Source organism: Acinetobacter sp. Lyrl_1, from assembly GCF_051948795.1.
GTDB classification, from domain to species: Bacteria; Pseudomonadota; Gammaproteobacteria; order Pseudomonadales; family Moraxellaceae; genus Acinetobacter; species Acinetobacter towneri.
In genome coordinates this window covers 1-40,485 of record NZ_JAYJLK010000024.1, presented here as the reverse complement: position 1 = coordinate 40,485, position 40,485 = coordinate 1, and the positions used below count along the sequence as shown (strand labels likewise).

The following is a 40,485-nucleotide window of genomic DNA, read 5'->3' as shown; positions in this document are numbered from 1 at the left end:
TAGAAAGTCAACATGCAATGTTGATTTTATTTTCAAACCCATCTACTCAAAACAAACTCAATTAATCTTAAATCAATCAACCAAGCTATTGTTTTTCAACAAGTTTTTATCAACATCACCGCCGATGGATGTGCATTATAGGTGAAATATTTTGCCTTGCAAGACTTTTTGCAAAAGAAATATATCAGGTGTTTATTTTTTGTTCATTTTTGCTTTTTCTACACACATTTTGAGCAAATTTGCTTTAATACATCGTTTCAATTAACTGTTACTATATACCCATCGGCGATATAACAGCTTTTGCTTACTCAGATTTAAGCGCTAGGATTCTTTATGTATCAACAAAAATATCTTTGGGTGTGCCTTGTTTCTTTAGGATTCATCACCTCAACACATGCGACAACGCCTTCTACTGAAGCAGCTGCTCAAGAAGAAACTGCTGAAGTTATTGCAGCAAATTCATCTTCTGAAACTAAAAGTAGTCGTTTGGATGCGCTTAAAGAATTAAAAAATGTAAAAGCCAAAGATTTAAAAGTGAATGCAAATGCTGCACAACCCGATGAAGTCAAAGACCCACTGCAACCTTTGAACCGTCAGATTTATGCATTCAACGATATGTTAGATCGTAATATCGCGCGTCCACTTGCGGTTCAATATACAAAGAAAGTCCCTGGTGAAGTGCGCGGGTCATATCGTCAATTCCGAAAAAACTTGGGCGAACCTTGGAATGCGGTTAACCAATTGATTCAAGGCCGCCCTTTACGTGCCGCAAAAACTTTAGGTCGTTTTAGTTTAAATACGATTACTACTTTAGGCATGGCTGACCCTGCACGTCGTTTAGGTTTAGACACGGAAGAAGAAAATTTTGGTACAACCTTGGGCTACTACGGTGTCCCTTCAGGGCCTTATGTCATGCTACCAATTTACGGCCCAAGTACTTTCCGTGATGGTTTCGGCACACTTGTAGATGGTCAGGCACGTCCACAAAAATACATTTTAGATGGCAATGACCGTTTATATTGGTCGGAGCAAGTTATGCGCGGCCTAGATACGCGCTCGCAACTCCTAGATGTAGAACAAGTATTACAGGGCGATAAATATGCCGCGATTCGGGATATTTACTTGCAACGTAAAAACTTTGAAATTGCGGAAAAGAAAGGACTCGATGCAGATAGTATTTCTTTTGTAGATGATGAAAGCGAAGAACTTTTTGATGATCAAGAAGAAATAAACCCGCCTGAAGAAAGCAAAGAATAATTTGTAAAACATTTTACTCAAGGTGAGTTTTTACTTTCCTTGAGTATTCAGGCATTGTTATAGTAACGCTTTGTTTAGGTTCAGGGTCAACACAAAACTCTATGTATTTCATTCAACCCACACGTGATATTCCATATCTAGAACAGGTGCTCGACACACTTCCTAGTGTGCAAATGATTCACATAGATGACATCAGCTTGTATGACCCAACCATTATTGCAATTGCCGATGTGCAAGATTATTTAACCCATCAATGGAATTTACCCACGATTGTATTGGCCTTTGAAGATGAAGGCACAGCATTGGTGCAAGCATGGGAACAAGGCGCTTTAGCAGGTTGGTTGTGGAGTCGTTTACCAGAAAATCCACCACAAGCCTTACGCAAAATAGACGCACAATATAAACGCAATCAAGACAGCCGCGACTTACCTTCAGCTGCTGAACTACAAAAAAAATTACTGCCCAATCCTATCGAACTGTGCAACTACCGTGTAGATACGTTATTTAAGCCTTCGGCTTATTTGTCGGGCGATTGGTTTGATTACTGGAAAATCAGTGATAAAGAAATCATGTTCTATTTAGCCGATGTCTCTGGGCATGGTGTAACTAGTAGTTTACTAACGTCTTGGATGGCTGCATTTCATGGTCGCTCCAAAACACCACGCGAACTGATTAAGAAGCTGAATGGCATGTTGGTTCAAGAAAATATTGAAAAGCATATCACCATGATTAGTGGGATTTTAAATATTGAAACCCACGAACTGCGTTGGTCGAGTGCGGGGCATTATCCACCTGCCATTATTATCGAACCCAATCAAGCACCTAAAATTTTAAATACCAGTAGTTTTCCTTTGGGACTGACTGAAGATTTAGAAGTTGAGGAATTTGAGTGCGTATTAAATAAACAGGCGCGGTTTATTATCTGCTCCGATGGTGCGTTAGAACCTTATAGTGGTGGTTTGAATGAACAGTTTGAACAATTGGTCTTTCACTTGCAAAATCAATCATTCCAAGCCCCCGATCATGTAGCAGATGATATTGCGATCTTGAGTTTGTGTCGAACAAAATAACCAATAAATCAGCCAGTTAACTTCTCAACCCAAGATATACGACTGTAAGCCACTTGAGTCTATATAGTCGCTATGGGATAATTATCTAATCCTTCTCTGCAAATGGCATTTATATGTCAACAGGTCATGTTGAATATGCAAGTTTGAATGGAACGCATATCTTTAAGCTTTTTGGCGAAGTGCGTGCCCAATCTTGTATTAGTCTAGACAAACTACTCAGTAAAATTGAACAGCAATCTAATGTGGTGGGTGCAATTGTAGATTTAACCCAAACTACATTTATTGACAGTACAGTTTTAGGTGTATTGGCTAAGCTAGGCTTAAAACTGAAACAAATCCATAACATTCAAGCAGTTATGCTATCTACTAATCCAGACATTACTACGCTCGCCAATAGCATGGGCTTAGGACAGGTGTTTGTGATTTTAAATTACTGTGGTGACCCAACTGTCTGCACGCGTGAGCTGGTAGAAGAACACGTCACGCATAGCAATATGCTCACTACGGTATTAGATGCCCATAAAACCCTCATGAAGCTGAATGAAAACAACCAAAATATGTTCGAACCTTTGGTGAAACAGCTACAAAAAGAACAAGATAATCTCGATCAATGTGCTGAGCAAAATCAGCAGAACGCTTGATCTTCACTCAGGAATGCTTTGATGACTTTACTTTCTGTTGCTCAAATGAACTCACAAAATGATATTGAGGAAAACTTCAAAATCATTGAAACATTGATTCAACAAAGTAAAGCCGATGGTGCAGAACTGATCGTTTTTCCAGAAAACTTTGTTTGCTTTGCAGCAGGCAAACAATGCGAAACCGCGGCACAGTTTGAAAGTATTCAACAGCGTTTGGAACAGCTTGCACATCAATATCAAATCTGGATTGTGGCGGGTACATTGCCCTGCCCATATCGCCCTGATGGTTCAACAATTGCAGATGGTCGTGTGCGTACGGTCAGTTTATGTATTAGCCCAGAAAAAACTGAAGCACGTTATGACAAAATTCATTTGTTTGATGTGCAAGTTGGTGACTCTGTTGGTGGTTATCAGGAATCTAAGTTTTTTGAACCCGGCTCTGAAGTCGTTGTGGCGAAAACACCGTTTGGCAACATTGGCTTAATGGTGTGTTATGACTTGCGCTTTCCTGAATTGGCCTTAACTTTACGTGCGCAAGGCGCCAATATTTTAACTGCGCCATCGGCTTTTACTTACACCACAGGTCAAATGCATTGGCAATTGCTCTTGCAGGCGCGTGGCATGGACAGTCAATGTCAGGTTTTAGGTGCAGCCCAACAAGGTTGGCATGGTGAAAAACGTCAGACTTGGGGACATTCAGGCGCTGCCAATTCACGCGGACAGTTATTGTCAATGGTGCAAGACGAAGGTACGCAACTGATTACAGTGCCCTTTGATTTAGATGAACAAAGCAAAATTCGAGAGTCGATGCCGTTAATGCAGCATCGTCGTTTATTGCAATTTTAAAATTGAATTTCAATAAAAAGGGTTGATCAACAATATAGTGATCAACTCTTTGTATTTCTTATCTTAACCTTACTTTTTAGCTATTCAGCCGCTTCATTGGTCACGCGCAGCACTTCTTCCAAAGTGGTTTTACCTGCCAATACCTTACGCAATCCATCTTCACGAATCGAACCTGATTGCTGTCGTGCATAATCTTCCAGTTCATATTCCGCGGCATTGCCATGAATCAAACGGCGCATTGCTTCATCCACAGGGACAATTTCATAAATTGCAGTCCGCCCAGTAAAACCTGTATGTGAGCAATGTTCACAGCCTTTCGGTTGCGGAAGTTTTAAATCGCTTGCATCGGTCACACTTTTAAAGAGTTCTTGTTCAAAGTCATCTGCAGCATGCCATGTGGCGCAGTGCGAACATAAGGTGCGCACTAAACGCTGCGCGATCACCCCAATTAATGAACTTGACAGCAAGAACGGCTCGATGCCCATATCTTTTAAACGGGTGACTGCACCAATGGCCGTATTGGTATGTAGGGTAGACAGTACCAAGTGACCAGTTAAGGAAGCCTGCACTGCAATTTCGGCGGTTTCTAAGTCACGAATCTCCCCCACCATCACCACATCTGGGTCTTGGCGCAGCATGGCTTTTAAAGCACGAGCGAAGGTCATATCCACTTTGGTATTGACCTGTGTTTGCCCAATCCCTTCAAGTTGATATTCAATCGGGTCTTCTGCAGTCAAAATATTTTTAGAACCGTCATTCAGGTCTGACAAAGCTGCATATAAGGTCGTAGTTTTACCCGAACCTGTCGGCCCTGTAACCAAAATAATCCCGTGTGGTCGATGTACCAGTTGCTTTAAGCGCTCATAATCATTTTGCATCAGCCCCAAGTGCGTCATGTTTAAACGACCTGCTTGCTTATCCAGCAAACGCATTACCACCCGCTCACCATGCGAAGATGGCAGCGTTGACACACGTACATCGACCTCACGACCTGCTAGTCTGAGCGAAATACGACCATCTTGAGGGATACGTTTTTCGGCAATATCCAGTTTTGCCATGACTTTAATACGTGACACCAATAAAGGCGCAAGTTCACGGCGCGGTTGCACGATTTCACGCAACTGACCATCGACCCGCAAACGGACTGACAGTTTTTTCTCAAAAGATTCGATATGAATATCCGATGCGCCAACCCGAATCGCTTCAGACAGTAAAGCATTGATTAAACGTACAATCGGTGCATCATCTTCCTGATCCATCAGGTCTTCTGCTTCAGGAACTGAATCTGCCAAACTAAGCAAGTCAGGGTGATCTTCCAATCCCGCAGCGACTTGCTGCGACTCGCCTGTATCACCTGCAAAACTGCTGCTTAATAATTGGTGAAATTCCTGATCGCTACAAAGTTGATGCTGTGCAGGATGCCCCAAAAAACGACGCGCCTCCTGAATGGCAAGCATCGGCGTATTTTCACGACGTACAATAAAGGCATGATCGCCCTCATAACGAATTAACACCCCATGGCGTTTGGCAAAGCTATACGGTATTTGTAATTGTTTCAGTACTTGCATCAGCGATTATAATAATGATGAAAAAATTTAATTTGAGTGTACTCTAAGCGTATGACAGCGTGAAGTCTGTTTTCGCTGATTTATCAAGAAAGGGATAGGCCATTGTCACAAAATCATGAGATTTCAGAAACTGATTCGGCTAAATTAAAATGGTGGGGTGACTATGAGTTTGAGCTCAATCGTCCTAAAACGTGGCAATTTGGCTCACTCTTAGTACGTTTGACCCGTGGTATGCAAGAATGGCGTTTGGAATATTATCGCCCGCAGGTTCAATACGATTATGAACAGCAATGGCATAACATTGATGATCCTGAATTTGCCTTTCCACAACCTGTGAAAATTGAACGCTATATGTTCAAATCTACACAAAGTAAATTACAGCTCATGCCTCGTTTGGCAGACCGTTCAGTGGTGATTAAACCTGTCGATCCAATTTATATTCCTGCGGGGCAACGCGGCACCTTGTATATCAGCACACCGTTGTGGATGTCTGCCTTTGTCGATGGTCAACGTGAACCCATTTTTGATTTGCCGATTATTCGCCCGAAAGATACTTGGTTTGGCCCCAATCATCGTACAGGTGAAATTTGCTATGCCACAGCAGTCGATGGCCGTACCGAATTACATCAATTAAAACCACGTGCATTTCGTGCCGTCACGCCGATTGAATTTCACAACACCAGCAATCAACAATTGCGTTTTGACCGAATGAATGTGCCTGTGCCTGCGCTGCCTTTATTTTTCAGCGAAAGTACAGGTCGTTTATGGACTTCACAAATTAAAGTGATGCATGAAGGTTTAGACCGCCCGCCACGAATTCGGATTGAAAATCGCACCCCGCCACATGCAGGTGAAGTGACCTATTTGCAACCACCGCGTGAAACTGCAGGTGCTTTATTTAATATGTTTGATTCATTTTTCTAAGAGGATGTTATGGCAGATTCCAATATTTCCAAAGAAATCACCAACAGCCTCAAAGGAATTTTTACCAGTATCAATACAGATCGTCTGACCGAAATTTTGGTCGCAATTGTATTGTCTTTGATTGGTTTCTTAATTGCACGTTTTGTTTCCAATACTTTTGTACGCACTATTGGCGCACGTTTTAATGCGCATCAACGCTTAGTTTGGCGACGCGGGATTTTTTACTTTATTTTCCTGCTGTTTGTGATGGCGAGCCTGAAAGAAGCAGGCTTTAAACTCAGCGTGTTTTTAGGTGCAGCGGGTATTTTAACCGTGGCTTTGGGTTTTGCCTCACAAACCTCGGCATCCAATTTAATTAGTGGTATGTTCCTGATTGGCGAAGGTTCTTTTGAAGTGGGCGATACCATTCAAATCACCCTGATTCGCGGACACACCATTGAAGGTGAAGTGATCTCAATTGACTTACTTTCAGTTAAATTGCTGACCCAAGACAATATTTATGTGCGTTTACCCAATGAACAATTGATTCGTGCACCCGTGCATAACTTGTCCAAGTTTCCAATCCGACGTGTGCCCATTACCCTCGCGATTAATTTTCACGAAGATATTATTAAAGTGCGTGAAGTGTTGCTCAGTGTCGCCAATCAATATCCGCTCGTGCTGTCTGACCCTAAACCCGCGGTGACAGTTACAGCTTTCCGTGAATCTTCAATTGAATTGTTGTTTGCGGTGTGGTGTCAGCAAGAAAACTTTTTAAAGGTACGTGATGAAATGCAGGAACGTATCCGTAATGGTTTCCTAGACAACCAAATCGAAATTCCTGTACCCAAAATGGGTTTTGTTGATCATCCTTTATCGCGCCCTTTAAATAATGAAGAACTTGATCAATATGCCAATGCCCAAGCACTGAAACGAGAACCTGACTTAAAGTAATCGTTTCAGTCTTCGACACTTTGCCTCTAACTAAACTTGAGGATCTGCTCAAGCTTTGGAAGACGGCGAAGTGTTGTTTTTTGCGAGATCTGGCTCAGGAATTGGGGCGATATATGCAATCAGTAGCATACCTAAACCTGCAGCAAAGAATGACAGCACGCGCATTAAAGTCCCAATATTAGATAAATCTAAAAGCACCAATTTTAAGGTCACAATCACCAAAATACTGCTGCCTAAAATCCACAAGGCACGTAATTGTTTCAGACTGGCAATCCACATGGCGATACAAGCCAAACTCACCCAAAGCAAGGTCAAACTGAGCTGCACAGTGGCATCTTGCCAAACAGCAATTTGGTTGATTGGCGTTCCCAAATACAGATGTAAGGCACGTAATAGCACATAACTACTTAGCCACAGTAAACTCAAGACCATAATTACCGCTGCCAGGCCTTGGTCTAAATGGGTTTTGCGTTGCAGATTCAACATCCACAAAATAGCCACCAACATGGCTATACTGACCAAATCAAATGGATTCAAAATAGGCAGTACATAGCCGTAAAATGCGTGTTCAGTCAACAGTTGTGAACATAGCATCCACATCAACATGAAGATTAAATTGCTACGCGCATACCAAAATTTGCGCCAATCTGAATCCGGTTGTTGCCACCAACACCACGCCGCAAAGAGCAATGGTAAAATCACCACGCTGCTATACGGATGCTGTGGTAACAGCGTTAAACTCGCCATCGCCAAAATGGGTAACAGTCCTAAACTCAGCCATTCTTTGTCGCTGCGGACAGTCCATAAAGGACACAACCACAACACACTGAGCACGCCTGCAAACAAGGCAAATAGCAGACGTTCAGTACCCGAAACCCAATGCACCGCTCCATCATAGCTACGGCTGAATAATAAACCTGCTGCAGTGAGCGAAACTGGCGTTAGACCTAACCATTTGGGCAATAGCCATGACCATGTCGCTTGACGAGAAAGTAGTACTTCGTTGATAAGTAAATAAATGACCACCACCGCCAAAAGCGTCTGTACGGTTGCAAGTTCTCCATCAAAGTAATCTAAACCTAACCATAGCCATAAACTGGTTGCAGACAACATCATTAAACACAGTACGCTCGTGGTTGCTGTGCTCAGTTGTTGTCTGAAAGCTGCACGGCTGTTGGAAAACACCACAACCGTGGCATAACTTAGGCTCAGTACCCAATAAATACTGCGCTCGAAATAAGGCAACTCTACTAAATAATACAGCCCAGATAAGCCCGCTACGGCAAACAAACCTAGTGCCAAATAACGGCTAATTTTAGAATATTGAATAAAGGCAAAAATAAACACAGCCACGCCTTGTAATGCCCAACCAATGACACTCCATTGTTCAGGCAGTAAAATAGGTGGAATCAACACACTAAAAATCAGCATCAAACTGAAATAACTTTGTGCAATAAATTGTGTCTGCCGATGCTGTTTGGTCAGCCAATACAAACCTGCAAAAACCACCGCAAATAACAAACTAAAGGCTGCCTGCTCTGCTGTTTCTTCAAAATACATCAGATATAAACAGGCATAACCGACAATGGGTGCGCCAAAAATCAAGGCAAGGTCTAAAATAGGTTTCAGCTGAAACGTGGCGACATCTTCCTGTGCCAAAAGCTGACTAAAGCGAAAACCCAACCAAATAAAAATAGCCGCATGCGCCAAAACTAAAAGCGTTAGCACCTGCCGTTCAAAGATATAACCATGATAAAAGGCATAGCTGCCACCCACCACAACCGTCATTAAAAACGCAATTTGATTTAAATATTTCCACGGACGTAAACTACTTAAAATGGCAACCGAAATATTAATCAGCAAATAATAGGCAATAAATTCAATGGCTGTTGCATTACGAACAGGTAAAGTAAACGGTGCGAAATACGCAATCAGCATTGCCATGAGGGCAAGTTCGACTGATTGTTGTTTTAAACTCAGCCAGAGCGTGAGCAACATCACCACAATAAAACACAGACTGGCGATAGCTAAATTTGGAATGACCAAATTGTAATAGGCAAAAAATAAGGTCAGACACAGCCCAGCCAACCCCAAACCTTGCACACCCAAAGCAAAGCTGCGATTTTTGTTGCGTAACAGATAACCGAATACTGTCACTGCTGCACTCACGCCAGCAACGAACAAAAGTTTCACTGCCAAACTAAATTGCCAATGTTCAGTAGCAAAACGTAGCAGTAACACCACGCCTATGAGTAACACTACAATTGCTGCTTTTAATACAGGATTACCATGTATCAGCCATGATTGAGCTTGTTGCAATAAACTGTTACTTGATGAGCGCGACTGAGTTGCAAAAGGTGCAACAGACCTTGAGGATTTGGCTAAATCTGGAGCTGAATATTCTTGATGTAGATACTCTTGGTCTTGATATGGATAAGAAACTTGAGCTGCTTGTTCCCGAACAGAATTCGGCTCGCTCGATAATGTGGAATCAGATTGAATAGCGATGGTTTCAGGTTGAGAAGCGGTTGATATAACACCATCATCCACATTTGCCTTAACTGATGAAAGACTTGCATCAACTTCAGATGTATTGGCTAAAATATGCTCTGCGAATTGCGTTTGAACCTTTTTCTCTTGTGCATTGGTCTTTTGAGGATAGCTCTTTTGAGCATGCGCCTGAAGCTTAGCGGCACTTTGTAATTGCTGTAATTGATACAGTCCTTGCTCCAAACGCTGCAACCATCGCAACAACATAAAAATCCATGCACTTAAAGCAATAGATGTCAGTAAATACCAATCCAGCAATATTCCTAAAAAAGCAATAAAAGCGGCGATATATAAAGGAGTTTTAGAGCTTTGGCGTTGTACTTGTGACTGTGCATCCACAACCTGTTCCAGTGAGTTCTGCACTCGTCCCACAAAAAACATCACGCTGACCACCGCAGCAACTGCACAGATATAACTCAGCATCGGCACACCGAGCCACCATGCGCCAATTGAAATTATGATTAATAGCATGAACCAAATGATTCGAATTTCATTCTGCCCTGTCTGCATTGCTCTTCATTTTATTGATATTGTCATGGCTCCGATCATACAACAGACAGCACGATTCTGAATCAGGATTCATCAGCAATTCGGTAACTGTGCGTCTGCAACACTTGCCTTAAAAATCAGTTTCTGCGACAACTGCAAAAATCACGTACAATAAACTGCTTATTTGCAGAAGGAATCAATCCATGCCACCATTTGTCTTGGTCGATGGCTCATATTTTCTATTTCGTGCCTTTCACGCACTACCACCATTAACCACGTCAACTGGTTTACATACCAATGCTATTCGTGGCGCGATCTCTGCGATTCAAAAGTTGATGCGTCGTACTCAGCCTACTCACATGGCGGTAATTTTTGATACGCCTGAGCCGACTTTCCGTCACGAACTATCGCCAATTTATAAAGGTGACCGCCCAAGTATGCCTGAGGAACTTTCTCAGCAAATTCCATACTTACATGCTTTAATTCGTGCTTTGGGTATTCCACTTTACATGCTACCAGGCGCAGAAGCCGATGATATTATTGGAACTTTAGCCAAACGTGCCGAAGCCGAAGGACAGCAAGTACTGATTTCTACGGGCGATAAAGACATGGCGCAGTTGGTGACTGAAAAAGTTACCCTTGAAGACAGCTTCAAAGAAAAGCCAATGGATATTCAGGCTGTATTTGACAAGTTTGGCGTATGGCCGCATCAAATTATTGATTATCTGACCCTCATGGGTGATGCTTCCGATGGTATTATGGGCGTGCCCGGCATTGGCGCCAAAACTGCTGCAAAACTACTGACCGAATATGGCTCGATTGGTGCGATTTTAGAAAATGTCGATCATATTAAAGGCAAAGTCGGACAAAATATTAAAGACAATGCCGATGGCATCGCGCTAGATCATCAACTCGCCAGCATTGTTTGTGACCTTGATCTGAACTTTGGTTATGCCGATCTAAAACTACAAGACCCTAATGTTGAAGCCTTACGCAATTTATATACCGAGCTAGAATTCCGTAATCAATTACAATCGCTCGATCATCCAAATAATCCAAATAACAGCAATTATAAACAAGCTGCAAAAACAGTCGCCGCACCGACAGCCAATGAAATTGAAACTGAAGATCAAGCCACGCAAAGCAGTGTTGATGATCAACTCGGTGCAGCAACATACCACACCATTTTAGATCAGGCGCATTGGGATGCTTTGCTGCAACGCTTGCAAACTGCACAGCGTTTTGCCTTTGATACAGAAACCACCAGTCTGGATTATCGCGTTGCAGAAATTGTTGGTTTTTCTATCGCGTTCGATGCCAAAGATGCCTATTACGTACCTTTGGCGCATGATTATGAGGGCGCACCACAGCAGCTCAACCGTGATCAGGTTTTGGCACAAATCAAACCTATTTTAGAAAATAATGCGGTGGATAAAATTGGGCATCATTTAAAATATGATGCGCATGTGCTTGAAAATCACGGTATTCATTTACAAGGTTGGTATTTCGATACCATGTTGGCATCTTATGTGCTTAACTCTGTCGCAACCCGTCACGGCATGGATGATGTGGCACGCTTATATTTAAGCCACCTGACCACATCTTATGAGCAAATTGCAGGCAAAGGCGTCAAGCAAAAAACTTTCAATCAAATTGAAATTGAAACGGCTGCGCACTACGCTGCAGAAGATGCGCATGTTACGTATCGTTTATATGAAGTGCTGTCTGCGAAGCTACAAAAGCATCCTGAATTGGTCAATATTTTGCACAACATCGAAATGCCTGTGGCGCGTGTGCTGACCAGTATGGAAGAAAATGGCATTCAGCTTGATCTGAAATTTTTAGATCAATTGGGTGTCGATTTTTCCCAAACCATGCAAGATTTGGAAAACCAAATTGTAGAATTGGCAGGTGAAAACTTTAATGTCAGCTCACCGAAACAAGTGGGCGAAATCCTGTTTGATAAACTCGGACTCAAAGGCGGCAAGAAAACCGCAACAGGTCAATACAGTACCAGTGAAAGTGTTTTGGAAAAAATTGAGCATCCGATCAGTAGTTTAATTTTAGACTACCGTGGTTTATCTAAACTCAAAAGCACCTATACCGATGGCTTACTGAAGCAAGCCAACAACGATACGCATCGAGTGCATACCAGTTATCACCAAGCTTTGACTGCAACAGGGCGTTTATCTTCTACTGATCCAAACTTACAAAACATTCCAATTCGTACTGAAATTGGTCGTCAAATTCGTAAAGCCTTTGTCGCACCTGAAGGTCGCGTGTTGTTGGCAGCCGACTACTCGCAAATCGAATTGCGTTTAATGGCACATTTTTCACAAGATGATGCCCTACTCGATGCCTTTAACCATGGACAAGACGTGCACCGCCGTACTGCGGCAGAAGTCTTGGGTATTGCCTTAGAAGACGTAACCTCAGATCAGCGTCGTCAGGCCAAAGCTGTAAACTTCGGTCTGCTCTACGGCATGTCGGAATTTGGCTTAATTCGTCAGCTTGGGTTTACCCGTGAAGAATCACAAAACTACATCAAGCAATACTTCCAGCGTTATCCGGGCATTTATGAATATATGCAACGTACCCGCCAAGTCGCGCTAGAACAAGGTTTTGTAGAAACTATTTTAGGTCGTCGCCTCTATACGCCAGATATTGCTGCACGTAATATGATGGTACGTAAAGCGGCAGAACGTGCGGCAATTAACGCGCCATTACAAGGCTCTGCAGCTGATATTATTAAAATGGCGATGATTGAAGTCGACAAAATGTTACCGCAAGCGCAAGCCAAAATGTTGCTGCAAGTACACGATGAATTGGTATTTGAAGTCGATGCAGATGCGGCAGATGAACTCGCGCCGAAGTTGGCAGAAGTCATGCAATCTGTGGTGGAAATTTCTGTACCATTGGTGGTGGAAGTCGGAAAAGGCAATAACTGGGATGAAGCGCACTAAAGTCGTTGCGCTCTCTTTTTTCAGCACCTTCCTTCGCCTAGAAGGAGGTCAGGATGCAGGTTATTTGTATTTCTGAAGACTCATTAAGGTCGTCAGCCCAAACTTAAACTACAAAAAAAGGACTCGATTTGAGTCCTTTTTAATGTTTTAGGATAATGCGACTTATAAGCCAGTCAGCAATACAATCGCTACCTGATTCATAATAATTTCAGCGATATATAAAGCCAAAAATGCAATAATTGGCGACAAATCAATCATGCCCATGTTCGGCAATAAACGACGAAATGGTGCTAATAACGGCTCTGCCAACTCTTGAATCACCTCAATATACGGGCCACGAGATTGAGTAAACATCACCACCCAACTCAAAATAATGGTGGCAAAAATCAAATAACGACAGAAACGGATTAAATCCTGAATCATGGTCACAAAAGTCAGAATCAGTAAGTGAATTGGACTATTCGGCATCGCACCATTGAGATACATAACACCAAAAATTTTGAGTAGATACAACACCACCAACAAAGCCAAGGCTGCAGAGTTAACTCGACCTTTGCCAACCGTTGGAAAAATACGTCCAAATACATCTACAATTTTGGTGGCTTTAATGGTTGAAAGCACCACAGGGTTATAAGGACTCACCGCTGCCAATTGCATTAAGAAACGGAAGAATACGAGCAAAATCGCTACGTTAATGATAATGCCAAAAATTAGCGCAGAATTTGCACCCATACTTAAACTTTCCTAAAATTTAAATTCATTGTTTTTCAATAATTAAATACTATCACTCAACTCTTGCGCTAATTCTTGACTACGCGTTTTAGCAGCAGCCAATGCCGCCTGAATATTTTGTGAAATTTGCGCATGATCAAACACTTCAATTGCCGCTTGGGTCGTGCCATTTGGTGAAGTTACATTTTTGCGTAATTCTGCAGGTGTATTCGAGCTGGTAATTGCCATTTGTGCTGCACCCAAAGCAGTTTGTAACGTCAGTGCTGTCGCCACTTTTTCATCTAAACCTAAGTTCTTGCCTGCACGAATCATACTTTCCATCAAATAGAAGAAATATGCTGGCCCTGAACCAGATACTGCAGTCACAGCATCAATTTGCGCCTCAGAGTTTACCCAAATAGTTAAACCTGTCGCTGCCAAAACCTGACTTGCCAATTCACGGTCAGTGCTATTGACCTGTTCGGTTGCATACAAACCATGTGCACCTGTTTGCACCAAAGCAGGCGTATTTGGCATTACCCGCACTACACGTTCTGTACGTAATAACTCAGAAATCGTGGCAATTTCTGCGCCCGCAACAATCGAAATCACCAGCTTATCTTCAAACTGACCGTGCAATGGACGCAATACTTGTGCCAAAACCTGTGGTTTGACTGCAAATACCACAATATCTGCATCTGCAATCGCGGCCAAATTATCCTCAGTGACATGCACATCTTTTTCTTTTAATAATTCACGCACTTGTTCTACAGGGTCTGAAACTGTAATACGGGTTGGCGGCAAACCTCTGGCAATCAAACCACCAATCAAGGCTTGCGCCATGTTGCCACCGCCAATGAAACTAATATTACAATTCAATACTGCACTCATGATTCACGCTCTTCGTTGAGTTCTTTGTCGTTAAGAGACTAAATTCGGTTGCCATCCATCTGCGACACAATAGTCCGACTGTGCAAGCCAAAAGCCTTTGGGGCTAAAAACGCCTAGCATAACATTATCTAGGCTTAATATTTGAATTGTATGACGCGTCCACGGAAAAATTTGTGCTTCCTGAATGGCTTTTTTCAGTGGCCATGTGCCCACCCGACCATACAAATGAATTTTTTCACCACCCAAACGTGGCCGTAAAGTTAACGGACGATTCAGCAAAGTTGCAGATAAACCGACTTTGGCTTGTTGCAGTTGATAACAGCCAGACCACACTTGAAAAGTCTGATCTGCCTGCAAACATAACACTTGTTCTTCTGCCTCAAAATGTTCTGCAGCTAAATACTCCGCTTTCGGCAAACGAAATAATTGTTGCTGATAACGCAGATAATAATAATCCTGACAATGTAATGCCGCTTGTGCATCGGCTTTGGCTTGAATCACCTCACGTTGCAAGCGTTCGACCATATCAAAACTTGGGCGATATTGTGCCTGTCCTTTCATCCATGCCGATAATAGCTGACGTTGCCGTGACAAAGACAATTGTTGTAACTGAATTAAATTCAACTGCGAGTCTGTGCCACATGCAGCTAAATCCTGCGCCAAAACTTCTGCCAAAATGTTTTCAGTATCTTGCATCAAGTTTGCAGTACGCGTCACAGCTTGCTGCATTTTAGGAAAACGCTGTTGCACGACAGGCCACAATATTTCTCTTGCCCAAGCTCGGTCATAATGCACATCCTGATTGCTTGGGTCTTGCACATAATCGAGCTTTAATTCAGCACTCCATTGGCAAATCTGCTCACGCGAAATATCCAATAACGGACGCCAAATACTGATGTCATCACGCACATCGACAGCTTGCATGGCAGCAAGTCCTTGCACACCTGCGCCTGAAAACAAACGCAGCAATACGGTTTCTGCCTGATCTTGCTGATGATGCGCCAATACTAGAACTTCGTTGCTATCTAAGTGCTGCATATAGGCCTGATAACGCGCCTGACGTGCCTGATTTTCTAAATTACCCTCAGACACACTGACTTTTTGCAGCACACACGGCACATTTAAATTTTGGCAGGTGGCTTGCACCAATGTGCCCCACGCTGCGCTTGGACTTTGCAATTGGTGATCAATATAAATCGCGCGTACTTTTTCAGGGCACAAAAACGACAAAAGATGCAGTAGCAGCATGGAATCCATGCCGCCACTACATCCGATTAAAAATTTTGTCTGTGCAGAAAAAGCCTGTAATTGGCTTAAGACGCTAGACCTAAATTGTCGCTGCCAAACTTCATTAAACGCTGGTAACGTTCTTCGCATCGTTGTGTTGCATCCATCGCTTGCAATTCATCCAAAGCTTCTTTTAACACATTTTTCAGACTGTGCATGACTTGTTCAGGGTTTAAATGCGCACCCTCACCTTCATCAACCACGTATTCTACAATACCAATCTTTTGCAGTTTTTCTGCAGTCAATGCCAATGCTTCACTGGCTTGTTCGGCTTTTTCTGCAGTTTTCCACAGAATAGACGCACAACCTTCTGGTGAAATAACAGAGTAAATACTGTGTGACAACATTACCACACGGTCAGCCACGCCAATACCCAACGCACCGCCTGAACCACCTTCGCCCAATACTGTAGCAATTACAGGTACTTTTAAGTTCGACAATTGCGCTAAGCTGGTCGCAATCGCTTCTGCCTGACCACGTTCCTCTGCACCTACACCTGGGTATGCACCCATGGTATCAACAAAAGTGAAAACTGGCAGATTAAAACGCTCTGCCATATCCATAAGACGCTGTGCCTTACGGTAGCCTTCTGGATTACACATCCCGAAGTTGTGTTGTAATTTTTCGCGGGTACTGCGACCACGATGTTGACCTATCACCATGACAGGCTGACCATCAAAGCGTGCCAATCCACCGATCATTGCACCATCATCACCAAATAAACGATCGCCATGTAAGGCATCAAATTCAGTGAAAATTTCACCCACATAGTCTAGAAATTGCGGACGTTCAGGATGACGTGCAATTTGCACGGTTTTCCATGCTTTAGATTGAGCAGCTTTTTTCATAAGTCGACTGTTATCCCTAAATTAACCAAATCTTAATCGACAAATTGTTCCGACTGAATATTCAATTCAATGTCCCAATTCTTGAATTGCACTTGTTCATCGTGCAATTCAGCGACAAGCAATGGCCATTGTTTGGCATCACCCGACACGCTGAGCTGCCATTGTTGCGCATTGCGGATGCTTAATTCAATGGCAGGAAGCATCGCATCGCTACGACTTGCGTTGACCAAAACTGCAAGGCGAAGCAACAAACTTAAGTAAACAATTTTATTGCCACCCGCTTTCAGTGCTTCTGTTTTCGCGTCTTGGCGCAACTTTCGACGATGGTTGCCGACCAAATGCGAGAGATAGTTTTGGTCAATTTGTGAGAAACCGGGAATGTCCGAATGTTGCAATAAATATGCACCGTGACGATGATAACTGCTGTGACTGATGGCTAAACCAATTTCATGTAGGTACGCAGCACGACGCAATAAGTCACTATCTTCGTTATTTAATTTTAATGATTCTGCCACGCTGTCAAATAAATGTTGCGCAGTTTTCACCACACGTCCAGCCTGTTTCGGGTCTGAGTTATAACGCCCCATCAAGGCCTGTACACTGCGATCACGAATGTCTTCATGCTGGAAACGTCCCAACAAGTCATACATTACGCCTTCACGCAAAGCCCCATCGGAATACACCAGTTTATCGATATCTAATACATCAAATACCGCATATAAAATTGCCAAACCTGCTGGCAAAACTGCTCGACGGTCTTCTTTTAGACCATCAAATTCCATTTCTGATACGTGTTTAAACTTGAGCAAACGGTCTTTGAGTTTTTCTAAACCTTCACGAGTCAGATTTTCCTGCTCATTGCTCCAGCCCATATTTACCGTAATTTGACGACAGGCTTTAATGGTACCGCTCGAACCTGCAACGGTATCCCAACCTGCTTCTTTATAAGTATTGGCAATCGAATACAGTTCTTTACGCGCTGCAACCACTGCTTTTTCAAAACTGCTCTTGCTAATTTCACCATCGGCAAAATAGGCTTTGGTATAGGCCACACAGCCCATTTGTAAAGATTCGGTATGAATTGGCTCAAATTCTTCGCCAATAATCAACTCTGTCGAACCACCGCCAATGTCAATTACCAAACGACGACCACTATTTGCCATCGTGTGCGATACGCCTAAATAAATTAAACGGGCTTCTTCACGCCCTGCAATAATTTCAATAGGTTTAGGCAAAATTTCTGCGGCTTTTTGAATAAATTCATGTCCATTTTTGGCCTGACGCAATGCGTTGGTTGCCACAATACGCAAACGATTTGACTGCACCGCAGTTAAACGTCCCACAAAACGCGCCAAACATGCCAAACCACGTTGTTGAGCAGCTTCGGTCAAATTCTTATTTTCATCTAAACCTGCGGCCAACTGTACTTTTTCTGACATTGATGCCACTTTTTTTACTTCACCATGATCCACCCGTGCAATTGCCAAGTGAAAACTATTCGACCCCATATCGATGGCTGCGAGTAACTCTTCATCAATTAAAAAATCAGACATTCTTCAAACAAACCTAGATAGAATTGTGCCTAGAGTAATTCACATACACCTAATTTAAAAGCCATTTATCAGCACAATTTGACGACTATTTAAATTTTCCGCATATATGACAATTGTGTTACAGAATTCGCATTTTCGTTTAGCGTTATCGTCACGATCAATTGGACAAATTTGTATTTTGAATGGAAAATCCACAGATTCCCCTACTTTGTTCAAGATGGCTATGTAATACTAACTAAAGCTATCTTAAAAATTATTTGGAGCGTAATCCATGTCTGGCAACATCGTAAACACCACTGATGCAAACTTCGAAGCAGATGTTCTTCAATCGGATACTCCTGTATTGGTTGACTTCTGGGCTGGCTGGTGTGCGCCATGTAAAGCAATTGCACCTGTACTTGAAGTACTTGCAGACGAATATCAAGGCAAAGTTAAAATTGTAAAAGTTGATGTAACCTCTTGCGAACAAACTGCAGTGAACTACAACATCCGTAATATTCCAGCATTATTGATGTTCAAAAATGGTGAAGTGGTTGCACAGCAAGTCGGTGCAGCACCTAAATCTAAATTGACTGCGTTTATTGACGAAAATATCTAAGTCGATTGATCCATCGTCTATTTATAGAGATGATGAAAAAAAATACGCCACGCATTGGCGTATTTTTTTTGCCTACAAATTGACAAGTAGACGTTTCTCTCTTATATTGCATGCTCAGGAAACGCAGGATCTTTCATCCTCTTTCTGAAAAGACACAACACAAAAATGCCGCTCGGCAACAGAAATTGTTTTTCACATTTTTCAATCAAACAATGAATCAGTGCTCTGAATCGTTATTGTGCAAATACAATTGCTTTCATTTTATTGTATGAATGCGGCTAAATGTTGCTCCCTCTCTAACCTGTACCCCAGAATTTTAATTCTATCAGAACCTCTATGAATTTAACCGAACTCAAGAAAAAACCGATTGGCGAACTCATCAAGATTGCCGAGTTTATGGGCCTTGAAGGAATGGCGCGTAACCGCAAGCAAGACATTATTTTTGCCATCTTAAAGCGCCATGCCATGAATGGTGAAGAGATTTTTGGTGATGGCGTTCTAGAAATTCTCTCTGATGGTTTTGGTTTCTTACGCTCAGCTGCAGGTTCATACCTTGCTGGCCCAGATGATATTTATGTCAGCCCTTCGCAAATTCGTCGCTTTAACCTGCGCACGGGTGACACCATTACAGGTACGATTCGTCCACCAAAAGAAGGCGAACGTTATTTTGCTTTGCTCAAAGTCAATCAAATTAACTATGACACCCCTGAAAATTCACGTAATAAAATCTTATTTGAAAACTTAACCCCGCTTTTCCCAACAGAACAGTTGGTGATGGAGTTAGGTAATGGAACAACTGAAGACTTAACTGCACGTGTGGTAGATTTGGTTGCGCCAATTGGTAAAGGTCAGCGTTCAATTATTGTGGCTCCGCCTAAAGCGGGTAAAACCATGTTGCTACAAAACATCGCTCAGTCGATTGTTCGTAACAACCCAGAAGTGTTCTTGATTGTACTTCTCATTGATGAACGCCCTGAAGAAGTGACTGAAATGGAACGCACCGTGCGCGGTGAAGTGATTGCATCAACATTTGATGAGTCACCTGCTCGTCACGTTCAAGTTGCAGAAATGGTCATTGAAAAAGCCAAGCGTTTAGTTGAACATAAAAAAGACGTGGTGATTTTACTGGATTCGATTACCCGTTTGGCACGCGCCTACAACACTGTCGTACCTTCTTCAGGCAAGGTTTTAACAGGTGGTGTTGATGCGCACGCTTTAGAACGTCCAAAACGCTTCTTTGGTGCTGCACGTAATATTGAAGAAGGTGGTTCTCTAACCATTATTTCAACTGCACTGATTGAAACTGGCAGTAAAATGGATGAAGTGATTTACGAAGAGTTTAAAGGTACAGGCAACCAAGAGATTACCTTAGACCGTCGTATTGCAGAAAAACGTGTTTTCCCTGCCATGAACATCAAAAAATCAGGTACACGTCGTGAAGAGCGCTTAATGAGTGAAGATAATTTGCGTAAAGTTTGGATTTTGCGTAAATTGTTACACACTCAAGATGAATTGGCAGCAATGGAATTCTTGCTTGATCGCATGAAAGAAACCAAAACTAATGACGACTTCTTTGATCAAATGAAACGTAAAGCAGCCAATTAAACGGCTATAAATATTAGAACACCTAAAAAAGTCATCTTAAAACGATGGCTTTTTTATTTGGTTGACAAAATTTACATAAAGACACAATTGCACGCGGTATATGTAAACTTATTTTTAAGTAAATGATTATAAAAAAATATTTAGTAAAAACCTTTTAGTTTTTAGCCAGTTACCGTGCAACTCTCCAATCTAAAATGCCAAATTAATTGTTATTTTCTGTTAAAAAAGCACGTATTTTTCGCGTTTTTTTGCCTTTTTTTCAATCAACCTAGTAGCAATTCAAAAAGCGCAGTGATAGCATATTCGCAGACCAGTTAGACTGCGCCTGCGTTGTTAGTGCCTAACAAAATTTAGGAATAATAAAAGCATACAACAGACTAACGTCGGTTTTTTTTAATCTCATATTTTAGAGAGTGATGCCATGTTATTCAAAAAAATCGCTATTGCTGCTGCAGTTGCTACTACTTTAGCTTTCGTTGGTTGTGCTAAAAAAACTGAAGAAGCTGCTGCTGACGCTAACGCTGCTGCATCTGAAGCTGTTGTAGCTGCATCTGAAGCTGAAGCTGCTGCTGACGCTGCTGCTGTAGAAGTTGCTTCTGGCGCTGAAGCTGCTGTAGACGCTGCTACTGATGCTGCTGACACTGCTGCTGCTGCTGCAACTGACGCTGCTGATGCTGCTGTAGACGCTGCTGCTGCTGCTTCTGAAGCTGCTGCTCAATAATCGATACGATTATGCAGTACAAAAAGAGAGCCGATGGCTCTCTTTTTTATTTCTGAATATTTTGTCTAAAATTTATTTTACTCAGCACAATATCTCCAAATCGCTCAATCCATCTTTTTCAAGTAGATGATTCAGCATATAAAAGCATTTAACCAAAACACTTAACCCCATTCGGCATTTATTTCGATATAACCTTTTGGTTTCTCATCTCCACGCTCAATTCTTAGGTAGCGTCTTGTTCAGCTCTACAGTGTTTTCATTCATATCCATAGTTTGATTCAAGTCTCTCAATTGCAAGATCAATCACTATGTCTTGCTAAATCACAGCGTCTTTCTAAAATCTCTTATAAAAAGCATAAAAAAAAGCAGATCAATCGATCTGCTCATTTCCCACACGCTGGCGGAATTTCTGCCCTGCGCGGAATGTGACTACACGGCGGGCTGAAATTGGAATTTCTTCGCCTGTTTTCGGGTTGCGACCAGGTCGTTGACGTTTATCACGTAACTCGAAGTTCCCAAACCCTGAAAGTTTAACTTGCTCGCCAGAGATCAGTGCTTGGCTGATCTCATCAAAAAATAACTCGACCATTTGTTTCGCTTCACGGCGGTTTAAACTCGTGAGCTCACTTAAATGATCAGCCATTTCTGCTTTTGTTAATGCTGTCATGAAGCCCTCAATGTCGCTTGGTAAGTGTTTTCCAACACTTGCAGAATGTTATCCATACCAGATTTAATTTCAGCATCTTCAAGTGTACGTGTTGGATGTTGCCATAACAGGGCAAAAGCCAAAGAACGCTTGCCTTGTTCAACACCTTGTCCAGTATACACATCGAATAACCAAGTTGAGTCTAACAGCGCTCCACCCGTTTTTTCAATAAGTTGCTGAATTTCGCTTACATTTATCTTATCACTAATTAAAAGCGCAATATCACGTCTAACCGATGGAAAACGTGATAATTCTGTAAAATTAGATACATAAGTTTGCAAAACTGCTGTTTGATCGAGTTCAGCCACCCAAGTCGTGCCTAAATCCAGCTCATCTTCTAAAGATGGATGTAAACGACCAAAGTAACCAATAGACTGACCATCTACCAAAATTTCAGCAGATTGTCCAGGATGCAACCAAGTACGCTCTGAACGAACATACTCTACCTGCACACGACCTGCAGCTAAAATTTCTTCAATATCGCCTTTAAAATCGAAGAAATCCATAGGCTGAGCTTTAGCATGCCAAGATTCTGCATGTTTAGCACCCACCGCAATCAATGCCAAAGTTGGAATTTGCTTCAAGTCATGAATGCTTGCTGCATGTTGATAATCAAAACGTAAACCCAACTCAAAGAAACGCACACGGTTTTGTTGACGATTCACGTTGTACTGAACGCATGGAATTAAGCTGGATAACAACGTTGAGCGCATTACTGCCAAATCGCTTGAAATTGGATTCGCCAATGCCAACGGATTCACTGCAGGGTTTAATTGTTTTTCCAATTTTGCATCGGCAAAGCTAAAACTAATTGCTTCTTGATAACCTAAAGTCACTGCGGTTTGACGTAATTGCGCAACTTCAAACTGATCTTGGTATTTTGCTAATTGCACATCAATCACAGGCAAACTGATTTGAATGTTGTCATAACCGTGAATACGAGCAACTTCTTCAATTAAGTCTTGGTAAATTGCCATATCAAAACGATGTGATGGTGGTACAACGCTCCACTGACCTTCAGCTTGAACAGTAACTTCGCAGCCTAAACGAGTTAAAGCATCGGCAATAAATGTAGCATCAACGTGATAACCCAAGAGCTGATCGACTTGCGCTTGATTTAACGCAATTGCTTCACGTGTTGGCAATTGTGCTGCTTGTTCTGCCACTGTAATTGGACCAAATTCGCCGCCAGCAAATTCTGCAATCAGTTGTGATGCACGGTTCATCGCCAATAATGGCAATTCAAAATCGACACCACGTTCATAACGCTGTGAGGCATCGGTATGCAAACCATAACGACGTGCACGACCTGCGATATGCAATGGTGCAAAGAAAGCGGATTCAAGGAAAATTTCTGTGGTTTCATCACTTACCGCAGAAGATAAACCACCCATGATGCCCGCCATCGCCAATACTTTTGCGTCATCGGCAATCACCATCACATCATCTTGCAGCTCAACTTCTTGCTCGTTTAACAGCACCAATTTTTCTGCTGCAGTCGCTTGACGAACTTGAATGCCACCTTGAATTTTAGCACCATCAAAAGCGTGCATTGGCTGACCCAATTCAATCAAGACATAGTTGGTAATATCAACCAAAATACTGTGCTGACGGATACCTGAACGTGCCAACGCGCGCTCCATCCACTCAGGTGTAGCGGCTTTGGTATTTACATTTTTAATCACACGACCTAAATAACGTGGGCAGCCTTCCGTCAAACTTTGTACAGTTTTTTCATCCTGAATAGTTGCCGCTACTGCCTGAATGTCAGGTGTATTCACTGGCAATTGGTTAATCACCCCAATTTCACGGGCAATACCACGAATACTGAAACAATCACCACGGTTTGGAGTAATACTGATATCAATGACATGGTCATCTAGATCAAGATATTCACGTACATTCACACCTACAGGTGCATCTGCAGGCAGTTCCAATAAACCATCAAGTTTATCTTCAAGGTCAATTTCTGATGCGCCGCAGAGCATCCCTTGTGATTCCACACCACGCAGTTTGCCTTTTTTGATTTTAAAGTCGCCTGGCAATACCGCACCAATGGTTGCCACAGGTGCTTTCATACCTACACGCACGTTTGGCGCACCACACACAATCTGCAACGGCTCACCTGAACCAATATTTACCGTAGTCACACGTAAACGATCTGCATCTGGATGCTGTTCAACCGTTAAGACTTCACCCACCACAACGCCTGTAAATGGCTTTGCTGCTGGTGACATATCATCAACTTCTAAACCCAGCATCGTGAGTTGATTCGATAAAGTATCGCTGTCAATGGCTGGGTTAACCCACGTGCGTAGCCAATTTTCGCTAATTTTCATTGATATAAAACCTATAAATCTAAATTTTGAATCCCCTCTACTCCCTCTTTTCAAAGAAGAAGCATCCTGTGTCATATATGGACACCCCTCTCCTTTTAGGAGAGGTCAGGGAGAGGTATAAATTTGTTTTTAAGCAAACTGGCGCAAGAAACGCACATCATTTTGGTAGAACATACGCAAGTCATTGATGCCATAACGCAACATCGCAAAACGCTCTACCCCTAAACCGAAGGCAAAACCTTTATATTTTTCTGGGTCGATGCCTGAAGCGCGTAACACGTTTGGATGCACCATGCCGCAGCCCAAAACTTCCAACCAGCGACCACGTTCATCCATAATATCCACTTCAGCACTTGGCTCTGTGAATGGGAAATAAGATGGGCGGAAACGTACTTTTAAGTCTTTTTCAAAGAATTCATTTAATAAGTTAATCAACAAACCTTTGAGTTCTGCAAAACTGGTATTTTCTGCGACGTATAAGCCTTCAATTTGATGGAACATTGGTGAGTGTGTTTGGTCTGAGTCGCAGCGATACACACGACCTGGACAAACAATACGAATAGGCGGCTGTTGATTTTCCATGGTGCGAATTTGTACGCCCGACGTGTGGGTACGCAATAAATGATTCACATCAAAATAGAAAGTATCGTGCATGGCACGCGCAGGGTGATGTCCTGGAATATTCAACGCTTCAAAGTTGTGATAGTCATCTTCAACTTCTGGGCCCGTTGCCACGGTAAAACCTGCTTTGGTAAAGAATTGGCAAATACGTTCCTGTACCTGCGTAACTGGGTGAATACTGCCGATGCTTTGACCACGACCTGGCAAAGTAATATCAACGGTTTCATTCGCCAGTTTTTGTGCCAAAGCCGCTTGTTGTAATTCAGTTTGACGCGCAGTTAATGCCGCATTGATTGCTTCACGCACAGCATGAATTTGTGCACCAAATTCTTTACGCTGTTCAGGGTCCATTTTACCCAGTGCTTTGGATTGTTCCGCAAGCTGGCTTTTTTTCCCCGTAAATTGCACTCGCACCTGGTCGAGTGTAGCAAGGTCCTCTGCTGCTGCAATTGCAGCGAGCGCTTCATTGGTCAGGGCTTCCAGTGACATAGTAACTCTCAAAAGCAACAATTTAGAAATAATTTAAAAACCCCGTATTCTAACAGTTTTTAGTCGCTTTGATGAAGCTTCGATGTAATGAAAATTAGATTAGCATCTTGAAATACAAAAAGTATAAGATAAAGCCAATCACCACGAGATCTCAACATTATGGCGCTCGATCAGATTTGGAAACAGCAACTTGCCCTTGTGACTTATGGCAATGAATATTTGGCTCAAGATTTAAGTTTTAATCATTGGCTCAAGCATCAAGTGTTTAACCAGCATCAAATTCAGTTTCGTGATTTATTGTCACAACATTTACTGGCACAACACTTTCAAATCTGGTTAGAGCATCTTAAACAACAAGGTGTGCGACGTTTAAGCCTACATCAGGCAAGTATTTTAAATGATGAAAAAAACCCCAATCCAAATGTAGAGTTATTGCCTTTTGCACACTTTATTGTGAGTCACGAGGCACAGCACAAATCTGCTTGGATTTTCGGAAAAGAGCTTGCAGAATGGTATACCGCAGAACAAGATTATATGGCGCCTGTTTCCCAACAGAGCGAGCTACGTCAAGAAGTCATGTGGCGTTATCAATTAAATCACAAACTTGCCAGACAGCTCGATACAGATTTTGCCTCTCCAAACTGGGATGAAATTGATCGCTTTATTCGCTCCGAGTTATTTTTAAATCCTTGTGCTACAGAGTTTGTTGAACCAGAGCAAAGCGCTAAACCTTATTTCGGTGTAGATCTTACTCAAAACGCAACTGAAAGCATGTACCCAACTTTGGCGTTAATTCCCGCAGACTACCCTGCTGCCTATGCACATCAGATGCTGTATCGTTTAGATGCACTGGATCAACACATTCAGAATAAAATCCAGCATCCTTATCATGCCGATGGCACAGAACTTGAACCAAGCGAACAACTCAATTTACGTCATTTTTCTCAGAAACTTGAAGATTTACACGCCAAATTTATCACCAAGGTTGCGAACCATTATCAGACCGCACAGCTCACGCCAGTGCAAACACCTGATCCTTTTGAATCAACGCCTAGCCAAGTACAAAACATCGCTTCACCACAAATACCAACACCTGCAGCTACGCATAAAGTGGGTACATCTGCCGTGATTAAACTGATTTTAATGACTGTGGTTATTTGTGCAGCTGCCTATTATTTTGGTTTATAAGCTTAGGGGCTGTTGACAATTCGTCTATGTTTGCGACAACGCATATTTTTTAGCTGATATAAGGCATGGGACAGGAAATTTAGTCATTCTAAATGACCGGCACATAACGCAATAGCAGCAAAAAATATGCTTGTCCTTCGCTGCGCCTTCCGCTGCAAACAAAGCAGTGCTTGTTTTTGCTCAGGCTGTGGCTAAAAATTTCTCAGATTGAGTTATGAAACTTGGCAGAGACCCTAAATTTCAGGCATAAAAAAAGACCGCAAATGCGGTCTTTCTTTTAAGTCATAAAGACTTATGCAGCTAATGCATCTTTAGCTTTTGTAGCTAAAGCAGCAAATGCAACTGCGTCATGCATAGCGATGTCAGCAAGTACGCGACGGTCGATAATCACTTGTGCTTTTTTCAAGCCAGCGATCATACGGCTGTACGATAAACCATTTTGACGAGCGCCCGCATTGATACGCGCAATCCATAAAGCACGGAATTGACGTTTCTTTTGACGACGGTCACGGTAAGCGTATTGACCTGCTTTGATTACCGCTTGGAACGCTACGCGATATACGCGTGAACGAGCACCATAGTAACCTTTAGCACGAGCAAGAATTTTTTTATGACGGCGATGAGCCTGTACACCACGTTTTACACGAGCCATTTATAATCTCCTTAGATGTATGGGCACATAGCACGAACAGCAGCAACGTCACTCACGTGAACCATTACACAGCCGCGCAATTGACGGATACGTTTAGCAGATTTTTTGGTCAAAATGTGGCGTTTGAACGCTTGTTTACGCTTGAAACCGTTAGCAGTCGCTTTGAAACGTTTAGCTGCACCACGGCGAGTTTTTAACTTAGCCATAACAACCTCTTTAAACACCTGTTCGGCACGTCTGCACCATTGCAAAAACGACCTGCAGGTAAGGGAGCGAGTATTCTAAAGCATCTTTGCTTAAAACAAAAGCATATTGGCTAAATAAAAAATGATCATTACCTCACTCATTTGCCGTAATTCAACTCAGGAAAAAATACTGGAATTGTGAACACCCACTACAATTCAAAATAAAGCTAAAGCTCTGTCAAAAATTGTGCAGATCAACACCCTAAAAACTTGCAATAAGTTGCGGATTACCCTTGCGATTATCCACAATTCCATCAATACTTCGCCTCGTCTTGTGTGAGATAAAAAAGACCGTAATATGATGAAAACATCTTTATATATAACTCTATTGCTTGGACTCAGTGCGACGCATCTTTTTGCAAAACCACCGCAGCAGAAATCGACACCAAAAGCCACACTCGAAGTACAAAAAAGTGCTGCCTTGCCTGCTCATCTCACCACACGCTTAGCATGGCGCAAGTTTCCACAACCCAAATATAAAAATGAAGATTTAAATCAACAAAACCGAGCTGCAATTGTGCGTATTTATGCAGATGAAACCGGCAAAATCAGTCAAGCCACTATTCAAGAAAGTACAGGGCTGAAAAAATTAGATGATGCCTTATTACAAGCGGTTCGCACTGCTGAAATTCAACCGACCTATGTAGAAGATACTGCCGTACCGACCATTGGTTTTCAAAGCTTTAATTTAAGATTTCAGGATAACCAGCACGAAGATTGCCAGTTTGATTTTCAATCTAAACAATGGTTAGCACAGCAACAACAGCAAAAAGTTCAATTTAAGTATCGTAGTCAACCACAATTAAACTTAAGTGCGGAAGATTTAAAAAATCACTCACGTAAGTTAAAGTTTCAATTCAAAGTAAATAAGCATGGCGAAGTGAAACGTGTGAAATTGACACAAGGTTCGGGACAATACGCACTTGATCAACAAGTTTTAGCTGCAGTGAAAGCTGCTCAAGTAGATGTACCGCGTCAATTTTGGCTGTATAAAAAGTCAAAATTAAAAGATGAAATTTATTTTGATTTAAACACGTGTGATGCTCAAGAACAGTCATAAGTGTCTATAAATAATAGGGGTTGCTTGCTTAAACCCATGTATAAACAAAATAAATAAACAGATAACGCCCGATTTTGGCTAGACTCACCATCAACACAAAACGGGCAAAATGTTCTTTCATTAAACCTGCAATCAGCGTAATTGGATCACCAATAATCGGCACCCAACTGAGCAGTAAAGACCAAAACCCATATTTGGCGTAGGTGTGCTGTGCTTTTTCTAATTGTGTAGCCGAAACAGGAAACCACTTTTTATCTTTATAATGTTCGATCTTGAGTCCCAAATACCAGTTCACACAAGAACCTAAAATATTACCTAGACTGGCAATGCTAATCAGCCAAATGGGTGCATAGCTGCCTTCATATAACAGCCCCAACAACACAGCTTCGGACTGTAAAGGCAATAAAGTTGCCGCACCAAATGCAGATAAAAATAAACCAAACAGCGTCCAAAGCATAGACGATTTAAAGCCCTAAAGCCTGCTTGGTTTTACGATATTCCCAGTTCGCCCAAACAATACTAAGCAAAATAAGTGCCGCACGTGCCCATGTATAACGCTGAGTAACAGGCTCAATCGCAGCACGTAAAACCTGTTGATCTGTGCTATTTAAAGCCGCAATCATATTCTGCACATGAAATGCTTCGATCACAAATAAGATCAAGCAAGACACAATGCCCAAAATAATGCTCCAATACACTTTGGCATTTTGCTCAACAATCTTGGTAAAGTTTAAAAAAAATTCTTGCATAGCTCATCCAATAAAAAAGCCACCTGAAAAAGTGAGGTATCAGGTGGCTGGCATCTTAGCATAAAAGTAGATTTAAACTTGAATCGCGAGTGCTTTCTGCACTGCAGGGCGCGCAGTCAGCCGTGTAATATAGTCTTGTACATACGGATAATCTTCCAGCGAAATATTTTGCCAGTCATGACGTAACGCCCACGGCAAAATAGCCATATCAGCAATTGAATATTCGCCCGCCACGTACTTTTGCCCCATCAACTGCTTATTTAACACGCCATACAAACGCTTGGATTCATTGATATAGCGTTCAATCGCATAAGGAATTTTCTCTGGTGCATAACGGCTAAAATGATGATTCTGTCCTAACATTGGACCAAAACCACCCATTTGCCACATGAGCCACTGCTCTACTTCAACACGCTCCTGTTCATCGGTAGGATAAAACATGCCAGTTTTGCGCCCTAGATATTGCAAAATTGCACCCGACTCAAACACAGAGATTGGCTCACCACGCGGACCGTTCTGATCGACAATTGCAGGAATTTTATTATTGGGCGAAATTTTTAAAAAATCTGGCTGAAATTGATCATCTTCTGAAATATTGATGGGGAAAATTTGATATTCCAAACCCATTTCTTCAAGTGCAATACTAATTTTATGACCGTTGGGGGTGCCCCAATAATAAAGATCAATCATGTTTTATCCTTCATTACTTTTTTTGCTTTTTGACCAGCATTCTTCTACTGCGGTTTTAGTTATAGCATGTTTTTAAGCGTTTGTTGCGTGTCGCTGCGTAGAGTTTTTTTATCGAATGGCATATCTCATAAACATGAAACATAGATGCTCACTTTCATCACGCAAAAAAAAGCACCGCCAAGGTGCAGTGCTTCTTTTGTTCAAGATGGGATTACTTTTTCTTTTTAGGACCAAGCAACATACCCATTTGACGACCTTCCATTTTTGGTGCTTGTTCAACTACACCATATTCAATTACATCTGCTTCAACTTTTTGCAATTGAGCCAAACCTAACTGTTGGTGAGCCATTTCACGACCACGGAAGCGTAAAGTGATTTTTACCTTGTTCCCTTCTTCAAGGAATTTGATAATTGCACGTAATTTTACGTTGTAATCACCAACATCAGTCGCAGGGCGGAGCTTGATTTCTTTCACCTGTACTTGATGCTGTTTTTTCTTCGCTTCTTTCTGCTTTTGCTTTAGATCAAACAAATGCTTGTTAAAGTCCATGATTTTGCACACCGGTGGTTCGGCATTTGCCACAATTTCCACCAAGTCAAGGTCAACGCTTTCTGCTGCGCGTAATGCATCAGCCAAGCTTACAATACCTTTTTGCTCACCATTTTCGTCTACAAGACGGACTTCTTTTGCACGAATTTCATCATTCAAAGCAGGACGGTTAGATTTTCCGCCCTGTTGATTACGGTCAGGCTGTTTAATCGCTGTTACTCCACAATATACCGGCCGCGTTCTGCGACGGCTGTTTTCACTAGGTCAATGAAAGCATCAATTGACATAGTACCCAAATTTGTTCCTGAGCGAGTACGGACGTTTACCGTTCCTTCTTCCACTTCACGGTCCCCAAGTACCAGTAAGTATGGAATACGCTCTAATGTACGCTCACGAATCTTAAAGCCGATTTTCTCATTTCTCAAGTCAGAAATAGCACGAATACCGTTTTCTTTAAGTTTTGCGACGACCTGTTCACTTGCAGCAGCTTGTGAATCGGTAATATTCATGACACAAGCTTGCACTGGCGCTAACCATGGTGGCATAAAGCCTGCATAGTGCTCAATAAGTATACCAATAAATCGTTCAAAGCTGCCAAGAATTGCGCGGTGCAACATTACAGGCTGATCACGATCATTGTCTTCAGTGACATAAGATGCCTCTAAACGCTCAGGCAAGTTAAAGTCACACTGAATTGTACCACATTGCCACACACGACCTAAGCAGTCTTTCAGTGAGAATTCAATTTTCGGGCCGTAGAACGCACCTTCACCCGGTTGTAACTCCCATTCCAGACCTGCAGCATCCAAGGCATCAGCCAAAGATTTTTCTGCCATATCCCAAAGTGCATCATCTCCCACACGTTTTTCAGGACGTGTAGACAGTTTCATTTGCACCTCTTCAAAACCGAAATCTTTATAAACATCTAAAGTCAGTTTGATAAAGTCTGCAACTTCTGGCCCAATTTGTTCTTTGGTACAGAAAATGTGGGCATCGTCTTGAGTAAAGCCACGTACGCGCATAATGCCGTGTAATGAACCCGATGGCTCGTTACGGTGACATGAACCAAATTCTGCCAGACGAATTGGCAAATCACGATACGACTTTAGCCCTTGGTTAAAGACTTGTACGTGACATGGGCAGTTCATTGGTTTTACTGCATAGTTACGGTTTTCAGAATGGGTAGTGAACATATTGTCTGCGTAGTTGGCAGCATGTCCTGATTTTTCCCATAGCGTGAAATCGACCACTTGCGGGGTACGAATTTCTAGGTAACCGTTGTCTTGTTGTACTTTACGCATGTACTGCTCAAGTACTTGGTAAATCGTCCAGCCATTTGGATGCCAGAACACCATGCCTGGTGCTTCTTCTTGCATATGGAACAAGTCCAAAGCTTTACCAATTTTACGGTGGTCACGCTTTTCTGCTTCTTCAATACGTTTGATATACGCCGCGAGCTGTTTTTTGTCCGCCCAAGCCGTACCATAAATACGTTGTAACTGTTCGTTTTTCGCATCACCGCGCCAATAAGCGCCTGAAATTTTGGTGAGTTTGAACGACTTTAAGAATTTAGTGTTTGGAACGTGTGGACCACGACACATATCCAAATAGTCTTGATGATAGTACAAGCCCATTTGGGTTTCGTTTGGCATGTCTGCAATCAAACGTAATTTATATTCTTCGCCACGCGCTGTAAATTCTGCAATCACTTCATCACGCGGGGTCATTTTTTTTACAACATCATAATCTTGGTCGATGAGCTTTTTCATGCGCTCTTCGATTGCTGCCAAGTCATCTAACGTAAATGGACGTGGCATCCAAATGTCATAGTAGAAACCTTCTTCAATGACAGGACCAATCACCATTTTCGCTTCAGGAAAAAGCTGTTTTACCGCATGCCCCACCAAGTGCGCACATGAGTGACGGATAATCTCTACGCCTTCTTCATCTTTAGGCGTAATAATTTGTAGGGTTGCGTCTTCGGTAATTAAATCGCAGGCATCGACCAAACGATCATTCACACGTCCAGCAACTGTATTTTTGGCAAGACCCGGACCGATGCTTTGAGCAACTTCCATCACAGATACGGCTTGATCAAACTGTTTTTGATCGCCATTTGGCAAAGTGATAATAGGCATAGATAAAAATCCTTAAGGAGTGATGCCCCGTACCATGGAGCATATCACCGCGAGATTATGATTAAGGGAGACCCTCAAAAGATAAAAACGGTGTATAAATAAAAAGCGCCTTAAATTTTACACGGCTTGCGTACAGGTTTAAACCTTTGTGTACTAAAAAAGCCAAAGAATCGGCATTTCAGCTGTTTTTATTCCCTAAAGGTTGCCCACGGCGTGAATTGTCCATGTTGATAGGCATACACCGCTTCAAACTGTGGCAACACCGCCTCACTCTGTTGCGGGCGTAAAAATACATAATCATCTATTTGGATGCGATGCTGTTTGGGTACTTGAATCAACTCTTGATTGCTACTGCGTCCGTATAAAGCATGTGGATGACTGCTCTCAGGATAAACATAATCTGCCATCCAATAGCCACCATAAACAAAAACGGCTTGATTGGATTGTGGCAAATAGGACTGCAAACGATCTAAGCCTGGCACTTGTACCGCAGCCAATACCTTTAAAACAGGTGTTGCAATCCACAAAGCCGATTGCAAATCTGACAAGATTTTTAAATCAAAATCACTGGGTTTAAGCAACATCGAACCAAAAGCCAGATCATTACATTCACTGTGCTGACAATGCTGCATAAATGTCAGGCTACCACCACCGTTAAAACACAAGTCATCCTGCCACAACTTTGGAAAATGATGCTGAATCAGTTGTTTATAATTTCTATATTGCTGCTGTGAGTGTTGATAGGCTTTGGCTTGTGCATGAAATACATTTGGTAATTTCACCACATGCGCATCGTACCCCATCAAACCTGACAGTTTTAAATGTTGTGGATGCTGCTGAATCAATTCCAGCATTTGCATAAATCCAGCATGATCTTGCGCCCCACCACGATGCAAACCGATATCAATTTCAAGATTAATATTCAAACAAAGCTGGCGTTGTTGTGCCAAATGTAAATACTGTTGTAAACGTGCAGGTTGATCAACCAACCATTGTAAATGCAATTGGATATTCTCAGCAGACGCCATCACCTGCTGATAAAAAGCATCTACCGCACGTATTGGCATTGGCTTGCCAAACAGTACATCTGCTTGTGGAAAGTGCTGCATCACTTCATACAAATGTGGCAGATGAAACAACATAAAACGCTGCGTATTCAGACTTTGGCTTGCGTGTTGCAATATCTCCAAACACGCTAGCGATTTCACCACCAGTCGTGGTTGCAACCGTGCAGGCAAATGGGCTGCAACATAATCCAAGTTATGCTGAAAACGTGCCATATCCACAATCAGATGCGGTGTTCCTGTACCCTGTTGCTGCAAACTGTGGGTGAGTTGCTGAAAATAATCACTTTGCATGTCACGCTCCCTAATTGAATGCTCTTATTTTGCGATTGCTTGAGTTGTTTATTGAACATCACGCTGCACTCAAACTTGGAATCGTGAAAATTTGTCTTAAATATGGATTAATCCATTTTTGCTGTGGATCAAGCTGCTCACGAAGTTGCATAAAATCATCCCATTTTGGATATAACTCACGTAATTGATCCGCTTGCATACTGTGCAATTTGCCCCAATGTGGACGTCCCTGATATTTTTGTAAAATCGGTTCGACCCATTTAAAAATATGTTGGCAATCTTGTTTATAAAATTGGTGGATTGAAATAGACACCGAATCCCGTCCATAAAAAGGACTCAGCCAAATATCATCGCCTTTGACATAGCGAAACTCGATTGGGAAAAACATGGCGACACGCTGTTGTTTCAAAACCGCCAATAATTCTTCTAAACACGCCAAACCTTGCTCGGCAAGCAATTGGTATTCCATTTCGTTAAATTTGGTATTGCGTGGCGTTGGGAAAATTTGACTCGACCAATCGACATGAGTACTCGGTTTGATAAACACGCCCAACAAAGATTGTAAATACGGATTTAACTGTGGAAAAACACGGGTTATTTCCGAACAAAAATTTAATAAACGGTCTTCTGATAACCAATGTTGCGGACGAGGATCCGTCAATCCTCGGCTCTCATCTAAGGTTTTTAAAATCACCTGATCACTGTGTAAAAATGCCCAAAACTCAATATGGCGATGTTGATGCTTCCAACGGTCTATATATTGATAAATATCACTCAAGGCACATAAACGTAGCTGCTCTTTGAGTTTATAGCGCGAACGGTTTTGTAAAGTGATTTTGGTCATCACCCCAAAACTGCCCAGCGCGACCCGACCTGCCTGAAAAATTTCAGCATTGTGTTCAGGTGAACATTGCAACACCTCACCCTCTGCTGTGAGCAGTTCAAAATCAGTCACCAAAGCCGATAGACAAGGTAAATCCACACCTGTGCCATGTGTTCCTGTTGCAACCACACCTGCCAAACTCTGATGATCAATATCGCCCTGATTTTGCAGCGCCTGATGAATCGGAGCTAGACATTCACCCAGTTTGTACAGCCGAGTCCCTGCATGTAAGGTGCATTGCTGCTTTTGTGCATTAAATTGATGCACCCCCTGAATATGATCTAAATTCACCATCACATCATCGGTTGTGGCTAAGGGGCTAAAGGAATGCCCTGCTCCGACCATTCTAATTTTGTCGTGCTTTCGCACAATTTTTTTCAGTTCATCTACATTTTTCGGCTGTAAAAAGTCTGGATAGGCTGTTTGCTTTCCAGACCAGTTACTCCAACGCTGTTTCATAATCCTTCCTTTTTCTGCGTGGCATTTATTTTTATTGCAGTTTGTTTTGCGTTACTTTTTAAAGTACCGCATTAAAAAAATAGAGACACATGGATGAGATAAATGACCTCTCTATCCATATTGATTTAGATTAACCTCCTGACTAGTACATGATTTAGAATATGTTTCACATGGAACAATGTATAAAAAAACTACAATTCATTTAGCGCATTAGCTTTCAAACTGTCACGATATGTTCTTTTTTCTAATTCATCCAAAGGTACAGCGGGCGGTAATAACGATGCTGTATCGCGTTGTGGAATAGGCAAATTCAATTGCTCTGCGAAATATTGAAATTTAGTTTGCAACGCTGCCAAAGTCCACTGTCCATATAAAGTGTGACCACCTTCATAGGCTTGTTGTTGATATTCCTCGAAGGTGGTCACATAGCCCATATAATCATTGCAATATGAAGCCAACCATACTTTTTGAGTCGATTCCAATTCTTGTTGTACGGTTACTTTGAGCCTCTTAGCTGCAACAGTAGTAATTTCCCCAGGACAGCACAGCAAGGTTAAGTCGCCAATTTTAATTAATTGTAATGGCACTACATTCGGTACCAACAAGCTATGATCAATTGCGCCTACACTGGCCTGCTTGTTCATTTCTGCAATCAGTTTGTCTAAAAATTTAGGATAATGATTCAGTGGCTTGCCAAAAATGGTTTTAGAACCACATTCCAGCACAATATCTTTGGGGCCTTGTGAGGCATATAGCTGTTGATAATAGCTATAATCTGCGGCTTGAGGATTACTCAACTTTTTCTTTTTCACTCGCTGCGCTAACCATTGCATACCTTTAAAAATCGGTTGTGCCACACCTGCACCATCTACAGGTGTTCCTGCAAAAAATGCTGCACCATGACAGGCTGCACTGGTTTTTGCATCTGTTTGCCCCATCGCAAATTCAACTGGAATTTCAATATTGCTTAAATCGACATAATGGCACACAGCATCTAAAGCTCCCATTAACGGCGTACCTCTATGTGCCAAAGCTTTCAGTGCCAATTCACTTTGATAGCGACCATTTTGCTGTGTATATTCGTATTCTTTTTCATCGCGCATTGCAGCACGTACCTGTGACTGCTCAGGGCCATGATAATGTGGAGAAACATCACCCTCTGCGGCTTGGGCAAAAATTGCCACAGGATTTTTGACCCCACGTTGTTGCAGTGCACGCTCGGTACAAAGTGCGGCATAACCTTTGTTATCACCATCATGAGCGCTTAAACGACTGCTTAAACAGGTAGCATGCACCCCAAATAAAGAAAAAACTGCCTGTAAATTACCTTCGCGATAAAAACCAAGCAATTGCATATCACGATCTAAGGCCAAATGTGCCTGTTCCAGCGTTCTACGAGATACATCAGGATTACGGTTATACGCTGTTAAAGAGCGATTCCATGCCACTGGCGTTTCTTCTGCAAAACGACCATTGCTCATATAAATATCGGTTTTTTCTGGGTCGCCAAAGCTTTGAGCACACTGCCCACAATCGCATCGACCACTGCATTTAAATGTTCAGGCACAAAACCAGGTGTGGGCATATTGTACAACGCTTCATGTGCACAACCGCCAGGTGCAGAATGAGTATGCGTTGCCATCAATACCAAACGCTGCGGCTGAAAACGCTCCCCCAGCTTACGCTGTAAACGCTGTATCGCTAAATGACGCATGGCATAGGTCACACACCCCATATCCAGACAGCAAAAAATTAATAAGTCATTGTCTAAGGTTTGAATACAAATACTGCGGGCAAATAAAGCTGTTCGTTGTTCATAGGCACGATGTTTCCAGTTGCCATAACCAAACATGGCAAGCCCTTTTGGCTGAATATGAATTTCCTGTTTATCCCAACCCACCAAATACATTGCAATCGTATTCCTTTTCATCTATACAATCAGTCATGACGCTGATCAACGCCATTAAACAAAATTGCATCACGGCAAATAAGGGTCAAAGCGACAATGGCATGGGGGGATAATCGGACTTATGTCAGCAACTTCAAACTACTTGCTGCAGCACGTGCCGCCTGCCTTATTGTCAGGTCTGATTCATTACGCCAAAGAACAACAGATCCCCTATCAACCATGGTTTCAGGGAATTTCTCAAGATCTTGATCAAATCGTCCAAGGCAATGGTTTTGTTTCATTTCAAGATATTTGCAAAGTGGTGACACGCGCCCTGCAAGACACTCAATGTGCACATTTAGGCTTAGAAATTGGACGTGACAAGGGGCTGATTTCCATGGGCATGCTCGGTTTTGCCATGGTGTCCAGTCAAAATGTTGTAGAAGCCTTACAGACAGGACTGCAGTACCATCCCATTTCAGGCAGTGTGATGGATTTGGAGTACGATTTTTCCTCGACCTCTCCTACACTGGTGATGAAAGAGCGTTATCCCACGGGGAACTTACTGCGCTTTTTTTGCGATGAAGTCCTCTCCAGTATTGTTAGCTGCTTAGACGTCATGCTTGGCAATCATCAAGATTTGGTCGAAGTGCATTTTAGTTTTGCCCAACCCGACTATTTAGAGGCTTATCAGGTGCATTATCAATGTCCTCTGCACTTTTCATCATACATGAATGCTTTGGTGTTCCGACCAGAGATTTTAGGACGCCAAATTAAAACCTCTAGTGCCGCCAATTACAGCACCGCCCTGCGTGTCTGCCAACAAGCGTATCAGGATATGCAGGCGATTAATCAACAGCAATATGCACACGTGTTGAGTTATCTAATCGAACAGCATTTACCTCAGCACTTTGATATGCACCAAGCGGCACAACATTTTCAAATGAGCGAAAGACATTTACGCAGACAATTACTTGCCGAAGGCTGCAACTTCCAAAACCTGCGCCAACACGTTTTGGAAAATAAAGCCAAACAACTGCTACAACAGCCTTTGAGCATGACTGAAATTAGCCAACAACTTGGCTTTAGTGAATTACGCGAATTTCGACGTGCATTTAAGCGTTGGACAGGTCTCAGCCCATCACTCTATAAAAGCCAAATGACAGAATAAGTTAATATTTTCCAATAAGCTACTATTTTTATTGAATAAAAAATAGCTGCTAAATTTTACTTAAACTATTTTTTAAATGTACTTACAAGCGATTCAAAACAAAAACAACAGATTTTCGACTAAAGCATAACTGCAAAGCTGTCATAAAATCCCTATCTTTTTAAGTTGGATAAAATAACGACACATATTATGGAGAATAACAATGGTCAGCGCATACGATGAATTACCGCGTACCCCTGCGAACTTTGTCGCCTTGTCCCCGTTACGTTACTTAGAACGGGCAGCTTATATTTACCCGCACCAAAACGCGATTATTCACGGTTCACGTCAAATTACCTGGCGCGAAACTTATTTGCGCTGCTGCCAATTTGCACATCAACTTCAAAATTTAGGCATCAGCAAAAATGACACTGTTTCGGTGCTGCTTCCGAATGTTCCTGCCATGCTAGAAGCACACTTTGCTGTGCCAATGGCGGGTGCAGTGCTGAACACACTAAACACTCGTTTAGATGCCAAAACACTGGCGTTTATGCTCGATCATGCAGAATCCAAAGTGCTTTTGGTTGACCCTGAATTTGCGGCTTTGGCACAAGAAGCCTTAGCGATGGTCAATCATGAAATTTACGTGATTGATGTCAACGATGCAGAATATGAGCATGCTGCCAATGCCCTTAGCATCGGACAGATTGAATACGAAACTTGGCTGGCTGCAGGTGACCCAAATTTTGAATGGCATTTGCCACAAGATGAATGGGATGCAATTAGCCTGAACTATACGTCTGGCACGACAGGCAACCCGAAAGGCGTGGTCTATCATCATCGCGGTGCCTACATTAATGCAGCCAGTAATATTATTGCCTGCGGGATGACCCCACGTGCAACCTACCTATGGACACTGCCCCTATTCCACTGTAATGGCTGGTGCTTTGCATGGACGATGGCAGCCAACGGTGGCACCAATATCTGCTTACGTAAAGTCGACCCTGAACTGATTTTTAAATTAATTGCAGAGCACAAAGTCGATTATTTCTGCGGTGCGCCAATTGTCTTGTCGATGCTCATCAACACCCCTGAGGAGAAAAAGACCCAGTTTGATCACCGTGTTGAAGTGATGGTTGCGGGTGCTGCACCGCCAGCAGCAATTATTGAAGGTATGCGCAATATTGGCATTAACGTAACTCACGTTTATGGCTTAACTGAAACCTATGGCCCATCTGCGCTGTGTGCTTCTCAAGCAGGCTGGAGCGACCTATCCATTCAAGAACAAGCACAATTACATTCGCGTCAAGGCGTGCCTTATCCGCTGCAAGATGGCATGAAAGTTTTAGACCCAGAAACCATGCAACCTGTACCAAAAGACGGCAAAACCATGGGCGAAATTATGTTCCGTGGCAATATCGTGATGAAAGGCTATTTGAAAAACCCAAAAGCTACCGCAGAAGCATTTGCAGGCGGTTGGTTTCATACAGGTGATTTAGCCGTCTGCCAACCCGATGGCTACGCCAAAATTACTGACCGTTCTAAAGATGTGATTATTTCAGGGGGTGAAAATATTTCGTCACTCGAAGTGGAGGAGGTGCTGTATCAACATCCTGCAGTTTTGACAGCCGCAGTGGTGGCAAAACCAGATCCACGTTGGCAGGAAGTCCCGTGTGCCTTTATTGAACTGAAAGAAGGCAAGCAGGTCAGCCCTGAAGAAATTATTGCCTATTGCAGTCAACATTTGGCGCGTTTTAAAGTACCAAAGGATGTGGTGATTACTGAAATTCCAAAAACATCGACAGGTAAATTACAAAAATTTGTACTGCGTGAATGGGCCAAAGAGCGTTCAGTCGGTGAGTTTG

The 40,485-nt window shown here is 42.3% G+C and carries 33 protein-coding genes and 1 pseudogene; 14 read left to right on the top strand and 20 right to left on the bottom strand.

The window, feature by feature from the left end; all coding sequences use genetic code 11:
* Positions 1-333: 333 nt before the first annotated feature.
* From VF675_RS08890 to VF675_RS08875, 4 genes are all read left to right on the top strand, one after another.
* On the top strand, positions 334-1,257 hold the full coding sequence (locus tag VF675_RS08890; RefSeq protein ID WP_004975192.1) for an MlaA family lipoprotein: 924 nt from the start codon (positions 334-336) through the stop codon (positions 1,255-1,257).
* A gap of 101 nt (positions 1,258-1,358) precedes the next feature.
* Positions 1,359-2,327: an RsbU family protein phosphatase GigA gene (gene gigA, locus VF675_RS08885; protein WP_096902424.1), complete on the top strand. Its 969-nt coding sequence runs from the start codon at positions 1,359-1,361 to the stop codon at positions 2,325-2,327.
* Positions 2,328-2,440: 113 nt separating this feature from the next.
* Entirely contained in the window at positions 2,441-2,968 is a 528-nt protein-coding gene (gene gigB / locus VF675_RS08880) for an anti-anti-sigma factor GigB (protein ID WP_004975187.1), read from the top strand.
* A 21-nt stretch (positions 2,969-2,989) separates the two neighbouring features.
* Positions 2,990-3,814, top strand: a complete 825-nt coding sequence (locus tag VF675_RS08875; RefSeq protein ID WP_004975186.1) for a carbon-nitrogen hydrolase family protein — start codon at positions 2,990-2,992, stop codon at positions 3,812-3,814.
* 80 nt (positions 3,815-3,894) lie between these two features.
* Here the strand turns inward: VF675_RS08875 and gspE are convergent, their stop codons facing one another.
* Positions 3,895-5,382 (bottom strand): type II secretion system ATPase GspE, encoded by a 1,488-nt coding sequence (gspE, locus tag VF675_RS08870; protein ID WP_004975184.1) that lies wholly within the window; start codon positions 5,380-5,382, stop codon positions 3,895-3,897.
* A gap of 102 nt (positions 5,383-5,484) precedes the next feature.
* On the opposite strand from gspE, the gene VF675_RS08865 reads away from it, so the two are divergent.
* Positions 5,485-6,306 (top strand): hypothetical protein, encoded by an 822-nt coding sequence (locus tag VF675_RS08865; protein ID WP_004975182.1) that lies wholly within the window; start codon positions 5,485-5,487, stop codon positions 6,304-6,306.
* 9 nt (positions 6,307-6,315) lie between these two features.
* Positions 6,316-7,239 carry a mechanosensitive ion channel family protein gene (locus VF675_RS08860; RefSeq protein WP_096902425.1) on the top strand — a complete coding sequence of 308 codons (924 nt, stop codon included), beginning with the start codon at positions 6,316-6,318 and terminating at the stop codon, positions 7,237-7,239.
* Positions 7,240-7,287: 48 nt separating this feature from the next.
* Here VF675_RS08860 and VF675_RS08855 read toward each other — a convergent pair whose 3' ends face one another.
* The gene (locus tag VF675_RS08855) at positions 7,288-10,299 is read right to left on the bottom strand and encodes a DUF2339 domain-containing protein (protein WP_440205106.1); all 3,012 of its coding nucleotides are present in this window, start codon (positions 10,297-10,299) and stop codon (positions 7,288-7,290) included.
* A gap of 182 nt (positions 10,300-10,481) precedes the next feature.
* Between VF675_RS08855 and polA the strand changes: the two genes are divergently transcribed.
* Positions 10,482-13,241: a DNA polymerase I gene (gene polA, locus VF675_RS08850; protein ID WP_004975176.1), complete on the top strand. Its 2,760-nt coding sequence runs from the start codon at positions 10,482-10,484 to the stop codon at positions 13,239-13,241.
* A gap of 162 nt (positions 13,242-13,403) precedes the next feature.
* Here polA and VF675_RS08845 read toward each other — a convergent pair whose 3' ends face one another.
* From VF675_RS08845 to ppx, 5 genes are read right to left on the bottom strand one after another with little or no spacing between them, the layout of a single operon-like run.
* Entirely contained in the window at positions 13,404-13,973 is a 570-nt protein-coding gene (locus tag VF675_RS08845; protein ID WP_004975174.1) for a YggT family protein, read from the bottom strand.
* A 42-nt stretch (positions 13,974-14,015) separates the two neighbouring features.
* The gene (gene proC, locus VF675_RS08840) at positions 14,016-14,843 is read right to left on the bottom strand and encodes a pyrroline-5-carboxylate reductase (RefSeq protein WP_096902428.1); all 828 of its coding nucleotides are present in this window, start codon (positions 14,841-14,843) and stop codon (positions 14,016-14,018) included.
* 30 nt (positions 14,844-14,873) lie between these two features.
* On the bottom strand, positions 14,874-16,220 hold the full coding sequence (gene tilS / locus VF675_RS08835; protein WP_104852453.1) for a tRNA lysidine(34) synthetase TilS: 1,347 nt from the start codon (positions 16,218-16,220) through the stop codon (positions 14,874-14,876).
* Positions 16,157-16,978, bottom strand: a complete 822-nt coding sequence (locus VF675_RS08830; protein ID WP_004975170.1) for an acetyl-CoA carboxylase carboxyltransferase subunit alpha — start codon at positions 16,976-16,978, stop codon at positions 16,157-16,159. The genes tilS and VF675_RS08830 overlap by 64 nt, the downstream gene beginning before the upstream one ends.
* 32 nt (positions 16,979-17,010) lie before the next feature.
* Complete coding sequence (gene ppx, locus VF675_RS08825) at positions 17,011-18,531, bottom strand: exopolyphosphatase (protein WP_004975167.1); 1,521 nt, start codon at positions 18,529-18,531, stop codon at positions 17,011-17,013.
* A gap of 271 nt (positions 18,532-18,802) precedes the next feature.
* On the opposite strand from ppx, the gene trxA reads away from it, so the two are divergent.
* The 3 genes from trxA (at position 18,803) to VF675_RS08810 (ending at position 21,455) form a co-directional block, all read left to right on the top strand.
* A complete protein-coding gene (gene trxA, locus VF675_RS08820) occupies positions 18,803-19,129 on the top strand; it encodes a thioredoxin (protein ID WP_004975164.1) in 327 nt (108 codons plus the stop codon).
* A 336-nt stretch (positions 19,130-19,465) separates the two neighbouring features.
* Positions 19,466-20,734, top strand: coding sequence for a transcription termination factor Rho (gene rho, locus VF675_RS08815; RefSeq protein WP_004975162.1), 1,269 nt, complete (start codon positions 19,466-19,468; stop codon positions 20,732-20,734).
* 421 nt (positions 20,735-21,155) lie between these two features.
* A complete protein-coding gene (locus VF675_RS08810) occupies positions 21,156-21,455 on the top strand; it encodes a hypothetical protein (RefSeq protein WP_131260745.1) in 300 nt (99 codons plus the stop codon).
* A gap of 370 nt (positions 21,456-21,825) precedes the next feature.
* On the opposite strand, the gene VF675_RS08805 is transcribed toward VF675_RS08810, so the two are convergent.
* The 3 genes from VF675_RS08805 to pheS form a co-directional block, all read right to left on the bottom strand.
* Complete coding sequence (locus VF675_RS08805; RefSeq protein WP_004649746.1) at positions 21,826-22,122, bottom strand: integration host factor subunit alpha; 297 nt, start codon at positions 22,120-22,122, stop codon at positions 21,826-21,828.
* Positions 22,119-24,500: a phenylalanine--tRNA ligase subunit beta gene (pheT, locus tag VF675_RS08800; RefSeq protein WP_346781485.1), complete on the bottom strand. Its 2,382-nt coding sequence runs from the start codon at positions 24,498-24,500 to the stop codon at positions 22,119-22,121. Before pheT ends, VF675_RS08805 begins: the two co-directional genes overlap by 4 nt.
* 129 nt (positions 24,501-24,629) lie before the next feature.
* Positions 24,630-25,610 carry a phenylalanine--tRNA ligase subunit alpha gene (pheS, locus tag VF675_RS08795; protein ID WP_004975156.1) on the bottom strand — a complete coding sequence of 327 codons (981 nt, stop codon included), beginning with the start codon at positions 25,608-25,610 and terminating at the stop codon, positions 24,630-24,632.
* Between the two features lie 159 nt (positions 25,611-25,769).
* Between pheS and VF675_RS08790 the strand changes: the two genes are divergently transcribed.
* Complete coding sequence (locus VF675_RS08790) at positions 25,770-26,798, top strand: hypothetical protein (RefSeq protein ID WP_004975155.1); 1,029 nt, start codon at positions 25,770-25,772, stop codon at positions 26,796-26,798.
* 292 nt (positions 26,799-27,090) lie between these two features.
* Here VF675_RS08790 and rplT read toward each other — a convergent pair whose 3' ends face one another.
* Together rplT and rpmI are read right to left on the bottom strand one after the other, a co-directional pair.
* Positions 27,091-27,450, bottom strand: a complete 360-nt coding sequence (gene rplT, locus VF675_RS08785) for a 50S ribosomal protein L20 (protein WP_004975153.1) — start codon at positions 27,448-27,450, stop codon at positions 27,091-27,093.
* 11 nt (positions 27,451-27,461) lie between these two features.
* A complete protein-coding gene (gene rpmI, locus VF675_RS08780; RefSeq protein ID WP_004975152.1) occupies positions 27,462-27,656 on the bottom strand; it encodes a 50S ribosomal protein L35 in 195 nt (64 codons plus the stop codon).
* Between the two features lie 340 nt (positions 27,657-27,996).
* On the opposite strand from rpmI, the gene VF675_RS08775 reads away from it, so the two are divergent.
* On the top strand, positions 27,997-28,755 hold the full coding sequence (locus VF675_RS08775; RefSeq protein WP_026438356.1) for an energy transducer TonB: 759 nt from the start codon (positions 27,997-27,999) through the stop codon (positions 28,753-28,755).
* A 28-nt stretch (positions 28,756-28,783) separates the two neighbouring features.
* Here the strand turns inward: VF675_RS08775 and VF675_RS08770 are convergent, their stop codons facing one another.
* The 8 genes and pseudogenes from VF675_RS08770 to VF675_RS08735 all read right to left on the bottom strand — a co-directional run bounded on the left by VF675_RS08770 (position 28,784) and on the right by VF675_RS08735 (position 37,491).
* Positions 28,784-29,212 carry a YqaA family protein gene (locus VF675_RS08770; protein WP_004975149.1) on the bottom strand — a complete coding sequence of 143 codons (429 nt, stop codon included), beginning with the start codon at positions 29,210-29,212 and terminating at the stop codon, positions 28,784-28,786.
* A gap of 7 nt (positions 29,213-29,219) precedes the next feature.
* The gene (locus VF675_RS08765; protein ID WP_004975148.1) at positions 29,220-29,504 is read right to left on the bottom strand and encodes a hypothetical protein; all 285 of its coding nucleotides are present in this window, start codon (positions 29,502-29,504) and stop codon (positions 29,220-29,222) included.
* Between the two features lie 72 nt (positions 29,505-29,576).
* A complete protein-coding gene (locus VF675_RS08760; RefSeq protein WP_004975146.1) occupies positions 29,577-30,194 on the bottom strand; it encodes a glutathione S-transferase N-terminal domain-containing protein in 618 nt (205 codons plus the stop codon).
* Between the two features lie 211 nt (positions 30,195-30,405).
* Complete coding sequence (gene infC / locus VF675_RS08755; protein WP_096902435.1) at positions 30,406-30,954, bottom strand: translation initiation factor IF-3; 549 nt, start codon at positions 30,952-30,954, stop codon at positions 30,406-30,408.
* Positions 30,955-30,959: 5 nt separating this feature from the next.
* The gene (gene thrS / locus VF675_RS08750; protein WP_004975142.1) at positions 30,960-32,882 is read right to left on the bottom strand and encodes a threonine--tRNA ligase; all 1,923 of its coding nucleotides are present in this window, start codon (positions 32,880-32,882) and stop codon (positions 30,960-30,962) included.
* A gap of 188 nt (positions 32,883-33,070) precedes the next feature.
* Positions 33,071-34,240, bottom strand: coding sequence for an alanine racemase (locus tag VF675_RS08745; protein ID WP_440205105.1), 1,170 nt, complete (start codon positions 34,238-34,240; stop codon positions 33,071-33,073).
* A 58-nt stretch (positions 34,241-34,298) separates the two neighbouring features.
* Positions 34,299-35,582, bottom strand: a complete 1,284-nt coding sequence (locus tag VF675_RS08740; RefSeq protein WP_440205104.1) for a D-arabinono-1,4-lactone oxidase — start codon at positions 35,580-35,582, stop codon at positions 34,299-34,301.
* Between the two features lie 191 nt (positions 35,583-35,773).
* A pseudogene (locus VF675_RS08735) lies at positions 35,774-37,491 on the bottom strand (neutral/alkaline non-lysosomal ceramidase N-terminal domain-containing protein).
* 121 nt (positions 37,492-37,612) lie between these two features.
* Here VF675_RS08735 and VF675_RS08730 point away from each other — a divergent pair.
* Together VF675_RS08730 and VF675_RS08725 are read left to right on the top strand one after the other, a co-directional pair.
* Positions 37,613-38,641 carry an AraC family transcriptional regulator gene (locus tag VF675_RS08730; RefSeq protein WP_004975134.1) on the top strand — a complete coding sequence of 343 codons (1,029 nt, stop codon included), beginning with the start codon at positions 37,613-37,615 and terminating at the stop codon, positions 38,639-38,641.
* 202 nt (positions 38,642-38,843) lie between these two features.
* The coding region (locus tag VF675_RS08725) for an acyl-CoA synthetase (protein WP_440205103.1) at positions 38,844-40,485 on the top strand (1,642 nt) is incomplete at its 3' end.

Excerpts from the sequence above, each read along its gene's own strand:
- VF675_RS08845 (WP_004975174.1), bottom strand. The coding sequence starts at position 13,973 with ATGGGTGCAAATTCTGCGCTAATTTTTGGCATTATCATTAACGTAGCG.
- thrS (WP_004975142.1), bottom strand. The coding sequence starts at position 32,882 with ATGCCTATTATCACTTTGCCAAATGGCGATCAAAAACAGTTTGATCAA.
- VF675_RS08770 (WP_004975149.1), bottom strand. The coding sequence starts at position 29,212 with ATGCTTTGGACGCTGTTTGGTTTATTTTTATCTGCATTTGGTGCGGCA.
- rho (WP_004975162.1), top strand. The coding sequence starts at position 19,466 with ATGAATTTAACCGAACTCAAGAAAAAACCGATTGGCGAACTCATCAAG.
- gigB (WP_004975187.1), top strand. The coding sequence starts at position 2,441 with ATGTCAACAGGTCATGTTGAATATGCAAGTTTGAATGGAACGCATATC.
- VF675_RS08765 (WP_004975148.1), bottom strand. The coding sequence starts at position 29,504 with ATGCAAGAATTTTTTTTAAACTTTACCAAGATTGTTGAGCAAAATGCC.
- rpmI (WP_004975152.1), bottom strand. The coding sequence starts at position 27,656 with ATGGCTAAGTTAAAAACTCGCCGTGGTGCAGCTAAACGTTTCAAAGCG.
- VF675_RS08730 (WP_004975134.1), top strand. The coding sequence starts at position 37,613 with ATGTCAGCAACTTCAAACTACTTGCTGCAGCACGTGCCGCCTGCCTTA.
- VF675_RS08855 (WP_440205106.1), bottom strand. The coding sequence starts at position 10,299 with ATGCAGACAGGGCAGAATGAAATTCGAATCATTTGGTTCATGCTATTA.
- rplT (WP_004975153.1), bottom strand. The coding sequence starts at position 27,450 with ATGGCTCGTGTAAAACGTGGTGTACAGGCTCATCGCCGTCATAAAAAA.
- gigA (WP_096902424.1), top strand. The coding sequence starts at position 1,359 with ATGTATTTCATTCAACCCACACGTGATATTCCATATCTAGAACAGGTG.
- proC (WP_096902428.1), bottom strand. The coding sequence starts at position 14,843 with ATGAGTGCAGTATTGAATTGTAATATTAGTTTCATTGGCGGTGGCAAC.
- VF675_RS08830 (WP_004975170.1), bottom strand. The coding sequence starts at position 16,978 with ATGAAAAAAGCTGCTCAATCTAAAGCATGGAAAACCGTGCAAATTGCA.
- VF675_RS08745 (WP_440205105.1), bottom strand. The coding sequence starts at position 34,240 with ATGCAAAGTGATTATTTTCAGCAACTCACCCACAGTTTGCAGCAACAG.
- VF675_RS08740 (WP_440205104.1), bottom strand. The coding sequence starts at position 35,582 with ATGAAACAGCGTTGGAGTAACTGGTCTGGAAAGCAAACAGCCTATCCA.
- VF675_RS08790 (WP_004975155.1), top strand. The coding sequence starts at position 25,770 with ATGGCGCTCGATCAGATTTGGAAACAGCAACTTGCCCTTGTGACTTAT.
- gspE (WP_004975184.1), bottom strand. The coding sequence starts at position 5,382 with ATGCAAGTACTGAAACAATTACAAATACCGTATAGCTTTGCCAAACGC.
- VF675_RS08875 (WP_004975186.1), top strand. The coding sequence starts at position 2,990 with ATGACTTTACTTTCTGTTGCTCAAATGAACTCACAAAATGATATTGAG.
- VF675_RS08775 (WP_026438356.1), top strand. The coding sequence starts at position 27,997 with ATGAAAACATCTTTATATATAACTCTATTGCTTGGACTCAGTGCGACG.
- VF675_RS08860 (WP_096902425.1), top strand. The coding sequence starts at position 6,316 with ATGGCAGATTCCAATATTTCCAAAGAAATCACCAACAGCCTCAAAGGA.
- VF675_RS08760 (WP_004975146.1), bottom strand. The coding sequence starts at position 30,194 with ATGATTGATCTTTATTATTGGGGCACCCCCAACGGTCATAAAATTAGT.
- tilS (WP_104852453.1), bottom strand. The coding sequence starts at position 16,220 with ATGCGAAGAACGTTACCAGCGTTTAATGAAGTTTGGCAGCGACAATTT.
- pheS (WP_004975156.1), bottom strand. The coding sequence starts at position 25,610 with ATGTCACTGGAAGCCCTGACCAATGAAGCGCTCGCTGCAATTGCAGCA.
- trxA (WP_004975164.1), top strand. The coding sequence starts at position 18,803 with ATGTCTGGCAACATCGTAAACACCACTGATGCAAACTTCGAAGCAGAT.
- VF675_RS08890 (WP_004975192.1), top strand. The coding sequence starts at position 334 with ATGTATCAACAAAAATATCTTTGGGTGTGCCTTGTTTCTTTAGGATTC.
- VF675_RS08805 (WP_004649746.1), bottom strand. The coding sequence starts at position 22,122 with ATGACAGCATTAACAAAAGCAGAAATGGCTGATCATTTAAGTGAGCTC.
- ppx (WP_004975167.1), bottom strand. The coding sequence starts at position 18,531 with ATGTCTGATTTTTTAATTGATGAAGAGTTACTCGCAGCCATCGATATG.
- pheT (WP_346781485.1), bottom strand. The coding sequence starts at position 24,500 with ATGAAAATTAGCGAAAATTGGCTACGCACGTGGGTTAACCCAGCCATT.
- VF675_RS08810 (WP_131260745.1), top strand. The coding sequence starts at position 21,156 with ATGTTATTCAAAAAAATCGCTATTGCTGCTGCAGTTGCTACTACTTTA.
- polA (WP_004975176.1), top strand. The coding sequence starts at position 10,482 with ATGCCACCATTTGTCTTGGTCGATGGCTCATATTTTCTATTTCGTGCC.